Origin of the sequence: Mycolicibacterium tusciae (assembly GCF_002086795.1) — a bacterium.
Lineage (GTDB): Bacteria > Actinomycetota > Actinomycetes > Mycobacteriales > Mycobacteriaceae > Mycobacterium > Mycobacterium tusciae.
The window spans coordinates 400,172-457,100 of the sequence record NZ_MVIM01000002.1 but is presented as its reverse complement, the minus strand read 5'-3'; the positions used below and the strand labels follow the sequence as shown (position 1 = coordinate 457,100).

Annotated in this window: 55 protein-coding genes and 2 riboswitches (2 of these 57 cut by a window edge); of the genes, 33 read left to right on the top strand and 22 right to left on the bottom strand. The window is 66.4% G+C overall.

Going from position 1 to position 56,929, the window contains the following annotated elements:
- Positions 1-2,068, top strand: the 3' portion of a protein-coding gene (locus BST47_RS05230; protein WP_083124136.1) for an AAA family ATPase. Its footprint begins 152 nt before the window's first position; only the last 2,068 of its 2,220 coding nucleotides appear in the window; the start codon falls outside the window, past its left edge; it ends in the stop codon at positions 2,066-2,068.
- Between the two features lie 13 nt (positions 2,069-2,081).
- Here the strand turns inward: BST47_RS05230 and BST47_RS05225 are convergent, their stop codons facing one another.
- Positions 2,082-3,134, bottom strand: a complete 1,053-nt coding sequence (locus BST47_RS05225; protein WP_083124135.1) for a class I SAM-dependent methyltransferase — start codon at positions 3,132-3,134, stop codon at positions 2,082-2,084.
- Positions 3,135-3,292: 158 nt separating this feature from the next.
- Here BST47_RS05225 and BST47_RS05220 point away from each other — a divergent pair, with 158 nt between their 5' ends.
- Positions 3,293-3,754 carry a DUF1707 domain-containing protein gene (locus BST47_RS05220; protein ID WP_083124134.1) on the top strand — a complete coding sequence of 154 codons (462 nt, stop codon included), beginning with the start codon at positions 3,293-3,295 and terminating at the stop codon, positions 3,752-3,754.
- Here the strand turns inward: BST47_RS05220 and BST47_RS05215 are convergent.
- Both BST47_RS05215 and BST47_RS05210 read right to left on the bottom strand, forming a co-directional pair.
- A complete protein-coding gene (locus BST47_RS05215) occupies positions 3,721-4,377 on the bottom strand; it encodes a response regulator (RefSeq protein ID WP_083124133.1) in 657 nt (218 codons plus the stop codon). The genes BST47_RS05220 and BST47_RS05215 overlap by 34 nt on opposite strands.
- Positions 4,377-5,231, bottom strand: coding sequence for a sensor histidine kinase (locus BST47_RS05210; RefSeq protein ID WP_083124132.1), 855 nt, complete (start codon positions 5,229-5,231; stop codon positions 4,377-4,379). The genes BST47_RS05215 and BST47_RS05210 overlap by 1 nt, the downstream gene beginning before the upstream one ends.
- A gap of 153 nt (positions 5,232-5,384) precedes the next feature.
- Between BST47_RS05210 and BST47_RS05205 the strand changes: the two genes are divergently transcribed.
- On the top strand, positions 5,385-5,888 hold the full coding sequence (locus BST47_RS05205) for a CBS domain-containing protein (protein WP_234809574.1): 504 nt from the start codon (positions 5,385-5,387) through the stop codon (positions 5,886-5,888).
- A gap of 11 nt (positions 5,889-5,899) precedes the next feature.
- Positions 5,900-7,186 (top strand): ArsB/NhaD family transporter, encoded by a 1,287-nt coding sequence (locus tag BST47_RS05200; protein WP_083124131.1) that lies wholly within the window; start codon positions 5,900-5,902, stop codon positions 7,184-7,186.
- Here the strand turns inward: BST47_RS05200 and BST47_RS05195 are convergent.
- On the bottom strand, positions 7,177-8,601 hold the full coding sequence (locus BST47_RS05195) for an FAD-dependent monooxygenase (protein WP_083124130.1): 1,425 nt from the start codon (positions 8,599-8,601) through the stop codon (positions 7,177-7,179). The genes BST47_RS05200 and BST47_RS05195 overlap by 10 nt on opposite strands.
- A 128-nt stretch (positions 8,602-8,729) precedes the next feature.
- Between BST47_RS05195 and BST47_RS05190 the strand changes: the two genes are divergently transcribed.
- The 7 genes from BST47_RS05190 to BST47_RS05160 are packed head-to-tail and all read left to right on the top strand — an operon-like array spanning position 8,730 to position 15,631.
- Positions 8,730-11,609, top strand: coding sequence for a Na+/H+ antiporter subunit A (locus tag BST47_RS05190; RefSeq protein WP_083124292.1), 2,880 nt, complete (start codon positions 8,730-8,732; stop codon positions 11,607-11,609).
- A complete protein-coding gene (locus tag BST47_RS05185; protein WP_083124129.1) occupies positions 11,606-12,076 on the top strand; it encodes a Na(+)/H(+) antiporter subunit C in 471 nt (156 codons plus the stop codon). The genes BST47_RS05190 and BST47_RS05185 overlap by 4 nt, the downstream gene beginning before the upstream one ends.
- Positions 12,073-13,665 carry a Na+/H+ antiporter subunit D gene (locus tag BST47_RS05180; protein ID WP_083124128.1) on the top strand — a complete coding sequence of 531 codons (1,593 nt, stop codon included), beginning with the start codon at positions 12,073-12,075 and terminating at the stop codon, positions 13,663-13,665. Before BST47_RS05185 ends, BST47_RS05180 begins: the two co-directional genes overlap by 4 nt.
- Positions 13,662-14,195 (top strand): Na+/H+ antiporter subunit E, encoded by a 534-nt coding sequence (locus BST47_RS05175; protein WP_083124127.1) that lies wholly within the window; start codon positions 13,662-13,664, stop codon positions 14,193-14,195. The genes BST47_RS05180 and BST47_RS05175 overlap by 4 nt, the downstream gene beginning before the upstream one ends.
- Positions 14,192-14,479 carry a monovalent cation/H+ antiporter complex subunit F gene (locus BST47_RS05170; RefSeq protein ID WP_083124126.1) on the top strand — a complete coding sequence of 96 codons (288 nt, stop codon included), beginning with the start codon at positions 14,192-14,194 and terminating at the stop codon, positions 14,477-14,479. Before BST47_RS05175 ends, BST47_RS05170 begins: the two co-directional genes overlap by 4 nt.
- Complete coding sequence (gene mnhG, locus BST47_RS05165; RefSeq protein ID WP_083124125.1) at positions 14,476-14,835, top strand: monovalent cation/H(+) antiporter subunit G; 360 nt, start codon at positions 14,476-14,478, stop codon at positions 14,833-14,835. Before BST47_RS05170 ends, mnhG begins: the two co-directional genes overlap by 4 nt.
- Entirely contained in the window at positions 14,822-15,631 is an 810-nt protein-coding gene (locus tag BST47_RS05160; RefSeq protein WP_083124124.1) for an SAM-dependent methyltransferase, read from the top strand. Before mnhG ends, BST47_RS05160 begins: the two co-directional genes overlap by 14 nt.
- A 7-nt stretch (positions 15,632-15,638) precedes the next feature.
- Here BST47_RS05160 and BST47_RS05155 read toward each other — a convergent pair whose 3' ends face one another.
- The 5 genes from BST47_RS05155 to BST47_RS05135 are packed head-to-tail and all read right to left on the bottom strand — an operon-like array spanning position 15,639 to position 18,964.
- Entirely contained in the window at positions 15,639-16,304 is a 666-nt protein-coding gene (locus BST47_RS05155; protein WP_083124123.1) for an LON peptidase substrate-binding domain-containing protein, read from the bottom strand.
- 2 nt (positions 16,305-16,306) lie between these two features.
- Positions 16,307-17,464 carry a glutamate--cysteine ligase gene (locus BST47_RS05150; protein WP_234809573.1) on the bottom strand — a complete coding sequence of 386 codons (1,158 nt, stop codon included), beginning with the start codon at positions 17,462-17,464 and terminating at the stop codon, positions 16,307-16,309.
- Positions 17,421-18,131 carry a superoxide dismutase[Cu-Zn] gene (gene sodC, locus BST47_RS05145; RefSeq protein ID WP_083124122.1) on the bottom strand — a complete coding sequence of 237 codons (711 nt, stop codon included), beginning with the start codon at positions 18,129-18,131 and terminating at the stop codon, positions 17,421-17,423. Before sodC ends, BST47_RS05150 begins: the two co-directional genes overlap by 44 nt.
- A 10-nt stretch (positions 18,132-18,141) precedes the next feature.
- Positions 18,142-18,603, bottom strand: a complete 462-nt coding sequence (locus BST47_RS05140; RefSeq protein ID WP_107528854.1) for a LytR C-terminal domain-containing protein — start codon at positions 18,601-18,603, stop codon at positions 18,142-18,144.
- Positions 18,604-18,655: 52 nt separating this feature from the next.
- Positions 18,656-18,964 carry a nucleoid-associated protein NapA gene (locus BST47_RS05135; protein ID WP_083124120.1) on the bottom strand — a complete coding sequence of 103 codons (309 nt, stop codon included), beginning with the start codon at positions 18,962-18,964 and terminating at the stop codon, positions 18,656-18,658.
- 136 nt (positions 18,965-19,100) lie between these two features.
- Here BST47_RS05135 and BST47_RS05130 point away from each other — a divergent pair, with 136 nt between their 5' ends.
- The 9 genes from BST47_RS05130 (at position 19,101) to BST47_RS05090 (ending at position 27,233) form a co-directional block, all read left to right on the top strand.
- Positions 19,101-19,694 carry a peptide deformylase gene (locus BST47_RS05130; RefSeq protein ID WP_083124119.1) on the top strand — a complete coding sequence of 198 codons (594 nt, stop codon included), beginning with the start codon at positions 19,101-19,103 and terminating at the stop codon, positions 19,692-19,694.
- The gene (locus tag BST47_RS05125; protein WP_083124118.1) at positions 19,694-20,602 is read left to right on the top strand and encodes an N-acetylglutamate synthase, CG3035 family; all 909 of its coding nucleotides are present in this window, start codon (positions 19,694-19,696) and stop codon (positions 20,600-20,602) included. Before BST47_RS05130 ends, BST47_RS05125 begins: the two co-directional genes overlap by 1 nt.
- A 69-nt stretch (positions 20,603-20,671) precedes the next feature.
- Positions 20,672-21,472 (top strand): exodeoxyribonuclease III, encoded by an 801-nt coding sequence (locus tag BST47_RS05120; RefSeq protein WP_083124117.1) that lies wholly within the window; start codon positions 20,672-20,674, stop codon positions 21,470-21,472.
- A 132-nt stretch (positions 21,473-21,604) separates the two neighbouring features.
- Positions 21,605-21,715: riboswitch (TPP riboswitch) on the top strand.
- A complete protein-coding gene (gene thiC, locus BST47_RS05115) occupies positions 21,699-23,285 on the top strand; it encodes a phosphomethylpyrimidine synthase ThiC (protein WP_165799740.1) in 1,587 nt (528 codons plus the stop codon). (Overlaps the previous riboswitch by 17 nt.)
- Complete coding sequence (thiD, locus tag BST47_RS05110) at positions 23,282-24,118, top strand: bifunctional hydroxymethylpyrimidine kinase/phosphomethylpyrimidine kinase (RefSeq protein WP_083124116.1); 837 nt, start codon at positions 23,282-23,284, stop codon at positions 24,116-24,118. Before thiC ends, thiD begins: the two co-directional genes overlap by 4 nt.
- A complete protein-coding gene (locus BST47_RS05105; protein ID WP_083124115.1) occupies positions 24,115-24,747 on the top strand; it encodes an alpha/beta hydrolase family protein in 633 nt (210 codons plus the stop codon). The genes thiD and BST47_RS05105 overlap by 4 nt, the downstream gene beginning before the upstream one ends.
- A 39-nt stretch (positions 24,748-24,786) precedes the next feature.
- The gene (locus BST47_RS05100; protein WP_083124114.1) at positions 24,787-25,410 is read left to right on the top strand and encodes a septum formation family protein; all 624 of its coding nucleotides are present in this window, start codon (positions 24,787-24,789) and stop codon (positions 25,408-25,410) included.
- 43 nt (positions 25,411-25,453) lie between these two features.
- Entirely contained in the window at positions 25,454-26,941 is a 1,488-nt protein-coding gene (locus BST47_RS05095; protein ID WP_083124113.1) for a flavin-containing monooxygenase, read from the top strand.
- 19 nt (positions 26,942-26,960) lie between these two features.
- On the top strand, positions 26,961-27,233 hold the full coding sequence (locus BST47_RS05090; RefSeq protein WP_083124112.1) for a DoxX-related protein: 273 nt from the start codon (positions 26,961-26,963) through the stop codon (positions 27,231-27,233).
- Here BST47_RS05090 and BST47_RS05085 read toward each other — a convergent pair.
- On the bottom strand, positions 27,200-28,441 hold the full coding sequence (locus tag BST47_RS05085; protein ID WP_083124289.1) for a TetR/AcrR family transcriptional regulator: 1,242 nt from the start codon (positions 28,439-28,441) through the stop codon (positions 27,200-27,202). The two genes, BST47_RS05090 and BST47_RS05085, sit on opposite strands and share 34 nt — an antisense overlap.
- Positions 28,442-28,564: 123 nt before the next feature.
- On the opposite strand from BST47_RS05085, the gene BST47_RS05080 reads away from it, so the two are divergent.
- Genes BST47_RS05080 through BST47_RS05070 form a run of 3 tightly spaced genes read left to right on the top strand, consistent with a single transcriptional unit; the run spans position 28,565 to position 31,457 of the window.
- Positions 28,565-28,906, top strand: a complete 342-nt coding sequence (locus tag BST47_RS05080) for a hypothetical protein (protein ID WP_107528853.1) — start codon at positions 28,565-28,567, stop codon at positions 28,904-28,906.
- A gap of 14 nt (positions 28,907-28,920) precedes the next feature.
- Complete coding sequence (locus BST47_RS05075; RefSeq protein ID WP_083124111.1) at positions 28,921-30,180, top strand: APC family permease; 1,260 nt, start codon at positions 28,921-28,923, stop codon at positions 30,178-30,180.
- Positions 30,168-31,457, top strand: coding sequence for a uracil-xanthine permease family protein (locus BST47_RS05070; RefSeq protein ID WP_083124110.1), 1,290 nt, complete (start codon positions 30,168-30,170; stop codon positions 31,455-31,457). Before BST47_RS05075 ends, BST47_RS05070 begins: the two co-directional genes overlap by 13 nt.
- Here BST47_RS05070 and BST47_RS05065 read toward each other — a convergent pair.
- The 6 genes from BST47_RS05065 to thiO all read right to left on the bottom strand — a co-directional run bounded on the left by BST47_RS05065 (position 31,411) and on the right by thiO (position 37,175).
- Positions 31,411-32,874, bottom strand: coding sequence for a M28 family peptidase (locus tag BST47_RS05065; protein WP_083124109.1), 1,464 nt, complete (start codon positions 32,872-32,874; stop codon positions 31,411-31,413). The genes BST47_RS05070 and BST47_RS05065 overlap by 47 nt on opposite strands.
- A complete protein-coding gene (locus tag BST47_RS05060) occupies positions 32,871-34,385 on the bottom strand; it encodes a M28 family metallopeptidase (RefSeq protein WP_083124287.1) in 1,515 nt (504 codons plus the stop codon). Before BST47_RS05060 ends, BST47_RS05065 begins: the two co-directional genes overlap by 4 nt.
- A 10-nt stretch (positions 34,386-34,395) precedes the next feature.
- Positions 34,396-35,181 (bottom strand): SGNH/GDSL hydrolase family protein, encoded by a 786-nt coding sequence (locus tag BST47_RS05055; RefSeq protein ID WP_207568530.1) that lies wholly within the window; start codon positions 35,179-35,181, stop codon positions 34,396-34,398.
- Positions 35,178-35,936: a thiazole synthase gene (thiG, locus tag BST47_RS05050; RefSeq protein WP_083124108.1), complete on the bottom strand. Its 759-nt coding sequence runs from the start codon at positions 35,934-35,936 to the stop codon at positions 35,178-35,180. Before thiG ends, BST47_RS05055 begins: the two co-directional genes overlap by 4 nt.
- Positions 35,929-36,126 (bottom strand): sulfur carrier protein ThiS, encoded by a 198-nt coding sequence (gene thiS / locus BST47_RS05045; protein WP_083124107.1) that lies wholly within the window; start codon positions 36,124-36,126, stop codon positions 35,929-35,931. The genes thiG and thiS overlap by 8 nt, the downstream gene beginning before the upstream one ends.
- On the bottom strand, positions 36,123-37,175 hold the full coding sequence (thiO, locus tag BST47_RS05040; RefSeq protein WP_083124106.1) for a glycine oxidase ThiO: 1,053 nt from the start codon (positions 37,173-37,175) through the stop codon (positions 36,123-36,125). Before thiO ends, thiS begins: the two co-directional genes overlap by 4 nt.
- A riboswitch (TPP riboswitch) is annotated at positions 37,165-37,277 on the bottom strand. (Overlaps the previous gene by 11 nt.)
- 24 nt (positions 37,278-37,301) lie before the next feature.
- Here thiO and thiE point away from each other — a divergent pair.
- Entirely contained in the window at positions 37,302-37,973 is a 672-nt protein-coding gene (gene thiE / locus BST47_RS05035) for a thiamine phosphate synthase (RefSeq protein ID WP_083124105.1), read from the top strand.
- Here the strand turns inward: thiE and BST47_RS05030 are convergent.
- The gene (locus tag BST47_RS05030) at positions 37,957-38,463 is read right to left on the bottom strand and encodes an NUDIX hydrolase (protein WP_083124104.1); all 507 of its coding nucleotides are present in this window, start codon (positions 38,461-38,463) and stop codon (positions 37,957-37,959) included. The two genes, thiE and BST47_RS05030, sit on opposite strands and share 17 nt — an antisense overlap.
- A gap of 99 nt (positions 38,464-38,562) precedes the next feature.
- Here BST47_RS05030 and glnX point away from each other — a divergent pair, with 99 nt between their 5' ends.
- The 4 genes from glnX (at position 38,563) to BST47_RS05010 (ending at position 43,716) form a co-directional block, all read left to right on the top strand.
- Positions 38,563-39,882: a protein kinase G-activating protein GlnX gene (glnX, locus tag BST47_RS05025; protein ID WP_083124103.1), complete on the top strand. Its 1,320-nt coding sequence runs from the start codon at positions 38,563-38,565 to the stop codon at positions 39,880-39,882.
- Positions 39,882-40,844, top strand: coding sequence for a glutamate ABC transporter substrate-binding protein (locus BST47_RS05020; protein WP_420094021.1), 963 nt, complete (start codon positions 39,882-39,884; stop codon positions 40,842-40,844). Before glnX ends, BST47_RS05020 begins: the two co-directional genes overlap by 1 nt.
- Positions 40,844-43,108, top strand: a complete 2,265-nt coding sequence (locus tag BST47_RS05015; RefSeq protein WP_083124286.1) for a serine/threonine-protein kinase PknG — start codon at positions 40,844-40,846, stop codon at positions 43,106-43,108. Before BST47_RS05020 ends, BST47_RS05015 begins: the two co-directional genes overlap by 1 nt.
- A gap of 206 nt (positions 43,109-43,314) precedes the next feature.
- Complete coding sequence (locus tag BST47_RS05010) at positions 43,315-43,716, top strand: STAS domain-containing protein (RefSeq protein WP_083124101.1); 402 nt, start codon at positions 43,315-43,317, stop codon at positions 43,714-43,716.
- On the opposite strand, the gene BST47_RS05005 is transcribed toward BST47_RS05010, so the two are convergent.
- Both BST47_RS05005 and pta read right to left on the bottom strand, forming a co-directional pair.
- Positions 43,700-44,833 carry an acetate kinase gene (locus tag BST47_RS05005; RefSeq protein WP_083124100.1) on the bottom strand — a complete coding sequence of 378 codons (1,134 nt, stop codon included), beginning with the start codon at positions 44,831-44,833 and terminating at the stop codon, positions 43,700-43,702. The genes BST47_RS05010 and BST47_RS05005 overlap by 17 nt on opposite strands.
- Positions 44,830-46,902 (bottom strand): phosphate acetyltransferase, encoded by a 2,073-nt coding sequence (pta, locus tag BST47_RS05000; RefSeq protein ID WP_083124099.1) that lies wholly within the window; start codon positions 46,900-46,902, stop codon positions 44,830-44,832. The genes BST47_RS05005 and pta overlap by 4 nt, the downstream gene beginning before the upstream one ends.
- Before the next feature lie 411 nt (positions 46,903-47,313).
- Between pta and BST47_RS04995 the strand changes: the two genes are divergently transcribed.
- From BST47_RS04995 to BST47_RS04980, 4 genes are read left to right on the top strand one after another with little or no spacing between them, the layout of a single operon-like run.
- Positions 47,314-48,879: a hypothetical protein gene (locus tag BST47_RS04995; RefSeq protein WP_083124098.1), complete on the top strand. Its 1,566-nt coding sequence runs from the start codon at positions 47,314-47,316 to the stop codon at positions 48,877-48,879.
- Positions 48,876-50,279, top strand: a complete 1,404-nt coding sequence (locus tag BST47_RS04990; protein WP_083124097.1) for a glycosyltransferase family 2 protein — start codon at positions 48,876-48,878, stop codon at positions 50,277-50,279. Before BST47_RS04995 ends, BST47_RS04990 begins: the two co-directional genes overlap by 4 nt.
- 59 nt (positions 50,280-50,338) lie before the next feature.
- Positions 50,339-52,285, top strand: coding sequence for a hypothetical protein (locus BST47_RS04985; protein ID WP_133056203.1), 1,947 nt, complete (start codon positions 50,339-50,341; stop codon positions 52,283-52,285).
- Positions 52,282-53,979, top strand: a complete 1,698-nt coding sequence (locus BST47_RS04980) for a glycosyltransferase family protein (protein ID WP_083124095.1) — start codon at positions 52,282-52,284, stop codon at positions 53,977-53,979. The genes BST47_RS04985 and BST47_RS04980 overlap by 4 nt, the downstream gene beginning before the upstream one ends.
- Here the strand turns inward: BST47_RS04980 and BST47_RS04975 are convergent.
- A complete protein-coding gene (locus BST47_RS04975; RefSeq protein WP_083124094.1) occupies positions 53,976-54,950 on the bottom strand; it encodes an endonuclease/exonuclease/phosphatase family protein in 975 nt (324 codons plus the stop codon). The two genes, BST47_RS04980 and BST47_RS04975, sit on opposite strands and share 4 nt — an antisense overlap.
- Positions 54,951-54,973: 23 nt before the next feature.
- Positions 54,974-55,984 (bottom strand): glucose-6-phosphate dehydrogenase (coenzyme-F420), encoded by a 1,011-nt coding sequence (gene fgd / locus BST47_RS04970; protein WP_083124093.1) that lies wholly within the window; start codon positions 55,982-55,984, stop codon positions 54,974-54,976.
- Positions 55,985-56,018: 34 nt separating this feature from the next.
- Between fgd and BST47_RS04965 the strand changes: the two genes are divergently transcribed.
- Positions 56,019-56,753 carry an MBL fold metallo-hydrolase gene (locus BST47_RS04965; RefSeq protein ID WP_083124092.1) on the top strand — a complete coding sequence of 245 codons (735 nt, stop codon included), beginning with the start codon at positions 56,019-56,021 and terminating at the stop codon, positions 56,751-56,753.
- 8 nt (positions 56,754-56,761) lie between these two features.
- Here the strand turns inward: BST47_RS04965 and BST47_RS04960 are convergent, their stop codons facing one another.
- A protein-coding gene (locus BST47_RS04960; protein ID WP_107528869.1) for a hypothetical protein crosses the window boundary here: on the bottom strand, positions 56,762-56,929 show its 3' portion. The gene runs 129 nt beyond the window's last position; the window shows 168 of its 297 coding nt (coding positions 130-297); its start codon lies beyond the right edge, outside the window — the gene reads right to left on this strand; it ends in the stop codon at positions 56,762-56,764.

The following is a 56,929-nucleotide window of genomic DNA, read 5'->3' as shown; positions in this document are numbered from 1 at the left end:
GGAGTGGGATGCGGTGTCGCTGACGGGTTCCCGAACCACCGCCGCGGTGGCCGGGGTGGCGCCGCCGGGCACGCCCGCAGGCACCGCACTGTTCGACGACGTCACACTGTCCAACGCAGGCGTACGGGAGGACACCACGGTGCTCGTCGCGCCTGCAACGGTGTACGGCGCTCGATCGGTGACACTGTCCGGTTCGAACCTCGCGACCCGGTCGATCTCACCGGCGACGCTTCGTCAGGCACTGCTGGGCAAGGTGATGACGGTGGGCGACACCGTCTCGCTGCTTCCCCGCGAACTCGGTCCCGACATCCCGACGTCGGCGGCCACGTCGGCGCTGGCATCGTCGGTCGGCATCACGTGGACGTCGGAACTGCTGACGGTGACTGGCGTCGATCCGGTGGGACCTGTGAGCGTCCAACCCAATTCGCTCGTCAGCTGGGGCGACGGGATGACTCCGTCCACCGCCGCATCGTCGGGCCAACCGACCGTCACCGCCGCCAAGGAGTCGACGGCGAGCACCGTCAGTTTCGACGACCTCAAGGGCGCACACGCTCAGGCGTCGCGGCTGATCGAGTGGCTCAAGCTCGCCCTCGACCAACCGCAGCTACTCGAAACACTCGGCGCGACAGCGAATCTCGGCGTGCTCGTCTCCGGGCCGGCGGGCGTCGGAAAGGCGACCATGGTGCGGACGGTCTGCACCGACCGGCGCCTCGTCGAGCTGGACGGACCCGAGGTCGGAGCACTACAAGCCGAGGACCGGCTCACCCGTGTTGCGGCGGCGGTGTCCACCGTCCGTGACGGCGGCGGCGTCCTGCTCATCACGGACATCGACGCGCTGCTCCCCTCACCCGCCGAACCCGTTGCCACGCTGATCCTCACCGAGTTGCGCAACGCCGTCGCCACCCGCGGCGTGGCGTTCGTGGCGACTTCCGCGCTGCCCGACAGCGTCGATCCGCGCCTACGCGCACCCGACCTCTGCGACCGCGAGCTCGGCTTGAGCCTGCCCGACGGCGCCATCCGCAAGCAGCTGCTGGAGGTACTGCTGCGTGACGTGCCCGCCGGTGACCTCACCCTGACCGAAATAGCCGAACGTACACCGGGTTTCGTCGTCGCCGACCTGTGCGCGCTGGTGCGCGAGGCCGCACTCCGGGCGGCGGCCAGGGCCAGCATCGACGGCGAGCCGCCCGCGTTGACCCAGGACGACCTGACCGGCGCGCTGAGCGTGATCCGGCCCCTGTCGCGTTCGGCGACCGAAGAGGTGTCGGTCGGTTCGGTGACGCTCGAGGACGTCGGCGACATGGCCGAGACCAAACAGGCACTCACCGAGGCCGTGCTGTGGCCACTGCAGCATCCGGAGACGTTCGAGCGCCTCGGCGTCGAGCCTCCGCGCGGCGTCCTGCTCTACGGCCCGCCCGGCTGCGGCAAGACATTCGTGGTGCGGGCGCTGGCCAGCTCTGGTCGCCTGAGCGTGCATGCCGTCAAGGGTGCCGAGTTGATGGACAAGTGGGTCGGCGCCTCGGAGAAGGCGGTCCGCGACCTGTTCCGACGCGCGCGTGACTCGGCGCCGTCGCTGATCTTCCTCGACGAACTCGACGCGCTGGCGCCGCGGCGCGGCCAGAGCTTCGACTCCGGTGTCACCGATCGGGTCGTGGCGTCGCTGCTCACCGAACTCGACGGCATCGAACCACTGCGCAACGTGGTGGTGCTCGGCGCGACGAACCGGCCCGACCTGATCGACCCGGCGCTGTTGCGGCCCGGCCGACTCGAAAAGCTTGTCTTCGTCGAACCGCCCGACGCCGAAGCCCGTCGCGAGATCCTGCGCACGGCAGGCAAATCCGTGCCACTGGCCGACGACGTCGACCTCGACGCGCTGGCCGCCGGGCTGGAGGGCTACAGTGCCGCCGACTGTGTGGCGTTGCTGCGGGAGTCCGCACTGACGGCGATGCGGCGCTCCATCGACGCCGCCGCGGTCACCGCCGACGACGTGGCCAAGGCCCGCGAAACCGTGCGGCCGTCGCTCGACCCCGTCCAGGTCGAGTCGCTGCGGGCGTTCTCTGCCGCCCGCTGACGACATTCGTCGACTACGGCCGAGCCTCGAGCACGAGGTTGAACGGAGTCTCGGTCGCCCGGCGGAAACGGGTGAACCCGCCACCGTCGACCACGACTTCGCGTAGCCGCGCTTCACCTGCCTGGGCGCCCAGCGCGGGACCTTTGCGCGCCAGGGAAACCGGCACGCAGATCTGGGTGGACGCGCCGTACATGACTCGACCCACCGGATTCAGATTGTCGGCCACCCGGTCATTCGCGAACGGCTCGACGAGCATCACGGTGCCGTCGTCGTTGATCGCCTCGCGCGCATGGCGCGACACGCTGACCGGATCGGCCATGTCGTGGAGGCAGTCGAAGAACGCGATGAGATCGAAGCCCTTGTCCTGGTAGCCGACGGCATCGGCGACTTCGAAGCGCGCGTTCGTAACGTCTGCGGCAGCGGCCTTTTCGGCAGCGACCGTGATCGACTCGGCGTGATAGTCGTAGCCGACGAACTCCGATTCGGGGAAGGACTTCGCCATCAGGATGGTGCTAGCACCGTGGCCGCATCCGACATCGGCGACCTTGGCCCCGCTTTCGAGTTTTTCGACGACACCGTCGAGCGCCGGCAGCCATGAGCCGATCAGGTTCGAGTTGTAGCCCGCGCGAAAAAAGCGCTCCGTTCCCTCGAACAGGCAGGGGTGATGATCTCCCCACTCCATACCGCGGCCGGACCTGAAGTTCTCGAGCGTGTGCTCGAGGGCGTGGAAGGTCGCCTCGACGATGTTGTACGCGCCGGGCATGTCGACCGGTCCGCTCGGATCGGTCAGGCACAGCGCCTGCTCTGGACTCAGCGACCACTCGTCGGTGGCGGGGTCGTACTCCACGTATCCGCCTGCGCCCTGATTCCCGAGCCATTCTCGGATGTAGCGCTCGTCGGTTCCTGTGCGTTGCGCCAGCTCAGACGACGTCACGGTGCCCTTCGCCAGCTCGCGATACAGCCCGAGTCGATCGCCGACGAGAATCAGCGTCGCACTCATCGCGGCCCCGAGGTCGCCCACCGCCTTGCCGAGGAATTCGTTCAACTTCGCCTCGTCGACAGCCATGTGTCCATAGTGGGCGCGTTGAGCGGGCCGTGCCGGACATTGACCTCCCCGATCCGGCCGTCTGTGCCGAGGCAAATAGATCTTGACAGTGACTAGTTCAAGGGGGCATAGTCGATGCCAGAACTAGACACTGTCAAGATCGAGAGTCGGAGGCCACGATGACCGCGCCATTGACCGTTCGAGCCGGCGATCGCGAGCGTGAGCAGACTTCCAGCCTGCTGGGCCAAGCCCTCGCGCAGGGCTATTTCTCACTGGACGAGTACGAGACCCGCCTGCAGACGACATTCGCCGCCCACACCACAGCTGAACTGCACGAACTCGTCGCAGACCTGCCGCTGGACCGCATTCGGCGCAACGACCCGGCGCGTAGGCAGGCGCGCCGCAGGGCCGCATGGCGCGGCGTGCAGCTGCACTTCGCCGCCTACCTCGCGATGGTCGTCATCGTGTTGACGGTGTGGCTGGTCGTCGGCCTCACCGCCGGCGCCTGGTACTTCTGGCCGGTGTGGCCGATCCTCGGCGCCGGCATCGGCCTCATCGGACACGCGGTGCCGATCCGGTTCGCGGTCCCCGGTGGCTGCGCGGCGCGTCAGGGCTCGATCAGGCCTGCGCGAATCGCATAGCGCGTCAACGCGACCCGGTCCTGCAGCCCGAGTTTGGCCAGCGTGTTGGTGCGATGACGGTCGACAGTCTTGGCGCTGATGCTCAACGTGGTCGCGATCTCGCGGGTCGACAAGCCCTCGGCGATCAGCTTGAGCACCTCCTCCTCGCGCGGCGTGAGGATGGTGTCGGGCAGCGCGTCGCCCTGCCGCGCCCGGTGCAGATAGTCCCGGATCAGCGCAGTCACTGCGCCCGCGTACAGAAACGGCTCACCGCGCAGCGTCGCGCGGCATGCCTCCAGCAGGTCGCGGTCCGCGACCGACTTCAGCACATATCCCGAGGCCCCGGCTTTCAGCGCCTCGAAGAAGTATTGCTCGTTGTCATACATCGACAGGATCAGGATCCGGACGTGCGGATGCCTGCGATTCATCTCCCTCGCCGCCTGCAGACCCGTCATGCGCGGCATCGCGATATCGAGGATCGCCAGGTCGGCCGGTGTGCGGTCGAGCACGTCGAGGGCTTCGCTGCCGTCGGCCGCCTCCGCCACCACGGTGAGATCGGGCTCCGCATCGATGATCATCCGCAAGCCGCTGCGCACCAGGGCGTGGTCGTCGGCGAGCAAAATCCGCGCGGGAGAGGCGAGCATCAGCCGTCCCGCCCCGGCAGCGGAATCACCAGGCGCACCTCGGTGCCCTCGTCCTTGACGGAGGTGATCGTCAGCGCCGCGTTCACCAGCACCGCCCGCTCGCGCATCCCGTTGATCCCCGCACCCTCGTCGGCGACGCCACCCCGTCCGTCGTCGGCGATCCGCAGTGTCAACTGATCCGCGGTGGTGTGCATGTCGAGCCACACCTTGTGCGCGGCGGCATGCCGCGCGACATTGGTCAGGCTTTCCTGGGCGACCCGGTAGCAGACCAGCTCCACATCAGCAGGCAGCCGATCAGCCTGGGAGGCAATGTGTTTGACCACCGTCAGACCGGTGGCCTGAGAGAACTCACTGCACAGCGCGTTGAGCGCACTGGTGAGTCCGAGGTCTTCGAGCGCGTCCGGGCGTAATCGACGCACGATGCTGCGGACCTCGTCGAGGCTGGCGCGCACCGCCTCCTGCGTCCCGGCGAGTTCGCTCTTGATCTCCGTCGGCGCCAGATCGACAGCGCGCTTGAGCATCAGCAGCGCGACCGTGAGGGTCTGCCCGATCTCGTCGTGCAGTTCGCGGGCGATGCGCTGACGCTCGTTTTCCTGGGCGGCCAGCGCGGTCGCGCCCGCCGTCGTCCGCTCGGATTTCAGCAGCGGCGCCAAACTCGACCGCAGCAGCAGCGCGTTCGCCGTCAGCATCACCGCCAGCCCGACGACCAGGACCGGTATCTCGGTCAGCTTGATGCGCGATGACACCGACGCGGGAGACAGCGCCAGGATCAGCGTCCCGGCGACGAAGATCAGCCCGTTGATCAGGAAGACACGCCGAAACAGCGCGGCGGCTGGAGTGCGCGCCCCTCTCATAGCCCCAGCGTGAACCGTTGCACCGAGGTTTGTCCATACAGGCCACATCTCGCCCGAATGGGGGTCAGACCCGATGGTGCGCCACTTCTCTTCCGCCCAGACTGACCCTCAACATGCACGGTCAGTCGACGAAATGACCGGAGGACGAGGACGATGACGCTTACCGCAGACACCGCCGGCACCCATTGGAACGAGCTCATGCAAGCACATGAAATCGCCGTGACCCCACCGACGGTGCGGATGGATGACCCGGTGTCCAAGGCCATACAGCTGATGGTGGTCAACCGGCTACCCGGACTCGTCGTGGTCGACGAGTCCGACCGTCCAATTGCCGTGCTGCCCGGGACCCAAGTCCTGCGACTGACGATCCCCGAGTCCTACCGCGACGATCCGGCGCTCGTGCGGACCGTCGACGAGATCCACGCCGACCTGTTCTGGCACGGTCCGGGCCGGCTGACCGTGGGCGACTGCCTGCCCACCCCGGTCGCCAAACCGGTGACGGTGGCCCCGGACGCCACCCTTCTCGAGATCGCCACCGTGATGGCCAACAAACGGAGTCCGCTGATCGCGGTCGTCGACCGCGGGGGAAAGCTGGTCGGTGCGGTAACGCTCGAGCGGCTACTCACGAGTCTGGCCGTGGCCGGCCCCAACGACTGATCCACCGGCCCGTGCTGGCCCCTCTCCTGGCGCTGGCGATATTCGTCGTCGCCTTCTGGTTTCTGGCGACAGAACGCGCGAACAAGGTAAAAACTGTCCTCGTCGCGGCGGGCCTGATGACGCTGCTCGGCCTGACCCCCGGCGTGCAGATCTTCTACTCAGAGCACGAGGGCATCGACTGGAACGTCATCTTCCTGCTGCTCGGCATGATGGTCATCGTCGGCGTCATCAAGCAGACGGGGCTTTTCGACTTTCTCGCGATCTGGGCCGCAAAACGCTCCAAGGGCAAGCCGTTTCGGCTCATGGTGATGCTGATGGTCATCACGGGCGTAGCCTCACCGGTACTCGACAACGTCACGATCATCATGCTCGTCGCACCGGTCACGCTCGTAATCTGCGACCGGCTGGAGATCGCGCCGCAGCCGTTCCTGATCGCCGAAGTGCTGGCGTCCAACATCGGCGGGGCCGCCACCCTCATCGGCGATCCGCCCAACATCATCATCGGCAGCCGGGCCGGCCTGACGTTCAACGACTTTCTGGTGAACATGGCGCCGATTGTGCTCGTGATCTTCGCACTGTTCGTCCTCTTCACAAAGTTCCTGTTCCGAAAGGATCTGCGCGCCAACCACATGCGCCTCGACAAGGTGATGGCGCTGCAGGAACGGCGAGCGATCAAGGACACCGGCCTGCTTCTGCGGTCGATGGTGGTGTTGGCGCTGGTGATCGTCGGCTTCTGCCTGCACTCGGTGCTGCATGTGGCGCCGTCCATCGTCGCGCTGCTGGGCGCGGGCACGATGCTGTTGGTCACCAACGTCGACGTGGCCGAGGTGCTGCCCGAGGTGGAATGGCCGACACTGGTGTTCTTCATGGGCCTGTTCGCCATGGTCTCGGGCCTGGTGCACACCGGTGTGATCGGGTGGCTCGGCGACGCTGCGGTCAACCTGTTCGGCGACGACTTCTTCCTCGCCGCAACGGGTTTGCTGTTCGGATCCGCCATTCTCGGCGCGTTCGTCGACAACATTCCGTATACGGCGACGATGACTCCGGTGGTCGAGGACATGGCCGCGCAGGCACCGGACGCCGACACCGGCCGAGCTTTGTGGTGGGCGTTCGCGCTCGGTGCATGCTTCTCGGGTAACGGCACCGCGATCGCCGCTAGCGCCAACGTCGTCGCCATCGGCATTGCGCAGCGGGCCGGGCACGCGATCAGCTTCTGGCGGTTCACCCGCTACGGCATTGTCGTGACGCTGCTTTCGACCGCGATCGCTTGGGTCTATGTGTGGCTGCGCTACTTCTGATGCGTCCAGTTATCCACCGCTGCAACAAGTTCGGCGGCGCTCGGGACCCGCTTGTCGGCCCAGGCCACGTAGCTGTCGGGACGCACCAGAACAGCGGCGGGAAGCTCTGGATGCCTGCCGACGACGTGCACGATGTCGGACCGGCCGGTGTCCACCGGCGTCGCCGTGATCAACACGAACTTCCCCGCGCGCAACAATTCGTAGACACGCTCGCCGCTGCAGTCGACCTCGGGCATCCGGCGGCCCACCAACGCGTGGTCACCGCGCTTGCGCGGGTAGGCGATTCCGATACCGCTGAGGAACTCGCGCATCAGTCGCCTGGTCTTGGGCACCCGGGTCAGCGTTCCGATGACGATAGTGCGTGCGACGCGTTGCACTTTCGAGCGTCCGAGCACCACCTGGTTGAAGGCGTCGGTCGTCCGAAGCACCGCCGCGCCGACCGGATGCCGCTCGGCTTCATACGTATCCAACAACCACGTCGGCGCCGATCCACTGAACGCGGCCGCCAGCTTCCAGCCCAGGTTCATCGCGTCGCCGATGCCGGTGTTCATGCCCTGGCCGCCCAGCGGCGAATGCACATGGGCGGCGTCACCTGCGATGAACACCCGGCCCGACCGGTAGTGCCGCGCCTGTCTGCGTTCGGACAGGAACCGCGAACTCCACCTCATCTCGGTCATGCCGTAGTCCTCACCGGCGATGCGGACGAACGAATCGCGGATTTCGTCCAGCGTCACCGGTTCGGTCAGCGGCGCCTGTTCACGCAACCGGTCCCATGCGATGGCGCGGAACCAGCCATCGCCGAACGGGATCATCAACACGACACCACGCTCGTTGGTCACCCCGGTCAGGGTGTCGGACGGTGCGCGCGTCAACGCGACGTCGGCCAGCAGGATGTGCGTCTCGTACTGCTTGCCTGCGAATTCGATGCCGACCTGACCACGGACGGTGCTGTGGGCACCGTCGCAGCCGACCACGTATTTCGCGCGGATCGACGTCCCGTCGGCACACGCGACCGTGACACCACCGTCGTCCTGGGTCAGCCCGACCACTTCAGCTCCGCGCACGACGGGGACGCCGAGTTCGCCGACGCGGGTCTCGAGCACGTGCTCGGTGCCGCTCTGCGGGACGATCAACAGCATCGCGTACCTGCCGGGCAGGTCCCGCAGGTCGACCGTGGTACCGCCGGGCGGAGCGAGCTCGAACACCTGCACCCCGCGTGGCACCAGAGCCTCGGCCATCCCGCGCGCGTCGAGCAGTTCCAGGGTGCGAGCGTGCACGGCGAAGGCCCTGGTGATGTTCGGTGTCGAGGCGCGTTCCTCGAGCACCCGGACCGCCACGCCTGCGAGGGCGAGTTCGCAGGCCAGCATCAGACCGGTGGGTCCGGCCCCGACCACCACCACATCCACTGTGTCCATGAGGGCGGATGGTAGCCGCATCGGCCCACGTAGACTGGTGTTAAGCCCGAGCCCTAACCCGGCTGACACCCCGCTATCTGCCCTCTACTGACGGCACGCTGCCGAGCCACGACAGAAACGGAGTGCCCTTGCTCGCCATCCTCATCGCCCACGCGGCCGCAACCGCTCTGGCGCCCCTGCTCGTGTACCGCTGGGGACGGATGGCGTTCTACCCATTGGCACTGGTGCCGCTGGGTTCACTGGTCTGGGTCGCGGCCAATTGGCCCGCTCCCGGGGGCGCATCCACGGTCGACGTGCCATGGGTGCCCGAGTTGTCGATGAACTTCAATCTTCGGTTCGATTCGCTTGCGGCGATCATGAGCGTCTTGGTGCTGGCCATCGGCGCCCTCGTCCTCTTCTACTGCGCCGACTATTTCCAGCACCACGACGGACACACCGAGAAGCGGCTACCGAGCTTCGCCGCCGAGTTGGTCGCCTTCTCCGGCGCCATGTTCGGCCTGGTGACCAGCGACAACATGCTGCTGCTCTATGTGTTCTGGGAGCTGACCACGGTGTTGTCCTTCCTGCTGGTCGGTCATTACGCCGAGCGCGCCACGAGCCGCCGCGCCGCCACCCAGGCGTTGTTGGTGACGACGTTCGGCGGGTTGGCGATGCTCGTCGGCATCATCGTGCTGGGCAACATGGCCGGCACCTACCTGCTCTCCGAGCTGATCGCGTCACCGCCCACAGGTATCGCCGCCTCCGTAGGGGTGGTGCTTGTCCTGGTCGGGGCGCTGTCCAAATCGGCGATCGTGCCCATGCACTTCTGGCTGCCGGGAGCAATGGCCGCCCCGACACCGGTCAGTGCGTATCTCCACGCCGCGGCGATGGTCAAGGCCGGCGTCTATCTGTTGGCGCGCATGACGCCCGGCTTCGCGGATTCTCCACCGTGGCGCCCCATCGTGATCACCCTCGGCATCCTGACGATGTTGATGGCGGGCTGGCGGGCGGTGCGGGAGTACGACCTCAAGTTGATCCTCGCGTTCGGCACCGTGAGCCAACTCGGGCTGATCACCGTAATGGTGGGCTCGGGCGGTAGCGACATGATGCTCGCCGGGCTGGCGATGCTGGTCGCGCACGCGATGTTCAAGGCGTCGCTGTTCATGGTCGTCGGCGTCATCGACCACGCCACCGGTACCCGTGACATCCGCAGGCTGGCGTGGCTCGGCACCCGCAGCAGGAGCCTTCTGCTCATCGCGATCGGGGCCACGGCGAGCATGGCGGCGCTACCACCGTTCTTCGGCTTCGTCGCCAAGGAGGCCGACCTCGAAACAGTGCTGCACAGCCCGGTTCTCGGCTCGACCGCACCGTTCGTCCTCGCGGGCATCGTGCTCGGTTCGGTGTTCACCACCATCTACAGCCTGCGTTTCCTGGTGGGCGCCTTCGGCCGCAAGGGACGACCGGAGCCCAGCACCCGGGTGGCCGAAATGCACCGCCCCGAAGTCGCTTTCATGTTGCCACCCGCGCTTCTCGCGGCCGCAGGCCTGCTGTTCGGACTGTGGCCGACGCAACTCGACACCGTATTGGACAGCTACGCGGACACGGTCCCCGGCGGCGAGGACTACGACCTCGCGCTGTGGCACGGACTCGGACTGCCGCTGCTGTTGTCGGTTCTCGTCCTCGCGGTCGGCAGCGCGGCATTCTTCGGGCGGTCGCGCCTGCGTCGCGTTCGCGTTGTGCGCGAACCGCTCGGCAACGCCGACCGGATTTACGATGCGGCCGTCCGCGGCCTGGACGTACTGTCGGTCCAGCTGACCGCGGTGACGCAGCGCGGTTCGATTCCGGCGACGCAGTCCGTCATCCTGTCGACGCTGGTCCTTGTCCCCGTCGCGGCATTGGCGTTGGGCGCCCGCGATCGACCGGACTTCTTGTTGTGGGGTTCACCCGTTCAGCTCGTGGTCGGGTTGATCGTGCTGGCGGCCGCGCTCGGTGCGACCATGCTGCGCAACCGGCTCGCGGCCGTACTCCTGGTCGGGGTCACCGGCTACGGCTGCGGCGCGATCTTCGCGTTCCATGGCGCACCCGATCTGGCGCTGACGCAGTTCCTGGTCGAAACGCTGATGCTGGTCATCTTCGTCCTGGTGCTGCGCACACTGCCCGCCGAGGCGGACCGCACGCACATCAACCGGTTCCGGTGGGCACGGGCGGCGCTCGCGATCGCGGTCGGCGCGACGGTCACCACGCTGGCCGTCTACGCGATGGCCGCCCGCACCGGCACGCCGATCGCCGAATTGTTGCCCGACGCAGCGTATTTCCGTGGACACGGCGCCAACACCGTCAACGTGCTGCTCGTCGACATCCGCGCGTGGGACACCATGGGTGAGATCATGGTGCTACTGGTTGCCGCGACCGGTGTGGCGTCGATGGTGTTCCGGCACAGGCGGTTCGGGGCGGCACCGAGAGTCTCCGACGCCGGCCAGCCTGACATCGGACGGCTGCCCATGACGACGCACAGCCCGGCGGCGGGTGACATCACGTGGCTGAGGGGCAGCGAGTTGCGCGACCCCCGGCACCGTTCGTTGGTACTCGAGGTCGCGACGCGCATCATCTTCCCGCTCATCATGGTGCTGTCGGCGTACTTCTTCTTCGCCGGCCACAACACTCCCGGCGGGGGATTCGCGGGAGGGCTGACCGCGGGGCTCGCGCTGGTGCTGCGGTATCTGGCCGGCGGACGCTATGAACTGGGTGAGACCCTGCCCTTGGACGCGGGCAAGATCCTGGGCAGCGGGCTGCTGCTGTCCGCGGGAACCGCGGTGACCTCACTGCTGGTGGGTGCTCCGGTGTTGTCGTCGGCGCTGATCGAGTTCGACGTGCCGGTGCTCGGAACGGTCAAGTTCGTCACGGCGCTGTTCTTCGATCTCGGGGTGTACCTCATCGTCGTCGGACTCGTGCTCGACGTGCTGCGCAGCCTGGGTGCCCGCATCGACGTGGAGATGGGCCAGCAGCGCGGGACGGTGAACTCGGCATGAGCACCTACCTCATCCCGCTCATCATGATCGGCGGCCTCACCAGCGCGGGTGTCTATCTGCTGCTGGAACGCAACCTGACGCGGATGCTGTTGGGGCTGTTGTTGATCGGCAACGCCATCAATCTGCTGATCCTCACCGTCGGCGGCCCGTCGGGTAACCCGCCGATCCGTGGCCGAACCAGCGAAGGCCAGACCACCACCGCAGATCCGTTGGCGCAGGGCATGATTTTGACGGCCATCGTCATCACATTTGGTATCGCCGCGTTCGTGCTGGCGATGACGTACCGGTCGTACCGACTGACCACCGAAGAGGAAGTCGGTGACGATCCAGAGGATGCAAGGGTCTCGGAGATCGCCGCCAAGGACGCCGTGACCATCGAAGAGGACCGGCTACGCGCAGATGCGGCCCGCGATACCGACGAGCCCGACGAGTTGGATGCCCTACCCGGACATGAGGGTTCACGATGACCCTCTCTGCGGTGCTGACACCGTTGCCGGTGCTGATCCCGACACTCGCCGCCGCCGTGACGATGTTCGCCGGCCGCAGGCCGCGACTGCAACGAGTCATCGCCCTCGGCGCGTTGTCGGTGGTCGTCGTCGTATGCGCTGCGCTGCTCTACCTCGCCGATCGCGACGGCACGCTGGCCCTCCAGGTCGGCGGTTGGGGACCCTCGGAGCCTGGGATGGGACCGCTCGGCATCACCCTCGTGGTGGACCGATTGTCGGCGCTGATGCTGCTGGTGTCGTCGATAGTGCTGCTGGCCGTGGTGTTCTACGCCATCGGTCAGGGCATCCGAGACGGCGACGACCGTCAACCGGTGTCGATCTTCCTGCCGACCTACCTGGTGCTGTCGGCGGGCGTCTGCATCGCATTCCTGGCCGGCGACCTCTTCAACCTGTTCGTCGGATTCGAGGTGCTGCTGTCGGCCAGCTTCGTGCTGCTGACCATCGGTGGCAGCAAGGACCGTGTGCGCGCGGGCATCTCGTACGTCATGGTGTCGATGGTGTCCTCGCTGGTGTTCCTGTTCGGCATCGCGCTCGTCTATGCGGCAACCGGCACGTTGAACATGGCCGAGTTGGCGTTGCGACTCGAGGACGTCTCATCGGGCACCCGCACGGCCTTGTTCGCGGTGCTCCTCGTGGGGTTCGGCATCAAGGCCGCCGTCTTCCCCCTTTCCGCGTGGTTGCCCGACTCCTACCCCACCGCGCCCGCACCTGTGACGGCGGTGTTCGCCGGCCTGCTGACGAAAGTGGGTGTGTACGCGATCATCCGCGCGCATTCGCTGCTGTTCCCCGACGGCGGGCTCGATCCATTGCTGCTCGTGGCGGCGTTGCTGACCATGCTCGTCGGTATCCTCGGCGCGATCGCGCAGAGCGACATCAAGCGGCTGTTGTCGTTCACTCTGGTCAGCCACATCGGCTACATGGTTTTCGGTATCGCACTGTCCAGCGAACTCGGCATGGCGGGAGCGATCTACTACGTGGCCCACCACATCGTGGTGCAGACGACACTGTTCCTCGTCGTCGGTCTGATCGAACGCCAGGCCGGTGCGTCGACACTGCAGCGCCTCGGCGGACTCGCTGCTGCCAGTCCGATCCTGGCTTTCGTGTTCGTGGTGCCTGCCCTGAACCTCGGTGGCATACCGCCGTTTTCGGGGTTCATCGGCAAGGTCGCACTGCTGGAGGCCGGCGCGCAGAACGGGTCCGCGCTGGCCTGGATGCTCGTCGGCGGCGGCGTGGTCACCAGCCTGCTGACGCTGTACGTGATCACGCGGGTGTGGACCAAGGCCTTCTGGCGGTCGCGCGAGGATGCCCCGGAAGGACATCTGTCGGCGGCCGCACCAGCGGCGCTGCTCGACGATTCCGAGGATGTCGACTTCTTGAGCCGCGACGACGTGGGCAGGATGCCGGTGGGCATGCTGCTGCCGACGGGAGCGCTGATCGCGGTAGGGCTTTCCATGACGATTCTCGCCGGGCCGTTCTTCGCCTATTGCGAACGCGCCGCCGAAGAGGTCCTCGACCCCGGCCAGTACATCTCGGCGGTGATGGGCAAATGAGAAACGTCGTGCTCCGCGTCTGGGTGGTGTGCTGGCTGATCCTGGTGTGGATTCTGTTGTGGGGCACGTTCTCTGCGGCCAATGTCCTTTCGGGCCTGCTCGTCGCGCTGGTCATCACGCTGCTGCTGCCGCTGCCCGCGGTGCCCGTCGAGGGCAGGGTGCACCTGCTGTCGCTGTTGCGATTGATTGTCTCCGTCGGCTACGACCTGGTGCTGTCGTCGGTCCAAGTGGCATGGTTGGCCGTAAAGCCTGGCCCGCCACCGCTTTCGGCGGTGTTGCGCGCCCATCTGGCCGTCAAATCCGATCTTGTGCTCGCATTGGCCGTCAGCATATTCAACCTGGTCCCCGGTTCCATCGTCCTGGAGATCGATCAGAGTCGGCGGATGCTCTACATGCACGTGATCGACGTCGGCAACGAGCGGTCGCTGGCCCGGTTCTATCGCCAGGTCAGCAAGGTCGAGCGGCTGCTGGTGGCTGCCTTCGAACGCGAAACCGACTGGCGGCCTGCACCGAGCAAGGAGAGCACATGAATTACGTCTGGATCGCCGCAGCGGTGATGCTGACGGCCGCGGCCGGCGTCACGATGATCCGGTTGCTCGCAGGCCCGAGCACCCTCGATCGGCTGGTGGCGCTGGACACCCTTGTCGCCGTGACGATGTGCGGCATCGGCACCTGGGCTGCGTTCAGCCTCGACACGACGGTGACGTACGGCATGGCAGCGTTGGCGTTGATCAGCTTCGTCGGCTCGGTGAGCGTCGCCAGATTCCGGGTGCCGGACATCGACAACTCAGGCATCACAAGGGGAGAACGATGAACGTGGTCGACATCGCGGTCGCGGTGCTCATCCTCGGCGGCTCCGCGCTGGCCCTGACCGCGGCCATGGGTGTGGTCCGCTTCCCGGACACGTTGACGCGCATGCACGCGGCATCGAAACCGCAGGTGCTCGGACTGCTGTTGGTGCTCGCCGGCGCGGCGATCCGGTTGAGCGGCAACATCGACGTCGGCATGCTCGTCCTTACCGGCTTGTTCACCCTGATCACCGCACCGGTGGTGGCCAACCGGGTAGGCCAGCTGGCCTACCGGGAACAGAACGTTCGCGACGACCTGCTGACCAAGGACGAGCTGTACGAGTTCGCCGAACCCGAGAATGGTGGCAATGGCAAGAACTGACGACGACAGCTGGGACATCACCGAGAGTGTCGGCGCCACCGCGCTCGGGGTGGCGTGGGCCCGGGCGCAGGAAGCCTCCACGAGTTGTCCGCTGTTCACCGACTCGTATGCCCAGCGCTTCGTCGACGCCGCGATGGCTCGCGGCTGGCAGCTGCCGCCGTCGCACATGGTCGAACGGATCCGGGCGATCTCGAACTACGCCGCCTCGCGCACCAAGTGGTTCGACGACTTCTTCATCGCCGCCAATGCACACGGCGTCGTGCAGGCCGTCATCCTCGCGGCGGGGCTCGATGCCAGGGCGTGGCGGCTGCCGTGGGCCGACGACAGCGTCGTCTTCGAGATCGATCACCCGAAGGTGCTCGCCTTCAAGGCCGAGACGCTGATCGACGATCGACCGGCCGCCCGCTACGTCCCTGTGCCGATCGACTTGCGCCAAGACTGGCCGAAAGCCCTGCGCGACGCGGGTTTCGACCCGCAGGAACCGACAGCGTGGATTGCCGAGGGCCTGCTGCCCTACCTGCCCACCGAAGGTCAGGACCTGTTGTTCGAGCGCATTCACGAACTCAGCGCGCCGGGCAGCCGGATCGGCGTCGAATCGTTCGGCGCCGGATTCTTCGATCCCGAATATCTGGCGAACCGCGAGGAACAGGACCGTGCCGACGTCGCCGACTGGCTGATGGATCACGGCTGGCGGGTGTCGTCGGAGGAAGCCGACGCGCTGATGCTGCGTTACCGCCGCCCGCCCACGGCGGACATCACACCCCGAACCACGTTCGTCGAGGGCGTGCGGGGCTAGCCGAAACCTACTCGGAGAGCTGGAATTCGACCATCGCGGTGACGGTGTCCACGGCTTCGCTGAGCGCGGCTACCCGCGCGGCGGCAGTGGGCGCGGCCAGTACGGCGTACCGGTCGGCCTGTCCCATGGGTAGGCGGGATGCCAACGCGTACATCCACATTGCGGCATCCCCGGACGCGTCCGCGCCGGCGACGATGTCCCGCGCCACCACCTGTGCTCCACGCGCCTGGGCGATCCGCTCGAACAGCGCGACCATGCGGTCCTCGATGTCCCTGATCGCGTCCACGTCCACGGCCTCACCCGGTTCGTCGGGCCACTCCTCCACCGCCGCGCGCGGGTACGGGTTGTCCGGCTGCCACTCGACCACCCGGATCCGCTCGGCCATCACACAGCGCAAGCGATAACGGCCGTCCCCGAGGTCGGCGGCCTCCGTGATGCGTGCCATCGCGCCGACGTCGCTGCGCATGTCACCGCCGCCCACCTCGCGGCCCGCCGAGATCAACACGACGCCGAACGCCGGAGCGGCGTCCGATGAGCCGCTTGCGCGAAGAGCTTCAGCCTGAGCCAGGCAGTCCGAAACCATTGCTGCGTAACGAGGTTCAAAAATCCGCAACGGTAGCTCTTCGCCGGGCAGCATCGCCACCTGCAGCGGGAACATGGGCGTGACGAGCATCCTCAGATGTCCAATTCGGCGACCAGCGCGTCGACCACAGCACGCAGGTCGCCGTCATGCTCCTCGGCGACCCGTCGTTGCCGTTGATAAGACCCGCCCGAGGTGCAGATGTCGGAGACCAGCCGGAGTTCGTCGGCGCAGTTCAACGAGGCAGCGACCGGCTCGAGTCGATTCAACAGGTCGTCGAGATCGTCGGTCACCAGACGCTCGTTGCTGTCTTCGTCGAGGATGATCACCGCGTCCAGGCCGTAACGGGCTGCGCGCCACTTGTTTTCCTGTACGTGCCACGGCGGCATCGTGGGCAGCCGTTCGCCCGCGTCCAGACGATGGTCGAGGTCGACGACAAGACAGTGAGTCAATGCCACCAGCGCGCTCAACTCGCGGATGTTGGAAACGCCGTCGAAGACCCGCACCTCCACCGTTCCGATGTGCGGCGAGGGCCGGATGTCCCAACGGATCTCGTTCATGTGGTCGATGATGCCGGTCTTCTTCTGATCGTGAACGAAGCCTTCCCACTCCCGCCACGTCTGGAAGTGGAATGGCAGTCCGGCCGTCGGCAACTGCTGGAACATCATCGCGCGGTTGGACGCGTAGCCGGTGTCCTCACCGTCCCAGAACGGCGACGATGCGGACAGCGCCAGCAGATGCGGGTAGTGGTTGAGCAGCGAGGTATTGATCGCCATCACCTTGTGCGCCGACGAGATGCCCACGTGCACATGGACGCCCCAGATCAGCATCTGCCGACCCCACCATTGCGTGCGCTTGATCAGCTCTGCGTAACGGGGCGCATCGGTCAGGCTCTCCGAGGTCCATTGGGCGAACGGATGCGTACCCGCACAAAACAACTCCATGTTGCGATCGCGGACGATCTTGCGTGCGGTCCGCAGCGTCGACCGCAGGTCGTCCATCGCCTCGGGAACGGAATCGCAGACACCGGTAACGACCTCTACGGTGTTGCGCAGCAGTTCTTTGTGGACCCGAGGGTTGTTCTCCCCGAGCTCCTCGATCACCTCGGTCGCGACGTTGCTCACGTCGCGGGTCTCGGCGTCGACGAGTGCGAACTCCCACTCCACTCCCAGCGTCGGCCGGGGTGAGGCGACGAAATCTATGTGGCGGTTAGCTGGCGCCGATGACACCGCAGGCCACACGCTTTCCGGCATCGCCGGTTGCCAGGGTGGTCTCGTCCGGCGGAGGCGCTCCGTTGACCTGCTGGTAGCGCTCCGGCGGGATGTTGGCGAAGTTGTCGGCCTTCTCGTGAATGATGATCGCGGTCTTGGCCTCACCCGTCAGGTCCGCCGCGGTGAACGCGTCGGTGGTCGTCACCAACAGCGCCGAACCGTCCTCGCGAACCTGCAGCGACGAGAGGTCACCACTCGCAGGGTGTCCGCTGTGTCCGGCCACCTGCAGATGTCCGCCGGCCGAGTTGAAGTCGCCGGGCGCACCGCCGGTCGGCGCGACCGAGCTGGCCTCGCACTTGCCGACCGAGTGGATGTGCAGTCCGTGGAAGCCGGGCGCGAGTTCACCGGCCTCAGTGGTCTGGACCGTGACGGTCGCGTAGTTGCCCGAGAACGCGATCTCGGCCGTGGCGACCGTCGTCCCGTTCGGGAGTTTCAGTTCGGTCGTCAGCGTCTCGCCGCTGGCGGCCTCACCCTCGCCTCCTCCGTGGCCACCGCCCTGCTCACCTGGCGCCGCAGACGGTGCCGGCGAACCGGTCCACACCGACGGCGTGGTGCCCGGCGTGGTTGCGGGTTGTTCGGGGGCGCTGCATGCGCTCAACACGAGGGCGGGAATTGCGAAGCCTGCTGCAACGGCGACGTTCTTGAGCATGTGCAAGAGCCTAGCCGGTCACCACCACGAGCACGCCCGGCGGCTGCTCGGCCAATTCAGGCAGTCGCGGTTCGACCGGCGCATCCAACAACCTGCCGACTTCCTCGGCGGCCTCCCGCTCCCCTGGGGCGTCGGTGAAATACACGGTGTTGGTTGTCACGTCGGGCAGCTCGAGGTTGCCGGTCTCGGCGACGGTCCAGCCGCCCTCCCGCAACCGGTTGGCGGTGCCCTCCGCAGCGCCCTGCACCGTCGAGATGTTGAACACCCGCACCTCGGGCTTGGCGGGTTCGGGGGACTCTGTCGGACTGGCGGTGGTGACGGTCGGCGTGCTCGTCGCGATGGGCGACTGTTCGCCGTCGTCGTCCCCTGAACCCATCGCCTGGAATCCCACCAGGAGAAACACGACGCCGAGGAACAGCAGCACCATCACCATGGCACGCAGGGGTAGGCCAGAGGAGTTCTGCTGATTCATTGCGTTCACTGTATCCAGCCGGACAAGCAGGTCGAAGAATGCCCTTGCGGCCTCAGGTGACGTCGAAGCCGAGCCGGCGCGCCGCCCGCGCCTTCTGCCGGCTCGCACGCAACCGACGCAGCCGCTTGACCAGCATCGGATCTGCTGCGAGCGCCTCGGGGCGGTCCACCAGCGCGTTGAGCACCTGGTAGTAGCGGGTGGCCGACATGGAAAAGAGTTCTTTGATCGCGTCTTCCTTGGAACCCGCGTATTTCCACCACTGACGTTCGAACGCCAGGATGTCGTGCTCGCGCCGGGTCAGCCCATCGGCCAGCGCAGGGTCGTTCCCGGATTGCTCAGTCCGCGCGATTGCGCCGTCCATCTCGCTCCTGGACCCTTCCAACATTCGAAATGACATCGCTGTGGTTCGGCGCTCATTCAACCACGGGTTTGCAGCCTGAGGCGTCCGACATGCCCGCGAGTCGGGCGATAAGGATTGCCGACTTAAGCTGTTCCGCGTGGCCGTTGTACCGATACGCATCGTAGGAGATCCCGTCCTGCACACCGCGACCGAGCCCATACCCGTCGGTGAGGACGGTTCGCTGCCGGCGGATCTCGCGGACCTGATCGCCGATCTGTACGACACGATGGCGGCGGCCAACGGTGTCGGGCTCGCCGCGAATCAGATCGGCGTGGCCAAGCGCGTGTTCGTCTACGACTGCGCCGATGAACGCGGCAGGGTCACGCGGCGCAAGGGTGTGGTCGTCAATCCCGTACTCGAGACGTCCGAGGTTCCGGAGACGATGCCCGACCCGGACAACGATGACGAGGGCTGTCTGTCGGTGCCCGGCGAATCGTTTCCGACCGGGCGCGCGGACTGGGCGCGGGTGACGGGCCTGGACGCCGACGGCACGCCGATCACGCTCGAGGGCACCGGTCTGTTCGCGCGGATGCTGCAGCACGAGACGGGCCACCTCGACGGTTTCCTGTATCTGGACCGCCTGGTGGGCAGGCACGCGCGCAGCGCCAAACGCTCGGTGAAGTCGCACGGCTGGGGGGTGCCAGGGCTGACGTGGACGCCCGGCAAGGATCCCGACCCCTTCGGTCACTGATGCAGATCCCGCCGGTGGGTACGCGGGTGATGATTCGTCACCGCCTGCCCGCCGGGTCGGTGCCACCGCTGACGGACGTGATCGGTCACCTGGTGCAGACGGGGCCGACACTGCAGGTGCGCACAAAGCGCGGAGACGTCGTGGCCGTGGCGGTCGACGACGTCGTCGTGATCAAGGCGCTGGCCGACGCGCCGGTACGCACGGCCGACATTCGCCACCTCGAGCACGCGGCGGCGCTGGCCTGGCCGGGCGTCGAGCAGCAGTGGGTGGACGGATGGTTCTGCCGCTACGGGAACGGCAGCACGAGGCGCGCCAATTCAGCTGTCCCACTGCAGTTTTCAGTTTCCACCGACCTGGCGGCGATCGCTGATTGGTACGCGGCGCGATCGGTGGCGCCGTTGGTGAGCGTGCCGGATCGGCTTTTTCGTGTTCCGCGACAGGCGTCGACCGAGGCCGGGAACCTCGTCATGGCATGCGATATCGAGCCGGGCGAAGGCCTTGGCGCGGTGGTGCTGGCGCCACAACCGGATGACGAGTGGATGCGCATCTACGACCGCGATGTACCCATCGAGGTCCTGAACGCGGTGATCGGCGGCTCGGTGATCTTCGCGACGGTTGCGGGCGTAGCGGTGGCGCGGGCGGCGGTGACCGACGCGCCCGACGGTACTCGCTGGCTGGGCTTGTCGGCATTGCAGGTGGCTCCGGATCAACGCAGGCACGGCCACGCGCGGGCACTGTGCAGCGCGCTGCTGGCCTGGGGTGCGGACCACGGCGCCACCCGCGCCTACACCCAGGTTCTCGACGATAATGCCTCCGCGATAGCGCTTTTCGAGTCGCTACGGTTCGCGCTGCACCATCGCTCGCGCTACATACGCGTCGACAGGGGTCTCGCAACGCTAACGGGTTGATCGCAGGCACCTGGTGGCTGCAATCAACCCGTTAAGGGTGGCAGACCGGCACCTCCGTAGGCTCGAACCATGCGCTTGGCCACGTGGAACGTCAACTCGATCCGCGCTCGCGTCGATCGGGTGGCGGACTGGTTGGAGCGTGCCGACGTCGACGTCCTCGCGATGCAGGAGACCAAGTGCTCCGACGAGCAGTTCCCCACCATGCCGTTCCTGGCCGCCGGCTACGACGTGGTGCACTGCGGGTTCAACCAGTGGAACGGCGTCGCCATCGCGTCCCGGGTCGGCATCGACGACGTGCAGGTCGGCTTCGACGGTCAACCGACCTGGAGCAGCAAACCAGATGTCGAAGCCGCAGCGGAAGCGCGTGCGCTGGGCGCGACGTGTAACGGGGTGCGAGTGTGGAGCCTGTACGTGCCCAACGGGCGCACCCCGGGCGATCCGCACTACGTTTACAAGCTGCAATGGCTTGCCGCGCTGCGTAATACGGCACAGCAGTGGCTCCTCGACGACCCGACGGCACAGATCGCCATGGTGGGTGACTGGAACATCGCGCCGACCGATGAGGACGTGTGGAGCGTCGAGGCCTACGCGGGCAGCACCCACGTCACCGAGCCGGAGCGAGCGGCTTTCGACGCGATCGTCGACGCTCAATTCAGCGACGTGGTGCGGCCTTTCACCCCCGGCCCCGCCGTATACACCTACTGGGACTACACCCAGTTGCGGTTCCCGAAGAACCGCGGCATGCGCATAGACTTCATTCTCGGATCACCGGCGTTGGCCCAGCGCGTGACCCACGCCGAGATCGTCCGCGAGGAACGAAAAGGGAAGTCCCCCAGCGATCACGCTCCCGTGTTGGTCGAGCTGACGTAAGCAGCTAGGCGATATTGTCGACGGCCTTCGTTGTATCCACGGCTATCGGCACAAAACACATATATTAGCTATATAAAGGAACGCGGAGCAATTCCTATTCCCACGCACGCACCGCCTGCGCTAGCGTGGCAGGAGTCCACACACGGGAGCGCACACCCAGTGCGCTGAGAGGACGGGTAGGCCCGTCGACCGTACGAACCTGACCGGGTAATGCCGGCGTAGGGAGATGCTGAAAGTGCTGCATTCTGACGTTTCCACCGCGACCCCAGCGGTGACCAGCGGCCCAATCGCGGGCAGCACCAAGGTCTACCGGGACCTCGACGGGATGCGAGTGCCGTTCCGTCGCGTGAACCTGACCAACGGCGAGCACTTCGACCTGTATGACACCTCGGGCCCGTACACCGACACCGACGCGGCGCTCGACCTGCACCGAGGACTGGCGCCGCGGCCCGGTGTGGTGTCAGACCGCGGCACCCAGCTGCAACGCGCCCGCGCCGGCGAGGTGACCGCCGAGATGGCGTTCATCGCCGCCCGCGAGGGGCTGGCACCCGAGTTGGTTCGTGCCGAAGTTGCACAGGGGCGCGCAGTGATCCCGGCCAACCACAACCATCCCGAGGCCGAACCGATGATCATCGGCAAGGCATTCGCGGTGAAAGTCAATGCGAACATCGGCAATTCGGCCGTCAGCAGCTCGATCGCCGATGAGGTCGACAAGATGGTGTGGGCCACCCGGTGGGGTGCCGACACCATCATGGACCTGTCCACCGGTCGCGACATCCACCTGACGCGGGAATGGATCCTGCGCAATTCGCCGGTGCCCGTCGGTACGGTGCCCATCTACCAAGCGCTGGAGAAGGTCAATGGCGATCCGGTGGCGCTGACCTGGGAGTGCTACCGCGACACCGTGATCGAACAGTGCGAGCAGGGTGTGGACTACATGACCGTGCACGCGGGCGTCCTGCTGCGTTACGTGCCGCTGACCGCCAACCGCGTGACCGGAATCGTCAGCCGGGGCGGCTCCATCATGGCCGCCTGGTGTCTTGCCCACCATCAGGAGTCGTTCCTCTACACGCACTTCGCCGAACTGTGCGAGATCCTGCAGCGCTACGACGTCACGTTCTCGCTCGGCGACGGATTGCGGCCAGGCTCGATCGCCGACGCGAACGACGCCGCCCAGTTCGCCGAACTGCGCACGCTCGGGGAACTGACCAAGATCGCGAAATCTCATGGCGTGCAGGTGATGATCGAGGGTCCCGGTCACGTCCCGATGCACAAGATCGTCGAGAACGTGCGCCTCGAAGAAGAGCTGTGCGACGAAGCTCCGTTCTACACGCTTGGCCCGCTGACGACCGACATCGCTCCGGCCTACGACCACATCACGTCGGCGATCGGCGCCGCGATGATCGCTCAAGCGGGTACCGCGATGCTCTGCTACGTGACGCCGAAGGAACACCTGGGGCTCCCGGACCGCAAGGACGTCAAGGACGGCGTCATCGCCTACAAGATCGCAGCGCATGCCGCGGATCTGGCCAAGGGACACCCCCGTGCGCAGGAAAGGGATGACGCGCTGTCCCGTGCTCGATTCGAGTTCCGATGGCACGACCAGTTCGCTCTCTCGCTGGATCCGGACACGGCCCGCGAGTTTCACGACGAGACCCTTCCCGCTGAACCGGCGAAAACGGCGCACTTCTGTTCGATGTGCGGTCCGAAATTCTGCTCCATGCGCATCACGCAGGACATCCGCGATGCCATGGCCGAAAAGTCCAAGGAGTTCGCCGAACACGGCAACCAGGTCTATCTTCCACTGGCATGAGTTTCCTTCCGCTCACACCGCCGGGCCAGACCCCACTTCGGGTCATGACGATCGCCGGGTCCGACTCCGGCGGCGGGGCGGGCATCCAGGCCGATATGCGGACGTTCGCGATGCTCGGCATGCACGGACTCGTCGCCGTGACCGCGGTGACCGTGCAGAATTCTCTGGGGGTCAAAGGGTTTCACGAAATCCCGCTGGACGTCATCGCCGGCCAGATCGAAGCCGTGGCGTCCGACATCGGTGTCCAGGCCGCCAAGACCGGCATGCTGGCGTCCTCGGCGATCATCGACACCGTCGCTGACACCTGGCGCGGACAGGGCCTGGCCGGCACCGTCCCGTTCGTCGTCGACCCGGTGTGCGCGTCGATGCACGGCGATCCGCTGCTTCATCCCAGCGCCCTGGACTCCCTCAGGGGCCGGCTGTTCCCGCTGGCCACGTTGGTGACACCCAACCTCGACGAGGTGCGCCTGCTCGTCGACGTCGACGTCGTCGACGACGCGTCCCAGCGGGCGGCTGCGCATGCCCTGCATGCGCTCGGACCGCAGTGGGTGCTGGTGAAGGGCGGACACCTGAGGGCGTCGTCGCAGAGCCCTGATCTGCTGTTCGACGGAACCGACTTCTTCGAGTTCGACACCGCCCGCATCGACACCGGACACGACCACGGGGCGGGTGACACGTTGGCCGCCGCCATTGCGAGCGCGCTCGCCCACGGTTACCCGGTGCCGGATGCGGTGGCGTTCGGAAAGCGTTGGGTCACCGAATGTCTGCGCGCGGCGTATCCGCTGGGTCACGGCCACGGGCCGGTGTCGGCACTCTTCAGGCTCCACGGATGAACCTCGACGATATCGCGGGCATCGCCCACGAACCGGCGGGCCAAGGCGTCCCCATTGGCACAGTGATGCTGACCCATGGCGCCGGCGGTAGTCGGGATTCCCCAATGCTGCAGAAGATCTGCGACGAGTGGGCGGCGCGCGGCTGGCTGGCGGTGCGTTACAACCTGCCGTATCGGCGGAGACGGCCGAAGGGACCGCCGTCGAACTCCGCTGCGACCGACCAGGCCGGAATCGTCGAGGCCGTCGAGCTGGCCCGCACCCTCACCAAAGGACCGGTCGTCGCGGGCGGACACTCGTACGGCGGCCGGATGACGTCGATGGTCGTCGCTGATGATGCCGCGAAAGTCGATGTGCTGACCCTGTTTTCGTATCCGCTGCATCCCCCCGGCAAGCCGGAACGGGCACGCACCGAACATCTCCCGCGGATATCCGTGCCGACGGTGTTCACCCACGGCACCGCCGACCCGTTCGGGTCGATCGACGAGCTACGGACCGCGGCGGCGCTCATTCCCGCCACCACCGAAGTCGTCGAGATCAACGGCGCCCGACATGATCTCGGCTCGAAGACGCTGAATGTCCCGGCGCTGGCGGTCGACGCGGCATTACGTTTGCTGGGTGCTGCGTCCTAAGGGTGGTCATCGATCCGCGCTTGACGCTAATGTCACGGGGTGACCACGCCGCCGGGCAATCCCCCGCCATATGGCCAGCAGCCGCCTCCATACGGTGAGCAACCTCCGTACGGACCCGGCCCGTACCCACCTCCGCCTCCGCCGCCGCCGTACTCCCAACAGCCGCCGTACTCCCAACAGCCGCCCGGCTATTTCCCGCCACCGCAGAAGAAGTCGAACTCAAAAAAGATCGTCTTCATCGTCCTCGGTGTCATCGCGGCGCTGCTCGTGCTCGTCGTCGGTGGCGGCGTCGCGTTGTATCTGGCATTCGGCCAGGGCACCGTCACCGCCACCGACGTCGAGATGGGTGACTGCCTTTCGGAGATCCCCGGCGACACCCGAGTGTTGACCGTCAAGACGATCGATTGCGCCGAACCGCATGCAGGGGAGGTGTTCGCGGTGTTGCAGATGCCCGGGGACGACTTTCCCGGTCAGGCGGCCATCGACACGTACGCCGACAAGTGCAGCCCGGAGCTTGCGACCTATTCGCCCTCGTCGATGACCGACGACAGCGTCCAGCTCTACGTGCTGTACCCCACAGCCGAGACATGGGAACAGGGCGACAGGGCTGTGACCTGCGTCGCGACGCTCGACCCGCCGCGGGCTGGTTCCATAAGAGGCTGAGTCCTTCGCGGGAGTTGAGCAGTACCTGAGGTACCGTTCTTCCATGACTTCGGAACAATTCGACGCCGTGATCGTGGGCGCCGGTTTCGGGGGGATCGGTGCTGCCATCCAGCTCAAGCGGTTGGGCTACGAGAACTTCGTCATTCTGGACCGGGAGGCCGATCTCGGCGGGACATGGCACATCAACCGCTACCCCGGCCTGGCCGTCGACGTCCCGACCACCACCTACTCCTACTTCTTCGAGCCGAACCCCCACTGGTCGCGACTCTTCTCCACCGGTGCGGAGATCAAGCAGTACGCCAACGATGTCGCTGACAAGTACGACGTGCGCGCACACATGAGGTTCAACACCAGCGTGGAGAGCGCCCGCTGGGACGAGGAGACCAAGGTCTGGTGCATCGCACTGGCCGGCGGCGGGACGCTCACCGCGCGCTACCTGATCACCGCCACTGGCTTTCTGTCTCAGCCGAAGACACCGGACATCCCGGGGATCACCCAGTTCGCGGGCAAGATCATCCACACCACCGAATGGGACGACAGCTACGACCTCGCGGGAAAGCGCATCGCCATCATCGGCACCGGCGCCACCGCGGTCCAGCTCATCCCCGAGCTGGCCAAGAAAGCGGCCGACCTCACCGTCTACCAGCGGACCGCGATCTGGGTGGTACCCAAGCTCGATTTCCGTTTCTCCGAGCGCGCAAAGCGCCTCTTCGCACGAGTGCCCTTGGCGCAGCGGGCCATCCGTGCCATCACCGACGCGCTGTACGAGTTCTTCATTTTCGTCGAACTCCACCAGAACAACCTTTTCCTTCGGCGGCTGAATGTCGCGGCGGGCGACCTATCCAAGACCCACCGCATCTTGTCCGTTCGGGACCGACGAGTGCGTGAGCAGTTGACACCCGACTACGACTTCGGGTGTAAGCGGCCGACGTTCTCGAACGACTACTACCGGATCTTCAACAAGCGCCACGTACACCTCCAAGCCAGCGGGATCGACCACATCGAACCGGACGCCATCGTCTCCAGCGACGGCACCAGGACGCCGATCGACGCACTCGTACTCGCGACCGGGTTCGACCTGTGGGAGGCCAACTTCCCGGCCATCGAGATCGTCGGCCGTGCAGGCCGTAACCTCGGAAAGTGGTGGCGCGACACCAGGTTCCAGGCGTATCAGGGATTGACGGTTCCGTACTTCCCCAACTACCTGAGCATGGCCAGCCCGTACGCGTTCCTCGGGTTGAACTTCTTCAACACGGTGGAATACCAGATGCGGCATATGGACCGGCTGTTCGGCGAGGTGAAGCGCCGCGGTGCCACCACGTTCGAAGTCACCGAGGAAGCCAACACCCGCTATCTGGACCGGATGTCGGAGCTGATCGGGGATTCGGTGTTCATGCGCGGGAATTGCGCGACGTCGCGGTCGTACTACTTCGACCCGAAGGGCGAGGCCAACCTGCTGCGCCCCCTTTCGACGCGCGCAGCGTTGAAGGAAGCCTCCGATTACCCGCTGAGCGACTATCAGATTGACTGATCAGAGAGGATCGGTAGCAGTGCCCTCAGAACAGAAGAATTCGCGTGGCGCCACGATAGCGGGCCTGGCCCTCGCGGGGACGGGCCTGGCCCACTTCGCGCGTCCTCAGCTCTTCGAATCGATCACCGCTCCGGCTTTTCCGCGCAACACCCAACAGAACATCTACATCAACGGTGGCATCGAGACGGCGTTGGGCCTCGGCCTGGTCGCACCGAAGACCCGCCGCCTGGCCGTCGTCGGGGTGCTCGGGTACGTGGCCTACTTGGCGGGCAACGTCGCTCGTAACCGGTAGCGGCCCAACAGCGTCAGGTCAAGCAGCCGCTCCATCGTCTCGAAGCTGTGCACCGACCGCTCGTAGTGCATCAGGCGACCGAGGTCGACCACCAGTGACATCGCCGCGTGCACGGCGAACCGCGCCTGTCCCGGTGTCCACTCCGGACGGACCGCCACGACCAGTTCGACCCATGCCTCCACCGTGGAGCGTTGCATGTTGCGCAGGATCTTCTGGTCGGCCGCGGTCATGTTGAGCCGCTCGCTGTAGTAGACGTAATCGAGTTCCGGCCGGTCGAACGACCGAGCGACGTACGCATCGATGACCGCGGTCAGCGCGTCCTGCGGATCACCGATGGTGGCCGTGATGGTCGAGGTATCCGCCGAGAGCCGATCGGCCGCCCTGCGGAACGCCGCCGCGAGGATGTCGCTCTTGCCGGAGAAGTACCGGTAGATCCCCGACGCCGGCATGCCGACCGCCGCGGCGATATCCTCCATCCCGGTGTCGCGATATCCGTTGAGATTGAACAAGCGCATCGATTCGTCAAGTAGCGCTTCGTATCTCGACGACTCCGTGCCTGTCGACACGTCAGGCTCGATGGCGCCCTGATCGTCGGCGGGGTCGGGGAGTTCGGCGGCCAGGACGGCACCGGCGAGCTCGGCCAGCAACGCCCGCACCTGAATCGCCGGCAGCTTGGCCCGGTGGTCGACGATGCTGCCAAGCACCGAAAGGACCGCGGTCGACAACGTCCAGCGTTGCCGACCCGTGAGCTCGGGGCGGATGACGCATAGGGGTCGCTGGATCCGGTGGTGCACGGTGCGCATCTGCGCTATCAGCGTGGCCTGGTCGTCGCCGCGCAGATAGCGGCCTTCCCATCGATAGAGCCCACCGGATTCGCGATTGGCCATCGCGGTGTCGACGAGCGCGGCGACCAGTCGGTGCAGGACTTCTTGCGGGTCCTCCGTCGTGGCGTCCTCGGCGAACTCTGTGCAGTCCACCAGCTGCTGGCCGAGGCTGAGCACCGCATCACGGAAGAGTTCGTACTTGCCGGTGTAGTGCCGGTATAGCGCCGCGGCCGAGATGCCCACGCGAGACGCGATGGCTTCCATGCTCACACCGTGAAAGCCCAGCGTGCTGAACGCTTCGGCCGAAGCACGAGCGATCTGGGCCTTGCGATCCTTGGGGCGGCGCCGAATCGATTCGCCGCTTGCTGGCCGGTGGCGCGCCATGGCACACACCATAACCGAAGTTACCCAAACATTGCTCGCGACCAGGTCGAAAACCCGCCGAAAGCAGTGACGATGGCAAGAACGGTCATTAACATAGAGGTTCCGCGACACGAACGGGGCCGTATGCATCACTATCACCATCGCGCGTTCTACTTCGGCGTCGGGTGCGTCGTCGTGATCGCCGCGGGGCTGCTGGCGCTCAATTATCCCGTCTTCCTGGACGCCTTCGACCAATACGGGTTCCAGATCAAGTGCGGAACGGGATTCGACACCGATCTGAGCCAGGCCGCGGCCGCCGCCGGTGAGCACTCCTACGTCGACCAATGCGAGACAGCTGTTCTCGTGCGCCGGCTGTGGACCATCCCGCCCGTGGTGATCGCGTCGATTGCGCTTGCCGTACTCGCTGCGGTGGCAGCGCTCGTCTGGGGCCGCGAATCGGCATTCGGCAAAGACCCCGTCGCCTGAAATAGCATCAACGTGTGAGCACGCCGGACGGCCCTGCGCTTTCCCGGCGGCTCGGCACTTTCGACGCCGTCATCATCGGCCTGGGGTCGATGGTCGGCGCGGGCATATTCGTCGCGCTGGCCCCTGCGGCGGCCGCCGCCGGGTCCGGTCTGCTCGTGGGCCTGGGCATCGCCGCGGTCGTCGCGTACTGCAATGCCACCTCCTCGGCCCGATTGGCGGCCCGGTATCCGCAATCCGGCGGCACGTACGTATACGGCAGGGAGCGACTCGGTGATTTCTGGGGCTATACCGCGGGGTGGAGCTTCGTCGTCGGCAAGACCGCGTCCTGCGCGGCCATGGCACTCACCGTCGGCTACTACGTGTGGCCGCCCTGGGCGCATGCCGTCGCGGTCGCAGCGGTGGTGGCGCTGACGGCGTTGAACTACACCGGCATTCAGAAGTCGGCGCTGCTGACCCGCGCCATCGTCGCCGTCGTGCTTGCGGTGCTCGCGGCGGTGGTGGTCGTCATCCTCGGCTTCGGCGACGCGGATGTGTCGCGAATCGGCCTCGGTTCGGACCTCTCCGCTGCGGGCGTGCTGCAGGCCGCGGGCTTGCTGTTCTTCGCATTCGCCGGCTACGCACGCATCGCGACCCTCGGCGAGGAGGTGCGCGATCCGGCCCGCACGATCCCACGCGCGATCCCGATCGCGCTGACCATTGCACTGGTGGTCTACGGCGTGGTCGCCGTCGCGGTGCTGGCCGAATTGGGCAGTGACACCCTGGCTTCCACGACGGCTCCGCTCGCCGACGCGGTCGCCGCGGCGGGCTTTCCCGCCTTGGAACCCGTGGTCCGCGTCGGGGCCGCCGTCGCCGCGCTCGGTTCACTGCTGGCTCTTGTTCTCGGGGTTTCGCGGACCACCTTGGCGATGGCGCGCGACCACCACCTCCCGCACGCGCTGGCCGCCGTGCACCCTCGGTTCGACAGCCCACATCGCGCCGAGGTGGCCGTCGGCATCGTGGTGGCGGTAGCCGCGGCGCTCGTCGACGTCCGAGACGCGATCGGCTTCTCGTCGTTCGCCGTGCTGCTGTACTACGCGATCGCCAACGCGTCGGCGTGGACGCTGGAGCCGGGAGGCCGGCGACTGGGGGCTTGGGCCGCGCGGATCATTCCGGGCTTGGGCCTGGCGGGCTGCCTGTTGCTCGCGTTCACCCTGCCCCTGTCGTCGGTGATCGTTGGCAGTTGCGTGGTGCTCGCAGGGACGGTTGCCTACGGTCTTAGAGCATGGCTCTCCTGACATGGACGAAGGTCGACGCCCGCGCCGACGACGACTTCGTCGTCGCGCCTGACGAACGGCTCGACTGGTTCCGCACGATCGGCATCGGCGCACAACACGTCGTGGCGATGTTCGGCGCGACCTTCCTGGTGCCGGTGCTCACCGGATTTCCGCCGGCGACCACCCTGCTGTTCTCGGGTATCGGCACGGTGCTGTTCCTGCTGATCACCGGCAACCGGCTGCCGAGCTATCTCGGTTCGAGCTTCTCGGTGATCGCTCCGGTCACCGCGGCCGTCGCGTCGAACGGCACAGGCAGCGCCCTCGGCGGCCTGGTGGCGGTCGGTGTCGCACTGATCGTCATCGGCGCCGTCGTGCATCTGGTCGGCACGCACTGGATCGATGTGACCCTGCCTCCGGTGGTCACCGGCGCGATCGTCGCGCTGATCGGCTTCAACCTCGCGCCCGCTGCGAAGTCGAACTTCGAGAAGGGCCCGCTCGTCGGCATCGTCACACTGGTGCTGTTGCTGGCGACGCTGGCGTTCTTCCGCGGCATCATCGGACGGCTCGCGATCTTCATCGCCGTGTTCGCGGGGTACCTGCTGGCGCTGATCCTGGGCAAGGTCGACACCTCGGGTATCAAGGCCGCACCCTGGGTGGGGCTTCCCGAGTTCCAGACCCCGACCTTCACGTTGGCGGTGCTGCCGATGTTCCTGCCCGCCGTCATCGCCCTGGTGGCCGAAAACATCGGGCACGTCAAGTCGGTCGGTCAGATGACCGGCACCGACGTCGATCCGGTGACGGGCCGCGCGCTGGCCGCCGACGGGGTGGCGACGACGCTGGCGGGCTTCGGCGGCGGTTCGGCGACCACCACGTACGCGGAGAACATCGGCGTCATGGCCGCGACCCGCGTTTATTCGACGGCGGCGTACTGGGTTGCCGCGGCGGTCGCCATCGCGCTGTCGCTGTGCCCGAAGGTGGGCGCCGCCATCTCGGCCATCCCAGCCGGCGTGCTCGGCGGGGCCACCGTTGTCCTGTACGGATTGGTCGGCATTCTCGGCGTGCGGATCTGGCTGACGAATGGAGTCGACTTCTCCAAGCCGATCAACCAGATGACCGCAGCCATCCCCCTCGTCATCGGCATCGCCGACTTCACCTGGCATGCAGGCAATTTGACGTTCACCGGTATCGCGCTAGGGTCGATCGCCACACTGGTCGTGTATCACGGCATGCGGCTGCTTGGGCTCAGGCGGACTAGCGAGCGCTCCGATGTCGCTGATCCCGCACCGGAACTCCATTGACGCCCTCGAGCGACTGCGCGTACGTGCCGACCGCAAAGGCCGCCGCCGCTCCCATCACCGACAACGCATCGCGGTCGATGTTGTCGATCGTGTCGCGCGGAGTCCGGTAGTTGGGGTCGTATGGCGCACCGGCGCGGCCACCCCAAAGCCGTGCCTGCACTTCGGTTTTCCGCTGTGAGGCACCCGTCGTCAGCCCGCCGACAGGCACGCCTGCGGTCAGGAATGCGTTGTAGTCGGTGTAGCGGGTCAGCGGCATGTCGGCGGGCCGCGCGCCCGCACTGTTGAGGTAGGACGCCAGCGTTCGCTCGATGCCGGCTGAACCCACCGGGACGGTATCCAGCGGGATTTCGGGATTCGGCTGGCCCGACTGGTCGCCGTCGTAGGTGAAGTAGCCGGCGTTGGGTGAGCCGATCATCTCGAGGTCGAGATACAGCGCGATATCGTCGAGTTGTCCGGCCTCGAGTCCGCGGATGTACTTCGTCGCCCCCTGCAGCGCATTCTCCTCCGAACCCCACAGGGCGAACCGCACGGCGTTGCGGATCTGCGGTGCCGAACCAAGCGCCGCAGCGGTCTCCAGCACCGCTGCGACACCTGAGCCGTCGTCGTTGATGCCGGGGCTGCGGGCAGAACTGTCGAGGTGCGCACCGACCATCACCACATTGCTGGTGTCACCTGATTTGGTTTGCGCCAGCACATTTCGGGCTTTCTTCATAACCGGTTTATTGTCCAGAATCAGCTTCACGGGCGCAGTGGTGCGCCGCAGCGCCGCGTTCGCGTCGTTGCCGATCACACCGACCGGAACGGTGAGTTGCTGGTAGTAGCCCGGCGTGAAGAGGCCGGGTGGGCTGCCGGCACCCGGCGCGGGAGCGCTGACGACGAGCATGCCCACCGCACCCCGGTCGACGGCGGCGTTCTGCTTGTCGACGACCGAGCAGCCAGTGTCGTCGACGACGGCGATCGCCCCCTTCATCGACACCGAGCCATAGTCGGCGGAACGGCATCCCGTGGATGTCCTCTGCGGTCGCAGCGTCACCCCGTTCAACCCGGCGCGCGGTGTGGTGATCAGCAGTGACGCCTGCTCGACGTTGTAGTTGCGGCCGGCGATCGTGAGTTTCGGGTCTCCGCCCTCCGAGCGGTCGAGCAACTCGAACTCCGGAGTCTGGACATCGAACCCTTTGTCCTGCAGGAACTTTGCAACGTAGTCCACGCTGGCGTCATAGCCGGGGGTGCCGTTGGCCCTGGTACCGTCGTTCGCTTCGGCGATCTTCTGCAGTTCGTTCAGGTGCGCATACATTCCGTCCGCGCCGACCTTGCCCGCCAGTTCGGCCGCCAGATCCGGTGAAGGGCCAGCGGAGTCCGACGAGGAGCACGACGTCAGCACCGCAGTGACCGCAAGGACTGCCGCCCACCGCTTCATGATTCGAGCACGTGACGTGTGCGGTCCTCGCGGATCGGCACACCGTTGCGTCCGGACTGATCCTGCGCGTACAGCGCGACGGCGTATGCCGCACCGCGACCGTTGATTTCGAACGCGGTCCGGTCGATGTTGTCGATGTTGTCACCGGATTTGTGGTAATTCGGGTCGAACGGCTGGCCGGCCTCTCCACCCCACCGCTCGGCCTGCTCGGGCGTCATCTTCTCCTCGGCGCCGGTGAACAGGCCACCGGCGGCAACCCCGGCGAGCGTGAAACTGCTGAAATCCGAACGACCTTCGAATTGGACGTCCTCGGGGTTCTTCCCCGCGCTCTTGAGGTAGGCCACGAGCGTGCGCTCGATCCCTGCCGACCCCTCCGGTATGCGTGGCGCCTGCTGACTGGGATCCGGCGGCGCGGACTGATCGCCGTCGATCGTGAAGTAACCCGGATTGGGCGAGGCCACCATGTCGAAGTTCAGATAGAGGGCGAGATCCATCAGCGCGTCGCGATCCAGCGATGCCACATAGTCGTTGGAGCCGAGCAGACCGAGTTCCTCCGCTCCCCAGAACCCGAACCGCACCGCGTATTTCACTTCCGGCGAGCTCCCCAGCTGCAGCGCCGTTTCCAGCACCGCAGCCACCCCTGAGCCGTTGTCGTTGATCCCGGGCCCCTCGGCGACGCTGTCAAGGTGTGCACCCGTCATCACGACGTCGGACGTGGACCCTGTCTTGGTCTGGGCGACCACGTTGCGGGTGCGCTCCACGCGTACGCCGGCGTTGAGCTTGACCGTGGCGGGGCCGGGATCCGCCCGCAGTCGCTCGCCGGTGTCCTTCGTGACGCCGATGACCGGAATCTTCACATCGGTGTCGGGACCGAGCGTGCCGCCCATCTCGTCGCCGTCGACGTTGTTGGCGACGACCAACGCGACCGCGCCGCGCTCAGCGGCGGCGGCCTGTTTGTCGCCGAATTGGCACTTCCCGCGATCGACGAGCACGATCGCACCGCTGACTGGCAGACCGTCGTAGTCGGATGCCGTGCATCCCGGTGAGTCCTCGACGCGGGCGGGCACCAGCTCACCGGCCACTCCGTCACCCTTCGTGCCGATGGTGAACTCCAGGGGAAACGCCTGGACTTTGTCGCCCGAAACGGTCAGCGCGGGCTCGTCGGAATAGGGCAGGCGCACCTCGAACTCAGGGGTTTGCACGTCGAACCCCTTGGCGCGCAGGGTGTTCGCCACATAGTCGACGCTGGCGTCATATCCGGGGGTGCCGAGTGCCCTGTTGCCCCCGTGCTCGTCGGCGATCTCCTGCAGCTTGGTGACGTGCGCCATCAGCGCGTCACCTATCACCGCCTCCGAGATCTTCTGCGCGAAGACCGTGGCCGCCGTGGTAGGCCCCGCCGGGGTGGCCGGAGGCTGCGACGGCTGGGGGCGCATCTCGCGTCCACACCCGGCCAGCACCAGAACGGCGGCCACCGACAGTGCGGCCAATCTCCACCACGTTTTGTGCGCCATCGCCACCACGTTATCCCGACTCGGCGGCACCGGGACCGGACACCTGCGCGACGACCAGATCGGCGACCGCCCGCATGCCCGCCGCATTGGGGTGCAGGGGTGCGGGGCGACAGGGCACGGGCAGACCGAAGCCGGTCGTCCACGGTTCGTCGGACCACGCGTGGTGGTCGACGCTGTGCTCGGCGACCCGGACAAGCCCGCAGCCGGTGTCGGCGGCGGCCTGCGCGGTGGCCCTGGCCAATTCGTCGGCCACATGCCGTCCCATGGCGGCATCGTCATCCGACAATGGCGGGGCGGCGGTACCGGACGGGGGCAGCAGCGTCAGGTAGTCGACGAACAACACCCGTGCCTCGGGTGAGCGCTGGCGCAGCGTGCGACCCACGGTCCCGAGCGACTCGGCGACCTCGACCAGGGCCCGCTCACGCGCCGAGGCATCCAGCCCGTCGGTCAACCGCCGACCGACCAGCGGCAGGGCACGCACGAGCCTCGGCAACCCGGCCGCGAACAGCAGCGGCACGTATCCGACGTCGTTGCCGCCGATGGTGACGGTGATCAGGTCTTCGGTCCCGTCGAGCGCCTCGATCTGCGGCGCGGCGCCGAGCTGCGGCTCGGCGAGCACGTTGGCGGTGGTCGCGCCGGAGTACGTCACATCGACGAGCTCGAGACCGAGCCGCTCAGCGACCAGGTGCGGATAGTTGCGGGCCGAACGGCCCGCCAAGAACGGGGCACCCTTGGCTCGGGGCCGGATACCCGGCCCGGCGGCCATCGAGCTGCCAAGCGCCACATACCGTTTCATATGGAAGGGCTGGATGCCTGCGCCCAGAATCGCTTCGGAATCCGGCCGGCCCGCCGGGCCAGATATCCGGCGGTGACGGCCGACGCCATCGCCGCGGCCATCGTCGCCGGGTCGGCGGCGCGGGTGACCGCCGTCGCGAGTAGCACTGCGTCGCAACCCAACTCCATCGCCAGCGCGGCGTCGCTCGCGGTGCCGATACCGGCGTCGAGCACGACCGGCACCGATGCGTGTTCGACGATCATCTCGATGTTGTGCGGGTTGGCGATGCCGAGGCCGGTTCCGATCGGCGAGCCGAGCGGCATGACGGCCGCGCAGCCGGTGTCCTCCAGCCGACGTGCGAGCACCGGATCGTCGTTGGTGTAGGGCAGCACGACGAATCCGTCGTCGACCAGCTGCTCTGCGGCCCTGATCAATTCGACGGCGTCCGGCAACAGCGTGCGCTCGTCGGCGATCACTTCGAGCTTGACCCAGTCGGTCTGCAGCGCTTCGCGGGCGAGCCGGGCGGTCAGCACTGCTTCGGCGGCGCCTCGGCAGCCCGCGGTGTTCGGCAATGGGGTGATGCCGAGCCGGTTCAACAGGTCCAGCACACCGGTGCCGCCCTCGCTGTCGACGCGACGCATCGCCACCGTGGTCAGCTCGGTGCCCGAGGCCACCAGCGCCTCTTCGAGAACCGTCAGGTTCGCCGCACCGCCCGTACCGAGGATGAGGCGCGATCCGAACTCGCGACCGGCGATCGTCAGCTTCGCGTCAACCACCCTGCACCGCCGTGACCACCTCGACGCGCGCGCCGTCGGCGAGCGTCGTCTGCCATTCCGACCGGGGCAGCACCGACCAGTCCACGGCCACCGCGATGCCCTTCTCGCCGAATCCCAGCCGCTTTACCAACGCGGCCACGGTCGTGCCGTCGTCGACCTCGACGGCTTCGTCGTTCACCGAGATTCTCATTGGCTCCTCACCGCACTTCCCACCAGATCAGCTTCGGGCAGCGGAACACCGTTCAGCTCCCCCAGTATCGCCTCGGCCGTCCACGGTGCCAGCAGAAAGCCGTTGCGTCCGTGTCCACCGGCGACCAGGGTGCGTTCGTCGAGCCGGCCGACGACGGGCAGTCCGTCGGGCGTCATCGGACGCAGACCGGCTGCGCACTCGGCGAACTCGTACTCCCCGAGCGCGGGCATCACAGCACACGCGTCGTCGAGCAGTTCGCGCACACCGGTGACGACGGGCGCGGTGTCGCGTCCGTGTTCGTACTGGGTGGCGCCGACGACCACGCCGTCGTGCCGCGGAACGAGGTACACCTGGCGGCCGTGCACTCGTGCGCGGATCACGCGCTGCGGTACCGGCATGCACCCCCGGCGCCAGCGCAGCCGAAGCACTTCTCCCTTCACCGGGCGGATCGGCAAACCGGGCCACAACGACGGCGCGTCGATGCCGTTGGCGATCACCACGGCGTCCGCCTCAGCGTCGGTCAACTCAGCGACCGGCGGCGCCCATCGCACTCCGAGGCGTTCGCAGTGCCCGGCCAGGGCGTCGACCATCGCCCGATTGTCCACGGCCAGTTCGGTTTCGGCACGAAAGCCGTGCCGGATGCCCTGCGCGAGCAGCGGTTCGATCTCGCGCGCGGCGGTCGTTGGCTCGACCGGATGCCCCTGAGCCGCCAACCACTCGCCGACGGTCTTCAGGTCCGCGGCGTCGGCCCGATCGACGGCGACGACCAGCGATTCGCGCGCGGTGACCACGCTGCCGGGAAGGCCGTCGAGGAAAGACCCTGCGCCCACCCGGTTCCACATTGCCAGCGACGCGAGCCCCAGCCGTAGCAGCCGCTCCTCGCCGGGCCAGCCCTCGCTGTGCGGGGCGAGCATGCCGCCTGCCACCCAGGAGGAGCCGGGCTCGTCGCTACGGTGCACGCGCACAGTCCAACCGTCGAGCGCAGCCCGTCGTGCGACCGCGAGCCCAATGACGCCGCCGCCGATGACTGCGAGTGATCTTTCTGCCATTTCCCCTCCCTTCGCCGGCATGACCCGGATCAGGTGCGTGACGGTAAGGGCAGGGCGTGCCCACTCTCAGTCCCCGGTCCCGGGACTCCCGTGTCGAGAATCCACGGTAGTCGCTAGCGTCGCGGTGTGCACAAAGCCTCCGAACGTCTCGCCGGATCCTCGCTCTACCTGTGCACCGACGCCCGGCGCGAGCGCGGTGACCTCGCCGAATTCGCCGATGCGGCCCTGGCCGGCGGGGTCGACATCATTCAGTTGCGGGACAAGGGTTCACCGGGTGAGCAGCGGTTCGGGCCGCTGGAGGCGCGCGGAGAACTCGAGGCCCTGGCCGTCCTCGCCGATGCCGCCCGCCGGCACGACGCGTTGCTGGCGGTCAACGACCGGGCCGACATCGCCTTGGCCGCAGGCGCCGACGTGCTGCACCTCGGCCAGGACGACCTGCCACTTCCGATCGCCCGCCGCATCATCGGCGACGGCCCGCTGATCGGCCGATCCACCCACGACGAGGCGCAGGTGGCCGCGGCGACGTCAGAGGACGTCGACTATTTCTGCGTCGGGCCGTGCTGGCCGACGCCGACGAAGCCCGGCCGCCCAGCACCGGGCCTGGACCTCGTGCGCGCTGCCGCGCAGTCCGGGACGCGCAAACCGTGGTTCGCCATCGGCGGGATCGACGCTGCGCGGCTGCCGGAGGTCGTTGCCGCCGGGGCACGCCGGGTCGTGGTGGTGCGCGCGATCACCGCGGCCGACGATCCGTCCGCGGCGGCGCGACAGTTGAAGGAAGAGCTCAGAGCTGCTTGTTGACCAGCAGCGGGATCGATGCCGACTCGGTGCGCAACCGCGCCCAGCTGGCGGCGAAGCCAGGATGCAGGGGCAGATCCGCGACGTCGTCTTCGGCGACCCACCGGAGTTCGGCACTCTCCCGATTGGGTGTGGTCGGTAGCTGTTCGGGGGCGTCGGCGATGACGGTCGTGTAGCTCCAGTAGGTGTCGTCTTCGCCGAACACCTCTTTGGTGACGACCTTCGTGCGCACCGTGAGTTGATCCTCGGACAGTCCGGCTTCCTCGTGCGCCTCCCGGATTGCGGCCTGTTCGACGGTTTCGTGACTGTCGCGCGCACCGCCCGGCAGACCCCACGTTCCACCCTGATGACTCCAGGCCGCCCGATGCTGCAGCAGCACCGCGGCCGAACCGTCGGGGTGCGGCGCCCGCAGCAACAGACCCGCAGCACCATGCCTACCCCAGAACCACGAGCCGGTACCGGACACCACCCAGCCGTCGCCATCGCCGCGCACGCGTCAAGAATACGGACGCGCGTCTTCGATGAAGCTCTTAGGATTTTTTTATAGAGTGGAACGGTCGAGAAACGATAGCCGGAAAGCAGGTCCGCGCGCGTGACTGTGGAGTTGGCGCATCCGTCGACCGAGCCACTCGCGTCGCGGTCGCCCACAACACCAGCGCACCCACGCTGGTGGTTCCTCTGGACCACCCCTGGCCGGATTCTGAGCATCGGCGTCGTGCTGTCCGCGTTGGTGATCGCGAGCGCCTTTGCCACGTCGACGACGATCAACGACCGCCAGGCGGCCTTGACCACCGTTCTCAACCACACCGAGCCGTTGGCGTTCGCCGCGGGGCAGCTGTACACGACGCTGTCGGTGGCCGACGCGGCGGCGGCCACGGCGTTCATCGCCGGCGCCGAGCCTCGCAACGTCCGGCAACGCTACGAGCAGGCGATCACCGACGCGTCGGTCGCGGTCACCAGGGCGTCGAGTGGTCTCACCGACGAGCCGATGGTGCAGTTGCTCGGCCGGGTCAATGCCGAACTGTCGGTATACACCGGGCTGGTCGAGACGGCGCGCACCAACAACCGGGCCGGAAATCCGGTCGGATCTTCCTATCTGTCCGAGGCGTCGGCCCTGATGCAGACGCGCATCCTGCCCGACGCGCAGCGTCTCTACGAGGAGACCTCGGCTCGGGTGGACGCGGAGACCACGGCCTCGACACGCATTCCGGGTCCGGTGATCCTCGTCGTGCTCGCGACGTTGTTGTTCGGTGTCTTCGCCAACCGCTGGCTGGCCCGCCGGACGCGGCGTCGCATCAACATCGGTTTCATCGCGGGTGGGCTGGCGGTGCTGATCATGCTGGTGTGGGTCGGAACCGCGCTGATCATCTCGACCGCGGACAGCCGCAGCGCCAAGGACACCGCCGCCGAGTCACTCAAGACCGTGACCACCCTGGCCATCACCGCCCAGCAGGCCCGCGCCGACGAAACCCTTTCGCTGATTCGGCGCGGCGACGAGGACGTGCGCAAGCAGTCGTACTACCAGCGCATCGACGTGATGCAGCAGCAGCTTTCGGACTACCTCGCCCGCGACGACGTCATAGACAAGACCGATCTGGCCGACGCGGAACAACTGCTCAAGAAATGGCGGGCGGCCGACGACCGGATCAACGCCTACATCGCCGTCGGCAACTATCAGGCGGCCACCCAGGTGGCGCTGGGCACCGGCCAAGACGACTCCACTCCGGCGTTCAACAAGCTCGACGACGCGCTCGGCAAGGGCATCGAGGAGAGTCGCAGCCAGCTGCGCAGCGACATCGTCAACGCCCACCGCGTGCTCTCCGGCGCTACCGTCGGGGCAGCGGTGTTGTCCGTCGTCGCGGCGTTGGCGGTGGCACTGGGTTTGTGGCCGAGGTTGAGTGAGTACAGATGATGTTGCGAAAGCTCACCGCCATCCTCGCCGCGACAGCGGTGGTGACGGGGTGCGCGCAGGCGTCGTCGGTAATTCAGACGCCCGGCGTCACGCTTCCTCCTCCGACGCCCGCGGGCATGGAGGAAGTGCCGCCCGAGGTGGTGCGCATTCCAACCGAACCCGAAGACGAGTGTGACCGCACCGCGAGCCTGCGGCCGTTCAACAATCGGTCCGACGCCGATGCGGCGGTCGAGAACATCCGGACCCGAGGGCGGCTCATCGTCGGACTCGACATCGGCAGCAATCTGTTTTCTTTCCGCGATCCGATCACCGGTGAGATCACCGGTTTCGATGTCGACATCGCCGGCGAGATCGCTCGCGACATCTTCGGCACCCCGTCACAGGTCGAATACCGCATCCTGTCGTCGGCCGACCGGATCGCCGGATTGCAGAACAACCAGGTGGACGTCGTCGTGAAGACGATGACGATCACCTGCGAACGCAAGAAGCTCGTCAACTTCTCCACGGTGTATTTCAACGCCAACCAGCGAATCCTGGCGGCACGCGACTCGACGATCTCGGAACCTTCGGACCTGTCGGGTAAGCGGGTATGCGTTGCCAAGGGCACGACGTCAATGCAGCGGATCCAGGAGATCACGCCGCCGCCGATCATCGTCGGTGTCGTCGCGTGGGCCGACTGCTTGGTGGCACTGCAACAGCGGCAAGTCGACGCCGTCAGCACCGACGACTCGATCCTGGCCGGGTTGGTCGCCCAGGATCCCTATCTGCACATCGTCGGACCCAGCCTCAACGAGGAGCCTTACGGCATCGGCATCAACCTGCAGAACACCGGGCTGGTGCGATTCGTCAACGGCACGCTGGAGCGCATCCGCCGTGACGGCACGTGGAACACGTTGTACCGCAAGTGGTTGACGGTGCTGGGGCCTGCCCCGGCGCCACCGGTGGCGAGGTATTCGGGCTGATGGCAGCCGTACAGTCCGACGAATCCGATCCGGGTACCCAACCGGCCAGCCTCGACGACCTAGAATTCGACAGCGCCGCCACGTTGCGGCCGATGGCCACCCAGGCGGTGTTCCGTCCGCACTTCGACGACGACTCCGAGGGGTCCTCCGTCGGCACCGGCGAGACCGAACCGCAGGAGCACACGACGGCGACGCGGGCGCTGTCTCCGATGCGCCGCCTCGGCGGCGGTCTCGTCGAGATTCCCCGGGTGCGCGCCAAGGATCCGCTCGAAGCGTTGATGACCAACCCGGTGGTCGCCGAGGGAAAGCGCTTCTGCTGGAACTGCGGCCGCCCGGTCGGCCGGTCCTCGGATGACGGCGAGGCGCTGTCGGAGGGCTGGTGCCCCCACTGCGGCAGCGCGTATTCCTTTCTGCCGCAGCTGAGTCCGGGCGACATGATCAACGACCAGTACGAGATCAAGGGCTGCATCGCCCACGGCGGCCTCGGCTGGGTGTACCTGGCTTTCGACCACAACGTCAATGAACGGCCGGTCGTCCTCAAGGGCCTGGTGCATTCGGGTGACGCCGAGGCGCAGAAGATCGCCATGCTCGAGCGTCAGTTCCTCGCCGAGGTCACCCATCCCGGCATCGTGAAGATCTACAACTTCGTCGAGCACGACGACAAGCACGGCAATCCGGTCGGCTACATCGTGATGGAGTACGTCGGCGGTACGTCGCTGAAGCAGGCCAGGGGCGAGAAGGTGCCGGTCGCCCAGGCCATCGGCTACATGCTGGAAATCCTTCCCGCCCTTGGCTATCTGCACTCGATCGGTCTCACCTACAACGACCTGAAGCCCGAAAACATCATGATCACCGAGGAGCAGCTCAAGCTGATCGACCTCGGCGCCGTGTCGACCATCAACTCGTTCGGATATCTCTACGGCACACCGGGTTACCAGGCGCCGGAGATCGTGCGGACCGGGCCGACGGTCGCCACCGACATCTACACCGTCGGCCGCACGCTGGCCGCGCTGACGCTGAACATGCGCACCCGAAAGGGCCGTTACGTCGACGGCCTGCCCGAGGACGATCCGGTGCTCACCGAGTACGACTCGTTCGCCCGGCTGTTGCGCCGCGCGATCGATCCGGATCCGCGACGGCGATTCGCCAGCGCCGAGGAGATGACGAGCCAATTGCTCGGCGTCCTGCGCGAGGTGGTGGCCCGCGACACCGGTGTGCCGCGCCCCGGCCTGTCCACGGTGTTCTCCGCCTCGCGTTCGACGTTCGGGGTGGATCTGCTGGTGGCCCATACCGACGTCTATCTCGATGGGCAGGTGCATTCCGAGCGGCTCACCGCGCAGGACATCGTCAAGGCGCTGCAGGTACCACTTGTCGATCCGGCGGATGTCGGCGCGACCGTGTTGTCGGCGAGCGTGCTCACGCAACCCGTGCAGACACTCGACTCGTTGCGCGCCGCCCGCCACGGTGCGCTCGATTCTGAGGGCATCGATCTGTCGGAGTCGGTCGAACTACCGCTGATGGAGGTTCGCGCGCTGCTCGACCTCGGCGACGTGGCCAAGGCCACCCGGAAGCTCGAGGATCTTGCCGAGCGAGTCGGCTGGCGGTGGCGGCTGGTGTGGTTCCGGGCTGTGTCGGCGATGCTGACAGCCGATTACGATTCCGCCACAAAGTATTTCACGGAGGTGCTCGACACCCTGCCCGGTGAGCTGGCGCCCAAGCTCGCCCTGGCGGCCACCGCGGAGTTGGCGGGCGCGCAGGTCGACGAGGCGCCGCAGCGCAAGTTCTACGACACGGTGTGGTCCACCGACAACGGCGTCATCTCGGCGGGCTTCGGGCTGGCGCGTTCGCAGTCGGCGGCGGGAGACCGCGACGCCGCCGTGCGGACGCTGGACCAGGTGCCCGTCATGTCGCGGCACTTCACGACCGCCCGCCTGACGAGCGCCGTGACGCTGCTGTCCGGACGGTCGACGAATGAGATCACCGAGCAACACATCCGCGATGCGGCGCGGCGCGTCGAAGCGCTGCCGGACACCGAACCGCGCGTGCTACAGATCCGGGCACTGGTCCTCGGCACCGCGATGGACTGGCTGGCGGACAACACCGCGAGCACCAACCACATCCTCGGCTTTCCCTTCACCGAACACGGGCTGCAGCTCGGCGTCGAGGCCTCGCTACGTGCCCTCGCGCGGGTCGCACCCACCCAGGGCCACCGCTATGCCCTGGTTGATCTTGCGAACAGCGTGCGGCCCACGTCGACGTTCTGACGATCAGCAACGAAATCCGTAGCATCTGGCCGGGGTCGCAGGTGTTACGAGCAGTAATCCCTCATCAACCTGCCATAGTCATCCGACGGAATTCGTAGTAGCGTTTCCCTCAGCTTGAGATGACAACCAACCTATGACGTCACAGCGGCTTTGAGAAGTAGGGCCTGACCCCCTGACGGCATCCCAGTTCGACTGAGGAGCCCACAGTGACCATCAGTACTTCCCGCGTATTCAGACCCGATCCCGAATCCATCGGCAGGCGCGAGGTGCACCACCGCGGCGTGTTCAGCGCACACCGCGATGGCCCGTCAACGGTCACCGTCACCGTTGAGGGTGAGATCGACGCGGCGAACAGCCGTGAACTCGCCGGCTACGTCCAGCGTCACATCGCGGGTTCGACGCACGTGATCATCGACCTACGGCTGGTGGATTTCCTCGGCACCGCGGGTTTCGCCGCACTGCACAACATCAACGTGATCTGTTGCGGATGCGAAGCCACGTGGGTGCTGCAGGCCGGCAAGCAGGTCCGTCGTCTCCTCGCGATCTGCGATCCCGAGGGTGCGCTGCCGCTGGAGAAGGCATCGCCGCTGCTCACCCCAGTTCAGTAACCACGGAGACGCAGGCCCTGGCGATCGCCAGCTCCTCGTCGGTGGGAACCACGAGCACGGTCGTGCTCGAGCTCTCTGCCGAGATCCGGCGTGCGCCCTTGCTTCGCTCGGCGTTGAGTTCCTCGTCGAGCTCGACACCCAGCGCCGACATTCCGCTCAGCGCGTCGCGACGGACAGCGGCGTCGTTCTCGCCGACCCCGGCGGTGAAGGTGATGACGTCGGCCGAACCGAGCACCGCGAGGTAGGCGCCGATGTACTTGCGCAACCGGTGGATGTAGACCTCGTAGGCCAATTGTGCTGCCGGATCGCCGGATTCGATGCGCTGGTGGAGGACCCGGAAGTCGATCTCACCGCCGAGGCCCAGCATTCCGGAGCGACGGTTGAGCATCGACTCGATGTCCTCGACACTCATCTCGGCGGTGCGCGACAGATAGGTGATGATCCCGGGATCGATATCTCCGGAGCGGGTGCCCATCACCAGACCCTCCATCGGTGTCAATCCCATGGAGGTATCAACGGGACGGCCGCCGGCTATCGCCGACGCCGACGCGCCGTTGCCGAGGTGTAACACGATCTGGCGCAGCGAATCCAGTGGTACACCGAGGAATTCGGCGGCCCGCTCGCTGACGAACTGGTGCGATGTGCCGTGGAATCCATAGCGCCGGATGTTCCACTGCGCCGCGATATCGCGGTCGATCGCGTAGGTGGCCGCGGCGGGTGGAAGGTCGTGAAAGAAGGCGGTGTCGAATACGGCGACGTGCGGTAAATCGGGCAGCGCTTTGCGAGCCACTTCGATACCCAGCAGCGCGGGGGGATTGTGCAGCGGCGCAAGCGGAGACAGTGCTTCCAGCTTGGCGATCAAGGCGTCGTCGACCAGCGCGGGCCGATAGAGGTCCGGACCCCCGTGCACCACCCGATGACCAACGGCCACGAGTCCGGCCATATCGTCGGCCAGTTCGTCGAACACCACCTGTAACGCCGCGGCGTGGTCGGGAACTCCCCCGTCGTCCCCGATCCTCTCGACTATGCCGTCGGCGATCATACTGCCCGAATCTGACTCCACCACAGCATATTTCAGCGATGACGACCCCGAGTTCACGACCAGGACGCGACTCACAGCGTTTGTGCCTGAATCGCCGTGATCGCGACGGTGTTGACGATGTCCGCCACCAGTGCGCCCCTCGACAGATCGTTGACCGGTTTCTTCAGGCCCTGCAACACGGGGCCGATCGCGATCGCGCCGGCGCTTCGCTGGACCGCCTTGTAGGTGTTGTTGCCGGTATTGAGGTCGGGGAAGATCAGCACGGTGGCGTGCCCGGCGACCTTCGAGTCGGGCATCTTCGTCTTCGCCACCGACGGTTCGACCGCCGCGTCGTACTGAATTGGCCCGTCGACCAGCAACTCCGGCTCTCGCTCGCGTACGAGTTCCGTTGCGGCCCTGACCTTGTCGACGTCAGCTCCGGTGCCACTGGTACCGGTCGAGTACGACAGCATCGCCACTCGCGGCTCGATACCGAACCTCGCGGCGGTGCGGGCCGACGATACGGCTATGTCGGCGAGCTGTTCCGATGTCGGGTCGGGCACGATCGCGCAGTCGCCGTAGGCGAGCACCCGGTCGGCGAGGCACATCAGGAAGATGCTCGACACCGTCGACACGTCGGGCAATGTCTTGATGATCTCGAACGACGGCCGCACAGTGTGGGCAGTGGTGTGGCGAGCGCCGGACACCATGCCGTCGACGATGTCGTTGTGCACGAGCATGGTGCCGAAATACGAGACGTCGTGAATGATCTCGCGGGCATGCTCGACGGTGACGCCCTTGTGTTTGCGCAACTCGGCGTACTGTTCGGCGAATTTGTCGCACAGCTCGCTGGTCTTCGGGTCGAGCACCGCTGCCGCAGAAAGGTCCAGACCCAGTTCAGCTGCCCGCGCGCGGATCTGGGCTTCCTCTCCGAGGATCGTCAGGTCAGCGACGCCGCGCTTCAACAGCCGGCCCGCCGCGGTGAGGATGCGATCGTCGTCGCCTTCGGGCAGCACAATGCGTTTGCGGTCCGAGCGCGCCCAGTCCAGCAGCTGGTACGTGAACATCTGCGGGGTGACGACCGAGGGCATCACGATGGTCAACTGTGCGAGCAGGTCGGCGATGTCGACGTGTGCGTCCATCAGCGCCAGTGCGGTGTCGATCTTGCGCACCGAGGTCGCGGTGACCCTGCCGCGCGCCGACGCCACCCGGCTGGCCGTCTCGAACGTGCCGAACCGCGTCGCGAGGATCGGCAGGCGCAGACCCAGACCTGACACCAACGAGGCGATCGATGGGTGCAGTTCGAGGCCGCCGTTGAGGATCAGGCAGGACAGCGACGGGAAGCCTTCGGCGGCGTGCGCGCTCACGACTGCGAGCACGACATCGGATCGGTCGCCCGCCGTGATGACGGCAACGCCTTCGTTCAGCCGCTCCAGCACGTGCTCGGCGGTCATGCCCGCCACCAGCACGTCCATCGCCTCACGCGAAAGCAGTGCGGGATCGCCCGCGATCACCGTGCCCTCCACGGCGGCCTGCAACTCGGCGACCGACGGCGCCACCAGCAGCGGCTCCTCGGGCAGCACGTAACACTTGGGCCCGAACGGTTCGAGCGCTGCGGCCAGGGCGCCCATCCCATCCGGGTCGCAGCGGTTGGCCACCACCGCAGCGGTGTGCGCGTGCTGGGCGCTGATCTCGGCCAGGCACACGTCGACGATCTGGGCGACGTGTTCGGGACTGCGGTCTTTTGCCTTCACTGCGAGGACGACGGGCGCGCCGAGGTTTGCCGCGATGCGGGCATTCGTCGACAACTCGCTGGGGGCGGCGACGTCGGTGTAGTCACTGCCGACGATGAGCACGGCGTCGCACTGGTCGGCCACCCGGTGATAGCGGTCGACGATATCGCCGATCGCTGCATCGGGGTCCTCGTGTAGCTGCTGATAGCTGACGCCCACACAATCCTCGTACGGCAATCCCGCGGTCGCCTGCGACAGCAACAGCTCGAGGATGTAGTCGCGGTCCTCGCCGAGCCGGGTGATGGGGCGGAAGACGCCAACCTTTGCGACGTTGGTGGCGAGCCGATGAAGGATGCCAAGGGCGATTGTCGACTTGCCCGTGTCGCCTTCCGGTGAAGCGATGTAGATCCCCGAAGTTGGCTCAGCGGGCACGTGGACAAGCCTAGGGCACGGGCGAGGCCGAGTGTGCGGCACGCGGCCCGGACGGCTATTGACGTGCTCGTCATCAAGATCGCGTACGATTGCGAGGACGGCCGCGGGGGGCCGGTGATACAGCTCGCGCAGCGTGAATACCCGCTGTGAGCCTTTGCCAAATATTGACGGCTGTGTGATTTTGTTCATATGTCACACCCAGTTACGGAATTTGCTGATACCGTGCATCTCAGCACAAACACGCCATCAGTCCCGTTGTTGCCTTAGCAAATCTCATAACTGAACGTCCCTGTCCAGGGCGTCCCCGAGGTGAATCTTGGAAACTTCCTACGTCACTCGCCTGTGCTCGTTTGCTCGGCAGTCTGCATGTTCACCGGGTTCGATAGCTGCCGCCTTGCCGGGACGAACCCGATGACGATCGCTCCGCCGATCGGCCCTAAGACCGAGGCGACGGTTCCGCTGAGGGCCCGCGGCTCTGCCGATGTTGCTCCGCTGCTCGGACTCGACCCCGAGGCGTTAACTCAGCCGATCCGCCTCGTACCCGAGCGGCCCGATGGTCCGGAGACAGCGGGCACCTACGTCCGCCGCTCCGGGGGAATATCGGCCGCCTTCCGGATAACCCTGATCACCGCGTCGACCGCGGTCGCGTTCGCCCCGGCGATCTGGAACAACATCCGCACGATCCTCGACGGCTCGCCGACGGCGTATCTCGTGCTGGCGCCCCTCTGGGCATTGATCGTTGCGTATTCGGTCGTCTACGAACCCCGTCACCGCGAGATCAACGACGCCGAGTTCGACATGATCCTCACGGTCGTGATCATGAGCGTCGCCGGATTCTCGAGCAACCTCGCATTACCGCGCATCCCGGCAGCGGCAGCGTTCTGGCACGCCGAGTTGGTGTTGCCGATGATCTGGATATTCGGGTTGTCGATCGCGTCGTTCGGGGTACGGCGCGCGTTCCGCGCTTATCCCGCTTGGCTTTTCGTGGCGGCGTGCTTCCCGCCGAACTTCCTGATACTCGGTGGCGTCCTCGGCGGATCGACCGTCGCGTTCGGCTGGCTCACCGTCGGATACGCGGTCGCGGCGGTCACGATCGCGCTGCGTCGCAGCAAGCGCAGGTGGTACGTGCCACCGATCCTCCTCGTCGGCGGCGGCATCGGTGTGTTGGCCCTGGAGGGCGCCCATCCGGCCATGGTGTACTTGGTCCCCGCCGGGGTGGTGACCGTCCTCGGCGCCCTCTCGGTGCGCACCTCGCATCAACCGTTTCGGTTGACACTGCCGCCCCGATCGATGGCTTTCGTCGTCGCGACGGTGCTGGCGACAGTGTTGACGGTTTTCGTCGCGCCGCGGCCCGCGCCGTACATCGATGCGTCCGATCTGGTTCGCGTCCAGCCCGACTGGGTGAACAGCCTGCAGAGTGCCGGCATAAAGGTCTCCGAGCCCACCACGTACGGCTGGGGTCCCCGCATCCTTGGTGACGGCGGTTCGGCGCGGCGCTTCCGCCTCGAGCACGAGGGGATGGTCGCGTACCTGGACGTCTTCTCGAGCCGAGACCTCGGCCGGTTTGCGTCGACGCGGGTCGGCGTCTGGTACGGCGCCGCTCCGCCCGCGCACGTCGAGCAGATCTTCCGCAGCCGCGCGTCCGGTATTCAGACCTTCAACAGCCTCGACAACCGCATGGGCACGATCAAGTCGCCCGACGACCCGGTCTGGGCGGCCCGCGGCTGGTATTGGCGGTACGGCCAAGGCCCAGACACCATCTACCAATCGGTGTACCTCGTCACGTCGCGCGCCTCGACAGCGCCCGACACGGTACCGACGCCCCAACCCCCCGGCTACGTGAACACCGTGGCGCTGCCGATCGCCTGGCTCATCAGGGCCGAGGCCAAGGCTCCGGACATCCCGCCGTATCTCAGCACCGAGCTGACCGATCTCGCGCGGCAGATCGCGACGACGGCAAGCGAGCCGCGCCCATGACGACGACAGAGAATCGGTCGTCCAGGCCCGCGGAGTACTCGGCGAACCGCGTCCTCACGAGGCGGCAAGCCGGGTTCTTCGCCTCGATTCTCGTCGTCATCGAGGCCGGCGCCGTACTTGATTGGCGTCTGACCGCGATGACACTCCTCGGGCTGTCTGCCGTCTACTTCGTGGTGTCGACCACTGATCGTGTGGTGCTGATGCTGCGCGCGCTCGATGGCCGCACCGTGCTTCGGATCTCGGACGAGGAAGCGCTGGCGCTGTCCGAGAAGGACCTGCCGAAATACACCTTGCTGCTGCCGGTGTACGACGAGCCGGACATCGTCGAGACCCTGGTTCAGGGCATCGGGCAGATCGACTATCCCCGGGACAAGCTCGAGGTGTTGCTCATCATGGAGGCCGATGATGAGGCCACCATCAATGCTTTTCACTCTGCCGAATTCGGCTGGATCACACCGGTTCTGGTGCCCCCAAGCGATCCGCGGACGAAGCCGAAGGCGTGCAACTACGCGCTTGCACACCATGTCCTCGACAGCGAACTCACCACGATCTACGACGCCGAGGACATTCCCGACCCATTGCAATTGCGCCGTGTCGTGGCGCTTTTCAAGAAGCACGGCCCTGAGGTCGCGGCCGTTCAATGCCGCCTGGCCTTCTTCAACGAACGGCAGAACCTGCTCACGAAGTGGTTTTCGCTGGAGTATGACCAGTGGTTCAGCTACGTGCTGTCGTCACTGGCCGCCAGCGGGTGCGTGGTGCTGTTGGGCGGGACGTCCAACCACGTACGCACCTCGGTGCTCCGGGAGCTGGGTGGCTGGGATGCGTTCAACGTCACCGAGGACGCGGATCTCGGTGTGCTCCTGGCGCGGTCGGAGTACAAGACACTGGTGCTGGACTCGGTGACGCTGGAGGAAGCCAACGCCGACGTCGTGAACTGGGTGAGGCAGCGATCCCGTTGGTACAAGGGCTATCTGCAGACGTTCTTCGTGCACTTCCGCCGACCGATCGCCGCATCTCGCCAGCTCGGCCTCAAACCGACGCTGCGGCTCATCAACTTCACCGCCGGCATGCCGATCGCGTGCATGATGAACCTCGCCTTCTGGACGTTGATGATTCTGTGGTACCTCGGCAAGTCGCACATGCTCGACGACCTCTACGCCGGGCCGGTGTACTACCTGTGCCTGCTGCTGTTCACCGTGGGCAACCTCGTCACGATCATGGCCGGCCTGGTCTCGACGCGCGCGATGGGCAAGCCCTATCTGTCGACAGCCGCGCTCCTGGTCCCTGGGTACTGGTTCCTCCAGGCCCTCGCAGCCGTCAAGGCTGTGGTGCAACTGATCTACAAGGCTTCCTATTGGGAGAAGACCGTGCACGGCCTGACCGTGTCGGGGAAGGCATGATGGTTAAAAAGCTTCTACTACAGCTTGTTTCAGTCGGTCTGCTGGTGACACTCGGCGCGATGTCACCAGCCGTGGGTACCGCTCAGCCCGAGGTCACCGCGGTGCAGGCCGAAGAGACGCCCCCGCTGAGCTTGACGTGGGAACAGCTCGGAATGGGCCCGACCATCGGCTTCACCGCCGCGAACTCCGCACAGGCAGTGACGATTCCGGTGCCCGTCGGCACCCAGCCGAGGATGTTCTTCGGAGAGCTGCAGTCCATCGTCAACGTCACCGGTGGATACATCGAAATAGCCGGGGAGGACGGCAGTCTTCTCGGTTCCGTGCCGATACCCGATGTGACCCTCGGCCAGGTGACTGTGCCGTTCGCCATCGACATCTCGAGGCTGGCGATCCACGATCAGGCCGCCCGTATGAGTATCGTGCTGCGTCAGGTGGGTGCCGATCCGATCTGCGGAAGCACGCCCAACGTCACGATGAATCGACTGTCCGTCGAATTCACCGGGCCGATCATGCTGCCCGCCACCATCGACCAGTTCTTCCCGCCGTTGCTTTCCGGTATCGGCGTCTACGTCGACCCGGCACCGACGACGTCGGAGTCACAGGCGGTGGTGACGCTGGCCGCCCTGCTGACCCACCACTACCGGGACATTCCCGTTGACTTCAGGGTCCTGCCGTTGTCACGCACGATCGAACCGCCCGCCGAATGGAACGCGATGCGCCGCACCATCGTCGTGCGCGATGACGAGAACGACGAAGGCGGGGGCGCGGTCACGGTCAGCGGCCAAGCCGGAATGCCGTATCTGCTGGTGACCGGCAAGGGCGACAGCCTGGTCGACCAGACCGCACTGTTCAGATCGCAACTGTTGGCGATCAGCCAGACACCCACCGCTGCAGTCGATTCCACCGAGCCGTTGGCGGTGCGCGGAACCAACACCGCCACCTTCGAACAGCTTGGCGCAGGCGGTCGTGTCACCGTGCTCGGTCAGTCGTCGCTGTACACGGGATTCGACACCGCCGTCTTCGGTCTCGCGAATCCGGGCAAGCTCGACGTGCACATGCTGGCGCACTACACATCGGTGAAGGACACCGAGAAGGGCACCCTGGTGGTCCGTTCTGGCGGCCAGGCGCTGTACTCGACAGAACTCGACGAGACCGGCCTGGTCGACGCCACCTTCGCCGTGCCGGGTGATCTGGGCAGCCGGGGTGCGAACCTCGAGCTCGCCGTCACCTACGAGCCTGCGCCGGGAGCCTGCAACCCACGCACTGTGCCGATGACGTTCGAGATCGACGACGCCTCGACCGTCACCGCGGTAGGCGGCAATGTCTCCATGGGCGGGTTCGAAGCCCTGCCAGTCGGATTCGCGCCGACATTCCAGGTGGCGCTCGGCGGCTACGACACGAACTACATCTCCCGCGCCGTCGCGGTCATCGCGTCCGTTCAGAAGCTGACCTCGCGGGAACTGTTGCCCACGCTGGTCGACGTGAACCAGGCCGCGCACAGCGGATCCGGTGCGCTGATCGTCGCCGACTCGGCCGCCATCGAGGGCACCGGACTCAAGCCGCCGATCGCGCCCGAGAAGGACGCCGTGGAGGTGGATCTGCCGCCCGATGTGACCGCCAGAATTCCCGAAGGCCTCGGCAGCATGCAGGCGTTCGCCGACAACGACCGCACCGTCCTGCTCGTGACGACATCCGGCGACTGGTCACTGGTCGATCCCGTGTTCGACTTTCTCGCGACCCGCAAGGACGGTTGGCGTGAACTTCGTGGCGACGTGGTCGTCGCGGGTGCCGGCGGAGTGGCCAAGAACATCACTGTCCGTTCCAATGGACCTGCCCTGCAGGTGGTCGAGACCAGTGACCGCTGGGTCCTCTGGGCCTTGATCGGCGCGGGCGCAGCGGCCGTCGCGAGCATCATTGCCGCGGTCGCGCTCACTAGGCGTCGGAAGTCACGCAAGGCGTCGGCTGGGCAACATGCGGCGGTGGGCCCCGACAGCTCGGGTCCATGACCACCACGCTGGTTCGGCCTGCCGAAAAGCACGACACCCCAGTTGAACCCGAAGTCACTTCGGGGCGTCGGGCCGGCTGGTTGCTGTTCCTGGTCGGCTTCATAGGTTACGGAGCGCTGGGCTACTACCTGTTCAAGGTGGGCCACATCAACCCGGATGCCACCAGCCGGACCGGCAATGCCGGCTATACGGTGATGAGCAGGTATCCGCACCTGGGCGCCGTCGGCTTCGTGTGGAATCCGCTGCCGAGCTTCGCGCAGATTCCCCTCATGCCGTTGAGCCACTGGTGGCCCGAGCTGAAGACGCTCGGCCTGACCGGTGTCATCCAGAGTGCGGCTTTCATGGCCGGTGCCGTGGTCCTGATGCGACGGATCGCGCTCGACGCCAACGTCAGCGCCCTGCTGCGCTGGACCGGCATTCTCGCGTTCGCGCTGAACCCGATGATCGCGCTGTACGGCGCGAACGGGATGAGCGAGGCCGCGTTCCTTTTCGTGCTGCTGTGGGCATGCCGCCGGTTGCTGCAATGGCGCCGAACACACGGTGCCCTCGACCTCTTCTGGGCGGGCACCGCCTTCGGGCTCGGGTATCTCGTTCGCTATGAAGCTCTCATCGCCGCGGCCGCCGCGACCGTCGTCGTGATGGTCTATTCGTTCCGCCGCCACCAGCGGCTGACGAGTTGGCGCAGCGGCGTACAACACAGCTGGCATGACGGGGTGGTCGTCGCGTTTCCCGTCATCGCCGCGTTCGCCTTGTGGGCGCTGGCCGGTTGGTTGCTCGACGCAAGCCTGCTGGCCCAGTTCACCTCTCAGTACGGCAACAGCGCGCAGATCGAGGCCTCCGGAGTCGTGGGTGCTGACGATGTCGGGTTCATTCCGCTGCTGAAGGTCATCGCACAGAGCGTTTTCGGGATCCAGCCATTGGTAGCAGTGGTGCTGATCGCGGTCGTCGTCGCTGCCTTTCTCCGCCGCCGGTCGATTCCTGCGATTCCCTTGGCGATCTTCGGGTCGGTGCTGACCTTTCAGTGTGTAGCGATATTGCTGGGCTCCACCTTTGGGTGGTTCCGTTTCTTCATCGTGCTGGTGCCGATGATGGTGGTCCTATTGCTCGTCGCCTGGCCAGAGAGTGAGCCGCCGTCTCGTCCCGAGAAGTATTGGCGTGTTGGACTTTCCGGACTGATGATCGGTGTCCTGTTGACCTCGCTGCCCGTCACGTGGAAGTCCATGCTCGACCCCTCCATCGGCAAGGAGGAGTTTGGACTTCGTTCCGTCTTCTGGCCCGAGCAGTACCCGCGGGACCAATTCTGGTTCTTTTGGTCCGGCGAGGTCGCCGAGAACACCGTTCGCTGGTTCGACAACCAGAACCTCCCCACCGGATCGGTGGTGATAGACACCTTCGGGTTGGCGAGGATGTGGTTGGCCTCTGAACGCCCCGACCAGTTCGTCGTGCGCAGCGACTACGACTTCTTCGACAAGCTGAACAACCCGGCCGAGACGGGTGTGAAGTACATCCTCGTGCCTCGGCCAATGGGACTCGGCAAACTCGACGCGGTCAACATCCGCTACCCGACGCTGTGGAACACCGGCGCCGGTATCGGGACGCTCGTCATGACCGTCACGGGACCGACAGGCGGGCCGCAGTTTCGCATCTTCCGGATCCACGACCGGCCTGCGGATCCACCGCTGCCCACGCCCTAGACCGGGTAACTGGCGGTCGGGTCGACCGGAATCTCGATCGTGGTGGCCAGGCCGCGGTGGTCGGAGCCGGGCAAGGGCAGCGTGCGCGCGGAAGACGCGACGCAGTTGTAGACGAGCACATGATCGATGCCGATCATCGGCTTACGCCACGGCTTGCTCGGATAGGTACGGGTCAGTCCCGCGCCCACCTGCTCACCCGCGTCGCGATAACCCTCGTCGAGGAACTTGCGGAACGGTTGCATGTCGATGGTGGAGTTGAGATCGCCGGCCACGATCACCGCACCCGATCCCGCGTCGCGCGCGACGTCGCGCAGGGTCGCCGGGAACCTGGCCATGTCGTCACCGAAGATGTGCAGCGGCTGCACCCACGGTGCGGCGAGGTGCACGGCCAGCAGCGTCGGCGGGAACCGCACGCCCGGAAGCTGGATGCGGGTGCGCAGCATCGGCATCTGGTAGCCCTCGACGTGCCCGGTGTCGACGAGCGGGTACCTGCTCCAGATCCCGATTCCGAATGCCTGCTCTCCGGGATTGAGCATGCGGTGCGGAAACGTGTCGTCCAACCCCTCCAGCCCGGCGGCAGCCTCGGTCGTCAGCTCCTGGATCACCAGCACATCGGCCGATGAGCGCGCCAGGTCTGCGACGGTACCCGAATCCGCCTGTCCAAAGCCAAGATTGGCGGTGACCACCCGCACGGCGACACTCGGCACATCCGTGCTCTCGGAGCCGATGAACCGTGGCAGCTGGACACCGATCATCACCACACACAACAGGGCGGCGGCGATGGTCAGCACCCAACGCCGCGCCAGCGCGAACAGGATCAGAGCGGTGAGGGCTGCGGCCGTCAGATACGGCGATGCCGCGGCGACAACGAGGATGGCCTCGTTGGATATCGGCAGGTACCGCGACGCCAATCCGACCGCGCCGACCACGAACACGAGCACGCCGAGCACCGTCGCGAATAGCCGAATCATGCTGTGCTCGTTACGCTTTCCGCTCAGCCGAGTCGGCGCAGCCGCGGCTCCAGATCTTTTTGGAACAGCTCGAGGAAACGGCGCTGATCGTGGCGGGGGTCGTGGAACACCAGGTGGTTCAGACCCCACTTGACGTACTGACCGACCATTTCTACCGCTTCGTCGGGATCCGACGCGACGATCCAGCGCTTGGCGACCTGCTCGATCGGCAGCTCGTCCGCGGCCTTCTCCATCTCCATGGGGTCGTTGATGCTGTGCTTCTGCTCTGCCGTCAGCGACAGCGGAGCCCAGAATCGGGTGTTCTCCAGCGCCAGCTTCGGATCCGGATCGTAGGAGATCTTGATCTCGATCATCCGGTCGATGCTGTCCGGGTCGCGGTCGGCGGCCTCCGCCCCCTCCTTCACTGCCGGTATCAGCTTGTCCTTGTAGAGCTCCTCGCCCTTGCCGGACGTGCAGATGAACCCGTCGCCCGCGCGGCCCGCGTACTTGGCGACCTGGGGTCCGCCCGCGGCGATGTAGATCGGGATGCCGCCCTCGGGAACGTCGTAGATCGACGCGCCCTTGGTGTGGTAATACTCGCCCTCGAAGTCGACGCGGTCGCCGAGCCACAGCTCACGCATGAGCCGGATGGATTCGCGCAGACGGGCGTAGCGCTCCTTGAATTCGGGCCATTCGCCCTCGTAGCCCGTCGCGATCTCGTTGAGTGCCTCACCGGTGCCGACACCGAGGAAGATGCGGTCCGGGTAAAGGCAGCCCATGGTGGCGAAGGCCTGGGCGATGACGGCGGGGTTGTATCTGAACGTCGGCGTCATCACCGACGTGCCGAGGAACAGCCGCTCGGTGCGCTCACCCACCGCGGTCATCCAGGCCAGCGAGAACGGCGCGTGACCACCTTCGTGGCGCCACGGCTGAAAGTGGTCGCTGACGGTGGCGCTGTCCATACCGTGCGCTTCCGCGGCGACGCCGAGCTCGACGAGTTCACGCGGGGCGAATTGCTCCGCCGACGCCTTATATCCGAGTTTCAGTTCAGGCACCTTTTCTTTCTACCCTCCTGCCTAAACTCGCGACATGGCAGCAGCCCTGGACGCCGTCACAGACCGTGTCCACTTCGCCTTCACCGACCTCGTCAACTGGACCCTCGTCACCGACGATGCCGGCGTGATCCTGATCGACACGGGATTCCCGGGTAACCGCGACGACGTGCTGGACTCGATGCGCCGACTCGGCTTCGGCGTCGACGACCTGCGCGCGATCCTGTTGACGCACGCGCACATCGATCACTTCGGTTCGGCGATCTGGTTTGCGAAAACCCATGGCACCCCGGTCTATTGCCACGCAGCCGAGGTCGCCCACTCCCGACGGGAGTACCTGGAACGGGCCTCACCGGTCGACATCGCCAAACACATCTGGCAGCCGCGCTACGTCAAGTGGTCCGTGGCGATCACCCGCAAGGGTGCGTTGACCCACGACGGCATTCCGAGCACGCAGGCGCTGACCGAAGACATCGCTGCGGGCCTACCCGGCGCGCCGGTGGTGATTCCGACACCAGGGCACACCGGCGGGCACTGCTCGTACCTGGTGGATGGCGTGCTGGTCTCGGGCGACGCGCTGGTCACCGGCCACCCGCTGACTTCGCGCACCGGGCCGCAGCTGCTGCCGACGCTGTTCAACCACGATGAGGACGGCTGTCTGCGCAGCCTGTCCGCGCTCGGGCTGCTGGACACCGAGATACTGCTGCCCGGCCACGGTCCGGTGTGGCGGGGTTCGATCCGCGAGGCGGCCAGTCAGGCTTCCGCCGGCTGAGCCGGCGATCAGGCCAGCGTGTTGTAGCCGAGCAGGAACAACGCCGTAAGACAGAGGCCGCAGGCCACTACGACGGTGGGCATCAGGATCATGCTGTCGAGTTCGTCGTCGTCGAGCACGTCACTGTCGAAGCGGCCGAACAGCAGCCGGGCGATGCCGGTCTTGCGGAAGGTCCG

Excerpts from the sequence above, each read along its gene's own strand:
- BST47_RS05225 (WP_083124135.1), bottom strand. The coding sequence starts at position 3,134 with ATGGCTGTCGACGAGGCGAAGTTGAACGAATTCCTCGGCAAGGCGGTG.
- BST47_RS05220 (WP_083124134.1), top strand. The coding sequence starts at position 3,293 with ATGACCGCGCCATTGACCGTTCGAGCCGGCGATCGCGAGCGTGAGCAG.
- BST47_RS05215 (WP_083124133.1), bottom strand. The coding sequence starts at position 4,377 with ATGCTCGCCTCTCCCGCGCGGATTTTGCTCGCCGACGACCACGCCCTG.
- BST47_RS05210 (WP_083124132.1), bottom strand. The coding sequence starts at position 5,231 with ATGAGAGGGGCGCGCACTCCAGCCGCCGCGCTGTTTCGGCGTGTCTTC.
- BST47_RS05205 (WP_234809574.1), top strand. The coding sequence starts at position 5,385 with ATGACGCTTACCGCAGACACCGCCGGCACCCATTGGAACGAGCTCATG.
- BST47_RS05195 (WP_083124130.1), bottom strand. The coding sequence starts at position 8,601 with ATGGACACAGTGGATGTGGTGGTGGTCGGGGCCGGACCCACCGGTCTG.
- BST47_RS05185 (WP_083124129.1), top strand. The coding sequence starts at position 11,606 with ATGAGCACCTACCTCATCCCGCTCATCATGATCGGCGGCCTCACCAGC.
- BST47_RS05180 (WP_083124128.1), top strand. The coding sequence starts at position 12,073 with ATGACCCTCTCTGCGGTGCTGACACCGTTGCCGGTGCTGATCCCGACA.
- BST47_RS05175 (WP_083124127.1), top strand. The coding sequence starts at position 13,662 with ATGAGAAACGTCGTGCTCCGCGTCTGGGTGGTGTGCTGGCTGATCCTG.
- BST47_RS05170 (WP_083124126.1), top strand. The coding sequence starts at position 14,192 with ATGAATTACGTCTGGATCGCCGCAGCGGTGATGCTGACGGCCGCGGCC.
- mnhG (WP_083124125.1), top strand. The coding sequence starts at position 14,476 with ATGAACGTGGTCGACATCGCGGTCGCGGTGCTCATCCTCGGCGGCTCC.
- BST47_RS05160 (WP_083124124.1), top strand. The coding sequence starts at position 14,822 with ATGGCAAGAACTGACGACGACAGCTGGGACATCACCGAGAGTGTCGGC.
- BST47_RS05155 (WP_083124123.1), bottom strand. The coding sequence starts at position 16,304 with ATGCTCGTCACGCCCATGTTCCCGCTGCAGGTGGCGATGCTGCCCGGC.
- BST47_RS05150 (WP_234809573.1), bottom strand. The coding sequence starts at position 17,464 with ATGCCGGAAAGCGTGTGGCCTGCGGTGTCATCGGCGCCAGCTAACCGC.
- sodC (WP_083124122.1), bottom strand. The coding sequence starts at position 18,131 with ATGCTCAAGAACGTCGCCGTTGCAGCAGGCTTCGCAATTCCCGCCCTC.
- BST47_RS05140 (WP_107528854.1), bottom strand. The coding sequence starts at position 18,603 with ATGAATCAGCAGAACTCCTCTGGCCTACCCCTGCGTGCCATGGTGATG.
- BST47_RS05135 (WP_083124120.1), bottom strand. The coding sequence starts at position 18,964 with ATGGACGGCGCAATCGCGCGGACTGAGCAATCCGGGAACGACCCTGCG.
- BST47_RS05125 (WP_083124118.1), top strand. The coding sequence starts at position 19,694 with ATGCAGATCCCGCCGGTGGGTACGCGGGTGATGATTCGTCACCGCCTG.
- BST47_RS05120 (WP_083124117.1), top strand. The coding sequence starts at position 20,672 with ATGCGCTTGGCCACGTGGAACGTCAACTCGATCCGCGCTCGCGTCGAT.
- thiC (WP_165799740.1), top strand. The coding sequence starts at position 21,699 with ATGCTGAAAGTGCTGCATTCTGACGTTTCCACCGCGACCCCAGCGGTG.
- thiD (WP_083124116.1), top strand. The coding sequence starts at position 23,282 with ATGAGTTTCCTTCCGCTCACACCGCCGGGCCAGACCCCACTTCGGGTC.
- BST47_RS05105 (WP_083124115.1), top strand. The coding sequence starts at position 24,115 with ATGAACCTCGACGATATCGCGGGCATCGCCCACGAACCGGCGGGCCAA.
- BST47_RS05095 (WP_083124113.1), top strand. The coding sequence starts at position 25,454 with ATGACTTCGGAACAATTCGACGCCGTGATCGTGGGCGCCGGTTTCGGG.
- BST47_RS05085 (WP_083124289.1), bottom strand. The coding sequence starts at position 28,441 with ATGGCGCGCCACCGGCCAGCAAGCGGCGAATCGATTCGGCGCCGCCCC.
- BST47_RS05080 (WP_107528853.1), top strand. The coding sequence starts at position 28,565 with ATGCATCACTATCACCATCGCGCGTTCTACTTCGGCGTCGGGTGCGTC.
- BST47_RS05070 (WP_083124110.1), top strand. The coding sequence starts at position 30,168 with ATGGCTCTCCTGACATGGACGAAGGTCGACGCCCGCGCCGACGACGAC.
- BST47_RS05065 (WP_083124109.1), bottom strand. The coding sequence starts at position 32,874 with ATGAAGCGGTGGGCGGCAGTCCTTGCGGTCACTGCGGTGCTGACGTCG.
- BST47_RS05060 (WP_083124287.1), bottom strand. The coding sequence starts at position 34,385 with ATGGCGCACAAAACGTGGTGGAGATTGGCCGCACTGTCGGTGGCCGCC.
- BST47_RS05055 (WP_207568530.1), bottom strand. The coding sequence starts at position 35,181 with ATGAAACGGTATGTGGCGCTTGGCAGCTCGATGGCCGCCGGGCCGGGT.
- thiS (WP_083124107.1), bottom strand. The coding sequence starts at position 36,126 with ATGAGAATCTCGGTGAACGACGAAGCCGTCGAGGTCGACGACGGCACG.
- thiO (WP_083124106.1), bottom strand. The coding sequence starts at position 37,175 with ATGGCAGAAAGATCACTCGCAGTCATCGGCGGCGGCGTCATTGGGCTC.
- BST47_RS05020 (WP_420094021.1), top strand. The coding sequence starts at position 39,882 with ATGTTGCGAAAGCTCACCGCCATCCTCGCCGCGACAGCGGTGGTGACG.
- BST47_RS05015 (WP_083124286.1), top strand. The coding sequence starts at position 40,844 with ATGGCAGCCGTACAGTCCGACGAATCCGATCCGGGTACCCAACCGGCC.
- BST47_RS04995 (WP_083124098.1), top strand. The coding sequence starts at position 47,314 with ATGACGATCGCTCCGCCGATCGGCCCTAAGACCGAGGCGACGGTTCCG.
- BST47_RS04990 (WP_083124097.1), top strand. The coding sequence starts at position 48,876 with ATGACGACGACAGAGAATCGGTCGTCCAGGCCCGCGGAGTACTCGGCG.
- BST47_RS04985 (WP_133056203.1), top strand. The coding sequence starts at position 50,339 with ATGTCACCAGCCGTGGGTACCGCTCAGCCCGAGGTCACCGCGGTGCAG.
- BST47_RS04980 (WP_083124095.1), top strand. The coding sequence starts at position 52,282 with ATGACCACCACGCTGGTTCGGCCTGCCGAAAAGCACGACACCCCAGTT.
- BST47_RS04975 (WP_083124094.1), bottom strand. The coding sequence starts at position 54,950 with ATGATTCGGCTATTCGCGACGGTGCTCGGCGTGCTCGTGTTCGTGGTC.
- BST47_RS04965 (WP_083124092.1), top strand. The coding sequence starts at position 56,019 with ATGGCAGCAGCCCTGGACGCCGTCACAGACCGTGTCCACTTCGCCTTC.